This window comes from Romboutsia sp. BSD2780061687b_171204_C1 (assembly GCF_015560225.1).
GTDB classification, from domain to species: Bacteria; Bacillota; Clostridia; order Peptostreptococcales; family Peptostreptococcaceae; genus Romboutsia_C; species Romboutsia_C hominis.
This window is the reverse complement of record NZ_JADMRK010000001.1, coordinates 884104-941774: the sequence shown is the minus strand read 5'-3', so window position 1 is coordinate 941774 and position 57671 is coordinate 884104. Positions and strand designations below refer to the sequence as shown.

The window sequence follows — 57671 nt, the reverse complement described above, 5'->3', positions numbered from 1 at the left end:
CAGTAAGTAGAGTAGCATATGCATATCTTTGGGCAGGTGTTGATAATGTAAAAGTTCTAGATGGTGGACTTGATGCATGGAAAAAAGCAGGGTATCAAACAGAAACTGAAGTAGAAAAAGCAACACCAGCAAAAGACTTTGGAACAACTGTTCCAGCACATCCAGAATATTGGATGTCTATAGAACAAGTTCAAGATAAATTAAAAAATGACCAAAACTTCCGTCTAGTAAGTATAAGAAGTAAAGATGAATTTGATGGTAAAACAAGTGGATACACTTATATTGATAGAGCTGGTGAGCCTAAAGGCGCAGTTTGGGGACATGCAGGAAGCAATCCATACAATATGGAAGATTATACACATAAAGATGGAACTGTTATAACTGCTGAAGAAATGGAAAAGTTATGGTCAGATTCTGATATAAATAAAAACAATGAACTTTCATTTTACTGTGGAACAGGTTGGAGAGCATCAGTTCCTTGGTTAATTGCTTATGATGCAGGATGGGATAAGATGACTGTTTATGATGGTGGATGGAATGAATGGCAAATGCATAATAATCTTCCTGTACAAGTAGGAGATCCAAATAGTGGTAATTGTGAATATACTATAGTGGGTAAACTACCAACAAACAAAGCTGCAAAATAAATAATTTAAAATAATCACTAAACTAATTGTAGTGATTATTTTAAATTACAGATAATGAGGTTGATATTTATATGGAAAAAATAAAAAAGATTTTTTATGTACTGACTACAACACTAGAAATTTTGCTCTTAGTTGGAGCGTATATGGTGAACTATTTTACACACAAAAAGATGGGAATGTTACGACATGTCGTACATAAAAATTATGTTTGGGAAGATAAATATCCTATTCAAACTATACAATATATTGCCATAATAGCATTGATAACATTAATGCTATTAGTATTAATACTATACATGAAAAGAAAAGTAAGGTTAAAAAAAATAGTAACTACTATGAGTATTACTATGGTTATACTTGTACTTTTCTTTATAGGATTTATATTGATATATTCAGCAGAAGAAATAAGAGCATTTTATTATATAAGCGTTATGTTTGGGTTAATGACATTAATACAGATTATTAAGACTTTTATAGGAGTTATTTGGTATAAGAATTAAAAATAAATGGTATGCTAAGTATCTTTATAAGAATTAAAAATAATTATATTCTATATATCAACAAAAAGGTATTGATGAACTCATCAATACTTTTTTATTTACCAAGGGAATTTATTTGATTGTAAATTGTTGTTAATCTATGAATTAAAGTTATTGTAACATATTTGGAAAAAGTAAAGGTATTCGCCTACACAGTAGCTCAAAAAAGAATTTTTGATTAGCGGACGAAGTCGTTTGAGTAACATGAGCGAATCGAATTTTTTAAATACATATAAAAAATAAAAAATAGATATATAACATAAGATAATATTGATAAAAAATAAAATAATACAAAAGGAGATAAATATGAAATTTAAAAGAAAGATAATAGGTGCTTTAAGTATAATTATGACTATAAGTTTAATTGGATGTTCAAAACCATCTACAAAACCAAAAGAAGTAAATGTTTCAGATAAAAAATATGAACAATTATTAGAAGAAGCTAAAGGGACTACTGTTAATTTCTATGGTTATGGTGGTAACGAAGTAATGAATAAATGGTTTGATACTTACATAATACCTCAGATGAAAGAAAAGTATGATATAACTGTAAAAAGAGTAGGTATGAATATAGATGAAATATTAAACAGTTTATTATCAGATAAACAAGCAAACAATTTAAAAGGAAATATGGATGTAGTTTGGATAAATGGAGAAAACTTTAAAACTGCAAAAGATAGTAATTTACTATTAGGAAAATTTACTGAAAAACTTCCAAACTTTAATAAATATGTAGATACAACTTCAAAAGATATAACTACAGACTTTGGAACAAAAGTAGATAATATGGAAGCACCTTGGGGTAAAGCACAATTTACAATAATAGAAAATGCTTCTAAAGTGGATAAAGAAATTAAAAACACTAATGATTTAAAAGAAGTAATAATGAAAAATCCAGGTAAATTTACATACCCAGCACCTCCTGACTTTACAGGTAGTGCTTTTGTAAGAAACGTAATATACGATATAGTAGGATATGAAAATGTAAAAGATTTACCAGTAGATGAAACAAAGGTAAAAGAAGTAATCCAACCTGCTATTAACTATTTAAAAGAAATAAAACCATACTTATGGAATAAAGGTAAAACTTATCCTTCAACAACTTCACAATTAGATAATATGTATTCAGATGAAGAAGTTTACTTTACAATGACATATTCACCAAATGTAATACCATCTAAAATAGAAAGTAAAGAGTTTAGTCCTAATACTAAGATAATAGAATTTGAAAAAGGAAATATAAGCAATACTCATTTCTTAACAGTACCATTTAATAGTCAAAATCAAGCTGGTGCTATGGTTTTAATAGATTACTTAATGAGTATAGATGCACAAGGTTCTAAAACATTTAGTAAAAATTGGGGAGACTCAACAATATTAGATATGAACAAAATACCTAAAAATGAAAAAAGTAAATTTAGTGATGAAATGATAGTAATAGAAAATGCTGTTCCAGAATTAAGAGCAGAGCTTGTTCCAATAATAGAAAAAATATGGACAAAAGAGGTTCTAGAAAGTGAACAATAAAATAAAACCATATATACTCATAGCACCAACAGCTATACTTTTGTTATTTATAATGGGGTATGGAATAATAAATTGTCTATTACAAAGTTTAGGATATTTTCCACAAATAGGTTTTAATGAAATAAATTTTAGTTATTACAAAGAGATTTTAAGAGAGACTTCTTTTTTGAAGTCTCTTCTATTTAGTTTAAATACATCCTTAATATCAAGCTTGATATCTGTAATACTTGGTGTTTTATTAGCCTATTTGTTAACTCAAGATAAGTACTCAAATTTTAGAAATACCGTGTTAAACTTGCCAATAATAATTCCACATATAGTAGTAGTATTTTTTATGGTAACAATATTTTCTCAATCTGGAATAATATCAAGAATTTTATATAATTTAGGTATAATATCTGATTCATCACAATTTATAAATTTAATATCTGATAAAAATGGTATAGGAATAATACTTGTATATTTATACAAAGGGATACCCTTTGTAGTAATAACAACTTATAATATACTAAGAAATATAAATGAGAAGCTAGAAAAAGTAGCACTAAATTTGGGTGCTAGCAAACTACAAAGTTTTAGATACATAACTTTACCACTTGCTATGCCATCTATAATATCTTCATTCATAATACTATTTGCTTTTGCTTTTGGGTCATATGAAGTACCATTTTTAATAGGGCCAAGTACACCTAAAGCATTATCAGTATTAGCTTACACTAATTATGTAAGTACAGATTTTAACCAAAAGGCATTATCTATGGTTATAAATATTATATTATCAGGCATAAGTTTTGTTTTATTAATAATATATAACAAAATTTTTTCAAAAATGTATAAGTATAAATTATAGGTGAGATTATGAAAAGTAAAAAAATAATTTTAGATATATTATTAATAGTACTTATAATACCAATTTCAATACTATTAATATGGACAATAACTAGTAGGTGGACTTATCCAAAGTTAATACCTACAGACTATTCTTTAAGAGGGTTTGAATATATATTAAATACTTATAATATAAAAATATTAATTAACAGTATATTAATATCAATAATAGTGATATTAATAACAATTATAATAAGCATACCAGCAGCTAAGGCTATATCAATATATGAATTTAGAGGAAAAAAATTATTTGAAATTTTAGTGCTATCACCAATAATTGTACCTATGATATCTATAGCTATGGGGGTTCACATTACTTTTTTAAGAAATGGTCTAGCAAATAATATAATAGGAGTAATAATAATAAATATACTTCCTTGTATTCCTTATGCAGTAAAAATGATAGCGGATATATATAATTTAGTAGGAGAAAAATTAGAAATACAAGCAAAGCTTTTAGGAGCAAATTCAATAAACACATTTAGATACATAACATTACTTTTAATATTTCCAGGAGTAATAGGTGCATCTAGTATGTGTTTTATAATTTCATTTAGTCAATACTTCTTAACTATGCTAATAGGAGGAGGTAATATAATTACATATCCTATGGTTATGTTTCCATATATACAAAGCGGAGATAGAACAGTAGCAGCACTATACAGTCTAGTATTTTTAATTGTAAGTATAGTAGTACTAATACTTGTAGAAGGAAAAATAAAAAAGTATTATTTAAATAATAAAAACAATTACTTTTTAGGATAAACCAATTTAAGGAGAATACAATGTCAAGTGTTAAAATAGTTAACTTAAATAAAAGTTTTAATAATATAAATGTGTTAAAAAGTATAAATTTATCAATAAATGAAGGCGAAATAATTTCTTTACTAGGACCATCAGGATGTGGTAAAAGCACTACATTAAAGATAATAGCAGGAATACTTGATTTTGATAAAGGAGATATATTATTTGATGGAAATAGTATAAAAAATATACCCACAGGAAAACGAGACGTAGCCATAGTATTTCAAGATTATTTTTTATTTCCTCATATGAATGTATTTGAAAATATCGAGTTTGGACTTAAAATGAAAAAAATTAAAAAATGCGAACGTAATAAAAAAGTACAAGAATTAATAGACTTAGTAAAACTTAATGGATACGAAAAAAAGTACCCATCACAAATTTCGGGAGGTCAAAAACAAAGAGTAGCCATAGCAAGAAGTTTAGCGATAAATCCAAAGGTGCTGCTTTTAGATGAACCTTTTTCAAATTTAGATATAAACTTAAGACAAGAAATGAGAGAGTTTGTATTAAATTTACAAAAAAAATTAAAAATAACTACAATACTAGTAACTCATGATAAAGAAGAAGCTTTGATGATGAGTGATAAAATAGCAGTTATGGTAAATGGAGAAATAAAACAATTTGATACTCCAAAAAACTTATATGAAAAACCAAATAGTAAAGTAGTTGCGAATATATTTGGAGAAAGAAATTATATAAGTGGGAAAATATATAATGGATTATTTGAAAATGAATATGTTAAGCTAAGCTTAGATATTGATAAAAATGAAAGTTTAGATAATGTAGAACTTATGATATCTAAAGAAAATATAGAAATTAATAATGAAAATTATCCAAATGGAGTTATAGGAAAAATTAAAAAGAAAACATATTTAGGTGAAAATACAATTTATGAAATAGATATAAAAGACTTTATACTCAAGGTTAGTTCAAATAAGCATTTTTATGAAGTTAACCAAAATGTAAAAATAAACTTTAATTTAGAAAATGTAGTTTACTTTACTCAATAAAACTTGTTTATTATATATTAATATTGGATATAAATATAATGTAATTATAATATTAAATAATTATAAAGTTAATATATTAATAAATAAATTTAAAGGTTAGGAGAAATACATATGAAACTAGATATGGATAAATATTTACAAGTTAGAAAGGCTCAAGCACAGGGAGCTAGAACTATTGAAGAGCTTAAAAAGATGTCTGATATAAATATTGAAAACGAAGAAGAGCTTAAGGAAGTAGAGGCTCTTATAAAAAATGCATGTAAATGTAAGAATGTATCAATAGATACAATCGTAGAAGCAGTAAAAAATGGAGCTGACACTGTTGAAAAAGTTGGAGAAGTTACTAAAGCAGGTACTGGATGTGGAAGATGTAAAGGTATTATATCAAATATAATAGAAAATAAAAGATAACTAGTTTATAGTTATAAAAAGGGATATGTCTTAAGACATATCCCTTTTTAACTTAAATTATCTTAAAAAATTAAATTCATGAAATCTCTTGATCTAATGTAAGCACTTGAAATTAAGTTACTATAATATTATAATAATACAAAATACATATAGAGGTGATTAGATAAAATGAACAATTAATCTTATTCAAAATAACAATAATATAGTTTAATTAGGTTTTAAAACATCAAAAATAGATGTTTTATTAAGCTACCCTATAAACTACTTAAAGTTAAGAATAAGATTAAATGTTATAACTAAATTACTCAAATAAAAGCAATCATTGCTTTTATTTGCATGTCATAATATTTAAATATAATAACTTTCTTATCTTTTAAGTAGTAAAAAAGACTATTTAAGTTGAGGAAGTTTTTTTATTTCCTCAACAAAGGAGAGGACAATTATGGCACAAATTAAAATAAATAATTTAAGTTTTCAATATGATAACCATGGAGATGATATATTTAAAAATGTATCCATAAATATAGATACAGACTGGAAGTTAGGATTAATAGGTAGAAATGGTCGAGGGAAAACAACTTTTTTAAAATTATTAAAAGGAGAATATAAATATAGTGGGCAAATAATAAGTCCAGTAAGCTTTGATTATTTTCCTATGAATGTAGAGAATGACAATCAAGTAGCTTTAGAAGTTATGAGAGAAGCAATAGCACCGTTCACTAAATGGGAAAAAGAACTAAAAGAATATTCAGGTGATATTAAATATATAAAAGAATATGGAGAAGTGTTAGATAAATTTATAAGCTATGATGGATATATTATTAATGAAATGATAGAAAAAGAAGTAAGAAAAATAGGATTAGGACCAGAAATACTAGATAGAAATTTTAAAACATTAAGTTCTGGTGAGCGTACAAAACTATTATTATCAGCATTATTTCTTAGAAAAAATAACTTTTTACTTATTGATGAACCTACTAACCATTTAGATTCAGAAGGTAGAGAATGTGTAGCAAAATATTTAAATAAGAAGAAGGGATTTATATTAGTTTCACATGATAGAAACTTTTTAGATGAAGTAATTAATCATGTTTTATCTATTAATAAAAGTAATATAGATATCCAAAAAGGTAATTACACTACATGGCAAGTAAATAATGATAGGCGAGATGAGTTTGAAAAATCAGAAAATGAAAAATTACTTAAAAACATTAAAAGACTTAAAATAGCAGCTAAACAAAAATCTAGTTGGTCTGATAAATTAGAGTCCACTAAAATAGGAGGTGGTCCTGTAGATAGAGGATATATTGGGCATAAAGCATCAAAGATGATGAAAAGAGCTAAATGCTTAGAAAAGCGTCAAAATAAAGCTATAGAGGAAAAATCTAAATTGCTAAAAAATATAGAACAGGTAGAAAAACTCAAAATAGGGAATATAGAGACAAACTCAGATAAGTTGTTAGAGGTAGTAGACTTACAAATAGTATATCAAAAGGAAATATTTAAAAAACCAATAAGTTTTAAAATTAAACCAGGAGATCGTATTTGGATAAGAGGTAAAAATGGGTGTGGTAAATCAAGTTTAATAAAGCTATTAATGGGAGAAGAAATTAATTATACAGGCTATGTAGAAAAAGTAAGTAAGATATCATATGTTTCTCAAGAAACAAATTTTTTAAAAGGAAAAATTGAAGAGTTTTCAGCAGAAAAAAGAATAAATATACAGCATTTAAAAAGTAGCTTGAATCAAGTAGGTGTTACAAATATTCAATTTGAAAAGAATATAGAACAGTGGAGTGAAGGTCAAAAGAAAAAATTACTTATTGCTGCAAGTTTATGTGAAAAATCTCAACTTTATATTTGGGACGAACCCCTTAATTTTATTGATGTAATTTCGCGTATACAAATAGAAAATATGATTCTTGAAGAAAAACCTACTATGCTTTTTGTAGAGCATGATAAATGTTTTGGAGAGAAAATAGCTACTAAAATTATAGATATAATATAAAAAGAATATATTTTAAACATATTTAGTGTTGTATCATTTAATGATAAATAAAATTAAATTATCAATAATTAAAAAAGATAGTGTTGTACTTTTGGGCACTATCTTTTTTTATAACAATAAGTTATTAAGAGAAACGAAACATTCTTAAATACAATTTCACGGATTTAATTATCTATAATAATTAAAAGTATTAATGATTTTAAAGTATAAAAATTTTGCTTTATATATCTAAATAGAAGTGATATAATTAATTTCTAATAAAAATAATATGTAAATGAGGGGGTCAACTATGGCAGAAAGTATTAATTATAAATACAAAAAGGATGTCTTGAGATTAGCCACATTTATAGGGCAATTAATGCTTAGTAATGGAGCAGAAACTTATAGAGTAGACGATACTGTAAAACGGATTTGCAAATCTAGAGGATTTTCTCATATAAATGTGTTTATGGCACCCAATACCATTATAGTTTCTGATGATAGATTTGATGGATATACATTTATGAAAGTAATAGAAAATAGGTGTATAAATTTAAATAAAATTGACTTACTAAATGAGTTTTCAAGAAAATTTGTTAACGATATAGATATGTCAATAGATGATGCAATAGCAGAATTAAAAAACTTAGAAGATAAATCACCGCATACACAAAGTGAGATAAATATATGGACTGCAATAGGTTCTTCTAGTTTTGCAGTATTAGTTGGAGGAGATAACGTAATAACATTTATGCTAACTCTTATAACATCGGTAATAGCTATGATTACTTATAATAAGGTAAAAAAAATAACAAATATACCTGTTTTTGCAACACTAGTTTCATCTATAATTATAGGATTTTGTGGAATAGGTCTTGTAGAACTTGGTATATTAGATACACCAAAGATGTTAATAGTAGGATCTATAATGCCACTTTTACCAGGAGTACCTTTTATAAAAGCTATAAGGGATTTAGTATCAGGGGAGTTAATGTCAGGAGTAGGAAGAGCAATTGATGCAGGAGTTATTGCCACAGCTATTGCAGTTGGTGTTGGTGTGTCAATGAATATATATGTAAAATGGGGAGGATTATTATAATGATTTGGATGCCAATGTATATACATATAATATTTTCATACTTAGCAGCAGTTGGTTTTGCAGTATTTTTAAATGCACCTAAAAAAACACTATACATATCTGGTTCTATAGGAATGATATCATGGACTATATATATATTTTTAATGAGAATCAATTTTGATATGATGAGTGCAAACTTTATAGCAGCGTCAATTGCAGCATTATTATGTGAAATATTAGCAAGAAAGATGAAAAAACCTACTATATTATTTGTAGTTCCAGGAATAATAACTTTAATTCCAGGTCTTGGATTATATAATACAATGTATTATGTTATAGAAGGAAATTTCCAAGAATCATTCACTACAGGAGCTAATGTTTTATTTGCAAGTGGTTCTATAGCCCTTGGTGTTATAGTAGTTTCTTCTTTATTTAGGACATATTATAAAAACTTAAGGAAAAATGAAAAAGTAGAGATTCATAAGGTTTCACAAATTAGCCAACAATAAAAATAGAATTAGTACTTTAAAGGTAATTAATTTGATATAATATTACTAAATATTAGAAAGACTATTGGAGGAAACAAATGTTTTTTATAATGGGTATAAGTCAAGAAGAGAAAAAACTAGACTTTGATGAATTTACTATATGTAAATGCTGTGGAAAGTATGGACATGTAGAAGTATATATATCATATTGGTATTTTATGTTTTTCTTCATACCTCTTTTTAAATGGAACAAAACATACTTTGTCAAAATGACTTGCTGTAACAAAATAGGAAAGTTAAATAATGAAATTGGAAGAAAAATCGAAAAGAAAGAAAAAGTATCTTTAGATTTAGATAATATAGAATTTATTGATTTAGAAGATAGAAATTATTTTAATTATGATAAATCTGAAGAAATTAACAAATCTATAGAAGATTTAGAATTTGAGAAAAAGAAGATAGAACAAGGAAAAAAAGAAAAGGCTATAGAAATAGCAAAGGAATTATTAGATGTATTACCTATTGAAGTGATAGCACAAAAAACTGGACTTACTATAGAAGAAATAAAAAACTTAAAAAAATAAAGAAGATGGCATTGTGAAATATGATGCCATCTTTTTATTATTTAAGTTTTTATATTTTATTATAACTGTTAATAAATATACTAATTTAAGGGGTAAATTATATAATTTATTCTAAGGCCAGATTATCGTTACATGTTTTTTTAGATTTTTTCTTATTATCTTTTACATATATTATTGCAATTATTAATCCGATTACTACTAATATAGTAGCAATTCTAAATGCAGCATCCATTCCTTTTATATCAGCAAGAACTTGAGACGTATTTAAACTACTATTTGATACATGTGTCATTATAGATATAAGCATAGATGCGCCTATTGCCCCAGAAACTTGTCTAAGTGTAGAGCTTATAGCACTACCATCTGCCAGTTCAGATTGTTTAAGTGAATTAAGTCCCCAAGTTGTAACTGGCATTAATAAAAATGTTATTCCGAGCATTCTAAACGAATACATAATAGTTAATGTTAAAATAGACGTTGTTTCACTTAAGTTTGAAAATGCAAATGTACCTATTCCCAAACATAAAAATCCTGATAAAACTGGGATTCTTGCTCCATATTTATCAAGCATACGTCCTGATACTGGACTTAATATAGACATAAGTATTGAACCTGGAAGCATCATTAATCCTGGTATCATTGCGGACATTTTTCTTGCTGATTGTATATATAAAGATAATATCATAGTTGCAGATGTAAATGCTCCATAAGTAATCATTAGCAATATAACTGATACTACAAACTGTTTACTTTTAAATACTCTAAGGTTTAAAAGTGGTACATCAACCTTGTATTGTCTTATTGTAAATAATATAAGTGATATAATTCCAATTACTATTGGTACATATGTTATAGGATTTAATATTCCATATGATCCAACATTAGAAACTCCTGTTAATAATCCTCCAAACCCGAAAGTTGATAATATTAGTGATATGAATTCAAGTTTAGATTTTTTAATTTCTGTAATATTTTTTAATGTAAAGTGTGCAAATATCATATCTAATACTGCAATAAAAGCTAGAACATAAAATAAAACTCTCCATCCAAAGTTATCTATTACATACCCAGCTAATGTTGGTCCTATTGCTGGAGCAACACCAACAACAAAACCATACATACCCATGGCAGCTCCTCTTTCTTCCTTAGGGTATAGGTTTAGCATTGCAACTTGAACTAATTGCATTATTATTCCGGAAGCCATCGCTTGAAAGACTCTAGACACAACTAGCAATGAAAAGTTTTTTGTAAATATAGATATTATACATCCAATAGAAAATAGCAACATAGCACTAATATATAGCTTTTTAGTTGAGAAATTACTTATTAAATATGCAGTTGAGGGTATCATAATACCTAAAACAAGCATATAAATTGATGTTAGCCATTGAGCTGTATCTGCATTTACAGAAAAATCATGCATTATACTAGGTAGTGCTGAAGTTAGTACAGTTTGATTAAGCCCTGTTAAAAATGAACCTAGCATTAGCACTGAAACTATTAAATTCCTTAATCTTTTATTCTCCATTTATTATTTCATCTCCTAACTTAGATATCAATCTATTTAATTTAGCTGCATATTCTTTTAGAGAATCTTGCTTTTCTAAGTATGCTATCATAGCATGCATAGTCAATGAATTATAATTACCTAAATTAAATTCTTCTTCTATTTTTGTAATTGCTTCAGATAGTTTTTCGTTTTCATTTAATTTAATACATTCTTTTATAGAATATACTACATTTAAAAAAACATCTTTTAGAGAATCTTTATAATTGCTTTCACCAATTTCATCTATAGAGTAAAATATATTTTCATTTATAATACTTTTGTTGTATCTTAGATTTTTTATATTTAAATCTATTTGTCTAGTTATAAATTCAAAAATATATTCTTCACTAATATTTCTTTTATTCATTTTCATTACAAGATTAAATTCATGAATTAAGCTATCTATAACAAATAATAACTCCCATATAAAAGGAGTTATTTCTTCACCATAAATTAATATTAAAGGGGTCTTATAACAGTTTATTATATTAGATCTTAAGTTATTTCTTATCTCTATTAAAGAATTACCCTTAATTTCTGAAAATTCTCCTAGAATGTGTGAATTAAAAGAATAGTTATATTTAAGATAATCAGATACAAGTTTTATTTTTTCTTTTAATTTTTCATGTGGTGTTTTTGTATCATCTGTGTCTATCAATATAGATGCATTGGAAAATTTTTTATTAGAATAGATTAACATTTCCCAAACTAAATCTTCCTTAGTCGCAAAATACTTATAAAATGTAGATTTAGATATCTTACATTCTTTTACAATATCATCTATTGATGTATATTTTAATCCTTGTTTATTAAAACATTTTTGAGCCACTTGCATAATAACTTCTTGTTTACTACTCATAAATCACCTCTTAGAAACTAATAGTACTGATTAGTACTTATTGATACTTTATAGTACTATTATGTATATTTTTATTATTTTTGTCAAGTAACAGGGTCAATATTCTTAAGGAGTTAATCTTATATACATAGCAATCGGAAGTGGAATAGATAAAATTAATTATAAAATAAACAACTAAAAAATTAGTTATACTACTACTTAAATATACAAATAATGATATAGCATATAAGATTACCAGCCAAAGGATAAATAATGGATAATACTAGACCTACAAGTATGCCTTAATTTAAGTAAAACGTATGGTAAAGTGAATTAAAAGAATTATGGCAAACATTAGTAAAAGAAAATATTTATCTATAGCAGTGAATAAAGACAAATTTATAGATGGTATTTTAAAGGATATAGGAAAATATGAATGCAATTGTTGATACAACCCCATAGAATGCACACCACTAGTACAAAATGAAGAATCACAAGAATCAAATGGAATCTAGGTAGACATAAGTATAGTATTGAAGAAATATAAAAATATAAAAGGTATATTTCTAGTAGATATAAAATACTTAAATTTTTAATACATGATTATCATATAAATTCGCTCGTAAATTTATATTATTATTAATATTTAATTATATAAAAATTAATAATAATAATTTATTACCATAATCTTATTATGTTAACTACTATTTAAATTAGAAATAAAAAATAAAAGTGTTTTAAATTAATATATAGGAGTATAATTACAGATAAGAATAATACATAAATAATAGTTATTAAAAGTATAAATATATATATAATTATTGAAGAAAGAAGGTCTAAAATTGACTAAAGAGGAATTAGAAATACTTCAAATGTTTGAAAATCCAACTATATATGAGGTTAAAATAATTATAGAAGAAACTAATATAGATTTAGAAACTATAATAGCCCATTATAGAGGTGGACTAGATGAAAGTTTATTATGTGAGAATATACATAGACAAAAAAGAAGTAGAAATAGTTAATGTAAAATATATAATAATTATGATTAAAATATCCCATATAAGTTTTGCTTATATGGGATATTTTAAAGTGCATCTAACATTAAAAAACTTAAATAACAAATATGGATATATAAAGAGAAATTTGTATACAAATCTTAAAAAATGAAATTTTTATATGATATAATAAATATATGGTAAAATATGTAAAATAGGGGGGATTATGGTTAATGCTAGTTTTAGGCAATTAGAAATAGGGCAAAGGATAAAAATAAAATCTAATGTATATAAAATAATTTCTTATATAGTATACAAAGATGAAGAAGGTTCAACTTTTATAGAATACGAAATTTTAAGCGATAATAATAGCGTATTATGGTTAAGTGTTGGAATAAGTTATGATTATTTATATTTATTTAAAGAAACCCATCAAAAATCAGAAAACACATTATACAAGTCGGGATACAAATTAAAAGAAGACTTAAAAGCAGAAGTTACAAACTTTTATAAAGCAGATGTAGATTTATATGAAAAAGTAGTATTTAAAGAATATGAACATAAAGAATCTAAAAAAATATTTTCAGTAGAAATTTGGGAGGATGAAGTTACCTATTGTGAAAGCATTGAAGTAGATAATATAGAAATACTACAAGATGATTACATAGAAGAAAACAATCCTAAAAAAGAACAGAAAAAAGTGCAATATCTAAAATATGCTTTATTACTTTCAATACCTATAATTATATTAATAGTATATATGTTTATAAGTGATAAAAATTTTATACAAAACTACCTTAAAAATAACTCATCAAAATATACTTATTACACATCTATAACTTCAGATGCTGATAGTAAACTAAAAGCAGATGTATATTATACATCTATGTCCATGGATGAATCAGCAAAAGATATAATAGATAAAGCAACAACTTTAATAGAAGAAGTTCAAAGTAGTGATGATGAGTATAGTGTGGCTATACTTACAAAGGATGAATATGCTGTAGTTTATATAGGGATGGATGATAAGACATATATACAAGTATGTCCTAGAGAATATATGTATGTTAGCAACAATGATCTATATAATACAAGTCACTCTTCATCAAATGTATATTATAGAGATTTTTATTATACATTTGGATATAGAAATGACTACAGCAAATACAAAAGAAGAATATCTCCATTTAATACTTATAAAGGAAACATAGTCTCTCAAGATTTTAATAATAAATACAGAGAACTACAAACTTCAAATCAAAGTGTTAAAAGAGGTAGTGTATTTTCAAGAACATCATCTGGTGGTGGACTTAGTAGTGGTAAATAATAGGAGGAATATATGGAAGGTATTTTAGGAACGATAATCTATTCAGTAATAGGTTTTATACTTATGTTAGTTGGAAATTTTTTAGTAGACTTGGCTATACCTTGTCACTTTCCAACAGAAATAAAAAGAGGAAATAAAGCAGTAGGATATATAAGTGCAGCATCATCAATAGCAGTAGGAATACTTTTAAGAAGTGTTATAGCATCTCCAGTTAATCAAAATACAAATACAACAATACTACAAGATTTAACTTCAACAGTTATATACTTTGTACTTGGAATAGTACTTTGTATATTAGGTTACTTATCAATGTTAGTATTTAATAAAAAATATAACCTAAATGAAGAAATTGGAAATGGAAATAGTGCAGCAGGACTTATGGTTTCAGGAATATTTATAGGTCTTGCTATACTAATTAGTGGTGCTATACAGTAATGGTAAATAATAAATTTAATTACAAGATTTTAATGCTTACAACACTTATAATATCAGGCTGTTCGATAGTCTATGAACTTTTAATAAGTGCTGTAGGCTCATACTTATTAGGAGATAGTATAAAGCAGTTTTCTATAACAATAGGGCTTTATATGTGTGCTATGGGAGTAGGTTCTCATATTTCAAAATATGTTAAAAAGAACCTATTTGACTTTTTTGTATTTGTTGAAATAGCTGTCGGTATACTAGGAGGAATATCTTCATTAATACTATTTTTATCCAATGTATATATAGCTTCTAGTGAATTTATTATGTATATACAGATAGTTCTAATAGGAACTTTAGTAGGACTTGAAATTCCTATACTTACAAGAATTATAGAGGAAAATTGTGATAATTTAAGAGTAACTTTATCAAATGTATTTAGCTTTGATTATATAGGAGGACTTATCGGCTCACTTTTATTCCCATTATTTTTACTTCCTACTTTAGGGTATTTTGCTACATCTTTTTTAGTGGGAACGATAAACATAGTAATAGCTATAGTTATAATTCATAATTATAAAAGTTATATAAAAAATATTGAAACGTTTAAGATAGTCTCATATATATCATTAGTATTTATGTTTTTAGGAGTATTATATTCTGAAAATATATCTCAAAGTATTGAAAATTCACTATATCGTGATAGAGTTGTATTATCAAATCAAACGCAGTATCAAAAGATTGTTATGACAAGACACAAGGATGATTTAAGGTTATATTTAAATGGGAACATACAGTTTTCATCTAAAGATGAATATAGATATCATGAAGCATTAGTTCATATACCTATGGGAATAGTTAAAAATCATGAAAATGTATTGATACTAGGCGGAGGAGATGGACTTGCAGTTCGTGAGTTATTAAAGTATGATGATATTAAAAATATTACTTTAGTTGACATAGATAAAGAGATGGTAGATTTGTGCAAAACAAACCCACTTATAACTGAGATTAATAAAAACTCTTTATCTAGTGAAAAAGTAAATTTGGTATATGAAGATGCTTTTGAATTTTTAGAAAATACTAAAGAGGTTTATGATGTTATAATAGTTGATTTGCCAGACCCTAACAATGATAGTTTAAATAAATTATATACTAATATATTTTATAGACTATGTAAAAATGCATTAACTCAAAATGGAGTAATGACCGTTCAATCCACTAGCCCATATTATGCTAGAAAAGCATTTTGGAGTATAAATAAAACTTTAAAATCTGAGGATTTTAATGTATATCCATATCATGTGCAAGTGCCATCTTTTGGAGAATGGGGATTTAATCTTTCTTCAAAACAAGAGTTGAATTTGGATGATATTAAGGTTAATGTAAGTACCAAGTATTTAAACAAGGGTTCTATTGAGAGTATGTTCAATTTTGCACAGGATGAAGTTATCGATATTGAAAGTATTGATACTAATACTTTATCTCATCCTAAACTTATAAATTATTACGAAGAATCGGTTAAAAATTGGAAATAGTACGGGAGGAGTTTATGTCTATTACATATGAATTTTTTTCCAAGTATTTAATATATTAATATGGATATTAATTCCTATTGCTATATATAAATTTATAAAAAAATATAAAGAAAAGACAGTATTAATAAATAGTAAAATTTCTAATTTAGAGAAAAGAGTTAATGAATTAGAAAATAAATAGTATAAGTTTAATCATATAAAAATACCATTAGCATAAATTTATGTTGATGGTATTTTTTTTATTCTAAGTATATAGAAAACATAAGTTAATTAATTTTATAAAAATAAAAACTTGCTATAAATATATTTAAAATTTTTGCCTTATATTATGTATTATTATTTTAGTAAAAGTTAAGATGGTATTCTTTTGAATTACTTCATATTTATTCGAGATAAAAGAATATACAGCAATCCAAAAGAATATATAGGAATAGAGTGAGAGTTAAAAATATTAGAAACTATAAAAGATAATTAGAAATATATATTTAATATCTTTAAACATTAAGACTATAAGGGGAGGGAGAATATTGCCTGGCAAGAAACTTGTGCTAAACGAAAAGTGGTGCAAAAGTTGTGGAATCTGTGTGGAATTTTGTCCGAAAGATGTATTAAAACTAGAAAATAGTAAGGTACAAATACAAAAAGAAAAAGATTGTATTTTTTGTGGATTATGTGAACTTAGATGCCCAGATTATGCTATATATATAGCACAAACTTCTGAGGATTAAAGAGGTGAGAATATGTCTAGGAAAGTAAAGTTATTACAAGGAAATGAAGCTTGTGTACATGGGGCACTTTATGCAGGTATGAAATTTTTTGCAGGATACCCTATAACACCATCTACTGAAATAGCAGAAATTTCATCGTTTATGCTTCCAAGAGTAGGAGGTAAGTTTATTCAAATGGAAGATGAAATAGCATCTATGGCTGCAACTATAGGAGGATCAATTGCAGGACTAAAATCAATGACAGCTACTAGTGGACCAGGTTTTTCTCTAAAGCAAGAAAATATAGGGTATGCATGTTTAGCTGAAGTACCATGTGTTATTGTTAATGTTCAAAGATGTGGTCCAAGTACAGGGCTTCCAACATCTCCAGCGCAAGGTGATTTAATGCAAGCTAAGTGGGGAACTCATGGTGACCATCCAATAATAGTATTATCTCCAATAAGCGTTAAAGACACATTTGATATGACAGTAAAAGCATTTAACTTTTCAGAAAAATACCGTACCCCAGTTATATTACTTTTAGATGAAGTTATAGGACATATGAGAGAAAAGGTAGAAATACCAGAAATAAATGAATTAGAAGTAATAGATAGAATAAAAGTTACAGCATCTAAAAAAGACTATAAGGCTTATGATTCAAATTGCTTGGTACCTCCTATGGCAAATTTTACAGATGGTTATAAATATCATGTAACAGGACTTATGCATGATGACGTAGGGTTTCCAACTAACAGCATAGAGAAAACAAAAATATTAATGGATAGACTTATGAGAAAGATAGAATGTAACTTAGATGACATATTAATATATGAGGAATATAAAACAAAAGATTGTGAAGAACTTATAGTTACTTTTGGATGTATGAGTAGATGTAGCAAAGATGCAGTAAATATACTAAGAGAAGAAGGCATAAAAGCTGGACTTTTAAGTATAAAGACGGTATGGCCATTTCCTGAAGAAAAGATGAGAGAAATAAGTAAGCAAGTTCAAAATATATATGTACCTGAATTAAATAGTGGACAAATAAGGTTAGAAGTAGAAAGGGTAAGTTCAAAAGACTGTAATATTTATGGAATCAACAAATATAATGGAGATATTATAACTCCAGAAGAAATTGTAGATAAAATATTGGAGGTAAAAAGATGCCTAGTACAGTCATAGAAAATAATTTTAGAATGGATAGACTGCCACATATATGGTGTCCTGGATGTGGTCATGGGATATTAATGAGATCTATAGCTGTAGCTATAGAAGAGTTAGGTCTTATTAAGGAAAATGTTTGTATAGTATCTGGTATTGGATGTTCATCAAGGGCATCTGGATATTTAAACTTTAATACACTTCATACTACTCACGGTAGAGCATTGCCATTTGCAACAGGTGTAAAATTTGCAAGTCCTAATATGCATGTTGTAGTTATAACTGGTGATGGTGACTGTAGTGCAATAGGAGGAAATCATTTAATACATGCTTGTAGAAGAAATATAGATATAACAGCAATAGTATTTAATAATAATATATACGGAATGACAGGCGGTCAATACTCTCCAACTACTAACACTAATGATTTATCCACAACAGCACCATATGGAAATATTGACAGACCTTTTGATATATGTGAGCTAGCAATAGGAGCAGGAGCTACATTTGTTGCAAGGGCTACAGCATATCATGCAAAGCAAATGATAGATTATATTAAAAAAGGAATAAATCATAAAGGATTTTCTTTAATAGAAGGAATGAGTTTGTGTCCAACATACTATGGAAGAAAAAATAAGAAAGGGTCAGCAGTATCCTTAATGAATTTATTAAAAGAAAATTATTTAGATGTATCTATTAAAGATAAATTACCCAAAGAAAAATTAGAGAATAAATCATTTTATGGAGTATTTAAAGATAGTGTTATGCCAGAGTATACTGAGGAATATGAAAAAATTTTAAATAAATTCAAGTAAGTATAAGGAGATTATATTATGAGAAAAGAAGTTAGGCTTAGTGGTTCTGGTGGTCAAGGACTTATTCTAGCAGGTGTTATACTTGCAGAAGGCTCTATACTTTCAAATCTAAATGCAGTACAAACCCAATCATATGGGCCTGAAGCTAGAGGGGGAGCTAGTAAGGCTGAAGTAATAGTAAGTGATGAAGAGATAAATTTTCCAAAGGTAAGAAAAGCTGACATGCTATTATGTTTAACACAAAAGGCATTTGATGAATATTATCACACAGTAAAAAATAATGGAATTATAATTTTAGATTCTTCTATTGATGAGAAAGATATAATTAATGATGATAAAATTAAGGTATTAAAATTACCTATTATATATACAAGCAAGTATGAATTAAAAAAAGAAATGGTAGCTAATATGGTAGCACTTGGAGTAATATGCAATATGATACCAGAAATAGATACAGAACAAGTAAAAAAATCTATGTTAAGTAGAGTTCCAAAAGGAACAGAAGAATTAAATGAAAAAGCTTTTGAAAGAGGAATTTCACTATCAAAATAAATTAAAAGTTTAATAAAATATTAAAATATTTTAATTTTATTAATTAGGTATAGGGGGGGAAGCTTATGACAAATAACAAAGATGAGATACAAGTAAACTTAAAAAAATGGGAAGAAAATAAGGTTAATAAGAGTCTAAGTAAATTTTCAGAAAGAAAAGAAATATTTACATTTGATACAGGAGAAGAAGTAAAAAGACTATATACACCAATTGATGTAAATATGGACTATGAAAAAGATTTAGGTTATCCAGGGCAATATCCATTTACAAGAGGTGTTCAACCTACAATGTATAGAAGTAAGTTTTGGACTATGAGAATGTATGCTGGATTTGCAACTGCTGAAGAATCAAACAAAAGATACAAATATTTAATAGAACAAGGTTCTATGGGACTTTCAGTAGCATTTGATTTACCAACTCAAATGGGATATGACTCAGATGATGATATATCTGAAGGTGAAGTAGGCAAAGTTGGAGTTTGTATAGATTCATTAGCTGATATGGAAATATTATTTGACTCAATACCACTAGATAAAGTATCAACATCGATGACTATAAATGCACCAGCATCAGTTCTTCTTGCAATGTATATAGCAGTAGCCAAAAAGCAAGGTGTAAGTGCTGATAAGTTAAGAGGAACTATTCAAAACGACATATTAAAAGAATATGTAGCAAGAGGAACTTATATATTCCCTGTAAAGCCTTCTATGAGGCTAATAACTGATATATTTGAGTATTGTTCAAAAGAGGTACCAAAATGGAACACTATAAGTATATCAGGGTATCATATAAGAGAAGCTGGAGCAAATGCAGTTCAGGAAGTAGCATTTACTTTAGCTGATGGTATAGCTTATGTTAATTCTGCTATAGAAGCAGGACTTAATGTTGATGATTTTGCGCCAAGATTATCATTTTTCTTTAATGCACATAATAATTTATTAGAAGAGGTTGCAAAGTTTAGGGCAGCAAGGAGATTATGGGCAAAAATAATGAAAGAAAGATTTAATGCACAAAATCCAAAATCATGGTCGCTTAAATTTCACACCCAAACGGCAGGTTGTACACTAACTGCACAACAACCAGAAAATAATATAGTAAGAGTAGCAATTCAAACATTAGCAGCAGTTCTTGGAGGAACACAATCACTTCATACTAATTCAAAAGATGAGGCATTAGCTCTACCAACAGAAGATTCAGTAAGAGTAGCACTTAGAACGCAACAAATAGTGGCAAATGAAAGTGGAGTAGCAGATAGCATAGACCCACTAGCTGGTTCTTATTATGTAGAAAGCTTAACTAATAATATAGAACAAAAGGCTTTAGAATTAATAAATAAAATAGACAACTTAGGAGGAGCACCACAAGCCATAGAAAAAGGATTTATTCAACAAGAAATAATGAATAGTGCATATAGATATCAAAAAGAAATAGAAAATAATGAAAGAATAATAGTTGGAGTAAATAAATTCCAGATAGAAGAAGAAGCTCCAAAGGGACTTCTCAAGGTTGATCCTATGGTTGGTGAAAGACAAAAAGAAAAGATAAGAAAATTAAAAGAGAGTAGAGATAATGAAAAAGTACAAAAAAACTTAGAAGCTTTAAGAAAAGCTTGTAACTCCAATGAAAATATAATGCCATATATACTAGATGCAGTAGAAAGTTATGCCACATTAGGGGAAATATGCAAAGTTATGAGAGCTGAATTTGGTGAATATAAACAAACGGTAATGATATAGTGATTTAAGGAGGAATACAAATGAGACCAATAAGAGTATTAGTTGCAAAACCAGGCTTAGATGGACATGACAGGGGAGCTAAAGTAATAGCTAGAGCACTAAGAGATTCAGGGATGGAAGTTATATACACAGGCCTTCGTCAAACTCCATATCAAATAGTTCAAGCTGCAATCCAGGAAGATGTAGATGTTGTAGCTATGAGCATACTATCTGGTGCACATAATCATTTATTACCAAAGGTCGTAGAATTATTAAGATCTGAAGAGGCAGACGATATTTTGGTAATAGGTGGAGGCGTTATTCCAGAAGAAGATATACCTTTTTTAAAAGAAAAAGGTATAGCACAAATTTTTACACCAGGAACTCCAACAACAGTTACTATAGAGTTTATAAAAGAAAATCTCAAAAGAGAATTATAATAAAGGTGAAATTATGAGTGATATAGTAAAAAAAGTTATAGAAGGTAAAAAAAGGGATTGTGCTAGGCTTATTACTATTGTAGAAAATGAAATAAATGGATATGAAAAGTACTTAAAAGAAATATATAAATATACTGGAAGGGCCTATATAGTGGGAATAACAGGCCCTCCCGGTGCAGGAAAATCTACAATGACAGATAAGTTAGTAAAACACATAAGAAGTAGAGGAAACAAAGTCGGTATAATTGCAATAGACCCAACAAGCCCTTTTACAAAAGGAGCAATACTTGGAGATAGAATAAGAATGAATGATTTAAGTTTAGACAAAGGTGTATTTATAAGGTCTATGGGGACAAGGGGTAGCCTAGGTGGTCTATCAAATGCAACACAATCTGCTGTAAAAATACTTGATGCTTATGGGTGTGACTTTATATTTATAGAAACTGTAGGAGTTGGGCAATCAGAAATCGATATAGTAAAAAATTCTGACACTACACTTATGATTATGGTTCCAGGTCTTGGAGACGATATACAAGCAATAAAAGCTGGTGTTATGGAAATTGGAGATGTATTTGTTATAAATAAGGCTGATAAGGATGGAGCGAAAAAAACAGCTTTAGAAATAGAAATGATGCTTGATTTTAAAAAAGATTGGAAATTTAGACCACCGGTAAACTTATGTGTAGCAGAAACTGGAGAAGGTATAGATACTACTTTTAAAAATATAATAAAGCATAAAAACTATTTAGAAAGTAGTGGGGAACTAACTAAAAAAAGATTTGAGCGAAACAAATTAGAAGTAAAAGAATTAGTACAAAGAAAGATTTCAAAGCTCGTTAAAGAACTAGAATATACAAACGAAGTCAATGAGCTTTTAGATAAAACTATAACTAAGGAAATAGATATATATTCGCTTAGCGATATATTAGTTGAAAAGATAATTAATGATTAGGAGGAAACTATGGAAATATTAAAAGTAGACCATGTGGGGATAGCTGTAAATAACTTAGAAGAAAGTTTAAAATTTTATGAAGATGTATTAGGAATAAATTGTGAAGGTACAGAAATTGTAAATGAACAAAAAGTCAGAGTAGCATTTTTACCAGTTGGAGATACTGAACTTGAATTACTAGAATCAACTACTGAAGATGGACCTATAGCTAAATTTATAGCTAAAAATAATGGACGTGGTGGAATACAACACGTAGCAATAAGAGTAGATAATATAGAAAAAGCAATAGAAGAAGTTAAAGCTAAAGGGTATAAAATGATAGATGAAGTACCGAGATATGGAGCAGGAAATGCAAAAATAGCTTTCTGTCATCCAAAAGGAACTGATGGAGTGTTACTTGAGCTAAGCGAAAGAAAATAAAATTTGCTTTACCATTTAATACATTAACTAAAGTTTTGGGGGTGGTTTTGTGTCACAAGAAAAGTTAAATCTACTTTATGAAAAAAGAAGTAAGATAGAACTAGGAGGTGGGCAAAAGAGAATAGATAAACAACATGCATCAGGAAAATTAACTGCAAGAGAAAGATTAAATTTATTATTTGATGAAAATACTTTTGTTGAATTAGATGCATTTGTAAAACATAGATGTTCAAATTTTGGTATGGAAAAACAAGAAGTGCCAGGTGAAGGTGTAATATGCGGATATGGTAAAGTTGAGGGAAGATTAGTTTGTGCATTTGCACAAGATTTTACAGTACTTGGTGGGTCTTTAGGTGAGATGCATGCTAAAAAAATAGGCAAAGTTATGGATATGGCACTTAAGGTTGGAGCTCCAGTAGTAGGGCTTAACGATTCAGGAGGAGCTAGAATACAAGAAGGCGTTGATGCATTAGCTGGATACGGAGAGATATTTTATAAAAACACAATAGCATCGGGGGTAGTACCACAAATATCTGCAATTATGGGTCCTTGTGCAGGAGGTGCAGTATATTCACCGGCACTGACAGATTTTATATATATGGTAGATAAAACTAGTCAAATGTTTATAACAGGGCCACAGGTTATAAAAACAGTAACAGGTGAAGAAGTTAGTGCTGAAAGTTTAGGTGGAGCATCTACTCATAATACTACTTCTGGAGTAGCTCACTTTATAGCAAATAACGATGAGGACTGTATACAACAAATAAGAAAACTGCTTAGTTTTTTACCATCAAACAACTCAGAGAAAGCTCCAATAATAGATACAATAGATGATGCCAATAGAAAAAATGATATATTAAACAGCATAATTCCAGATGATGCCAATAAGCCATATGATATGAAAGAAATAATATATGAAATAGTAGATGAGTGTGATTTCTATGAAGTCCAACCATATTTTGCACAAAATATGATAACTGGATTTGCAAGAGTAAACGGAGAAAGTATTGGTATAATTGCAAATCAACCTAAAATTATGGCAGGATCACTTGATATAAATGCATCAGATAAAAGTGCAAGGTTTATAAGAACTTGCGATGCTTTTAATATTCCGATAATTACATTAGTAGATGTACCAGGATTTTTACCAGGAACATCTCAAGAGTATGGAGGGATAATAAGACATGGTGCAAAAATGCTTTATGCATATAGTGAAGCTACAGTACCAAAAATAACTTTAATAACTAGAAAAGCTTATGGTGGTTCATATCTTGCTATGTGTTCAAAAGATCTGGGAGCAGATATGGTACTTGCTTGGCCAAGTGCTGAAGTTGCAGTTATGGGACCAAGTGGTGCAGCAAATATAATATTTAAAAATGATATAAAAAATGCCCAAAATCCTAAAGAAATGAGAGAAGTTAAGATAAATGAATATAGTGATGAGTTTGCAACTCCATACAAAGCAGCGGAAAGAGGATATTTAGATGATGTAATAGAACCTGCATACTCAAGAGTAAGAATAGCTGATGCACTTGATACATTATCATCTAAAAGAGAAGAAAGACCGCCTAAAAAACATGGAAATATACCTTTATAGGAAGGTGGTAATATATGAATATTAGTCAATTATTAGAAAGTTTAAAAGATCCTACAATAACATTACCAATAGGAGAAACATTATTAGCAGGTGTTAGTGTAGCATTACTGTCTATGAGTGTAGTTTTTATAATTTTATTAGTTATAACAGCTATAATAAAGTTACTTCAAAGTGAAAAATCACAAGCTAAGCTTAAGGATAGTACTGAGAAAGAAACTATGACAGAAAGTAATGAATTTAAAAAAGATGAAAGTATAGAAGAATTAGTATCCGTAATAACTGCAGCAATAGCAGCTTCAACTAGAAATAGTACAAATAATATAATAGTAAGAAAAATATCTAGAACTAATAACTCAAAAACAAATTGGGAAAGAATGACTAAAAGTACTACTAAATAAAGTAGCAGGGGGAGTTTAATAATGATAAAAAAATATAATATAACAGTTAATGGAAATACATATGAAGTAGAAGTAGAAGAACTAAGTAGCGTAGCGAGTCATATTTCAAAAGTACCACAAGCACAAAGTACACACCAAATAGATAAAGCATCTAAAGTACAAAATAAAGCTCAATCATCACCTAAAGCCTCAAATAGTTCTGGTCAAGTAAATGCTCCAATGCCAGGAACTATATGCGATGTTAAAGTCAAAGAAGGAGATAGTGTAAAAAAAGGTCAAGTTTTATTAATACTTGAAGCTATGAAAATGGAAAATGAAATAATGGCAGATTCTGACGGAACAGTTACATCTGTTAATGTTTCAAAAGGAGCATCTGTAAGTGTTGGAGATATACTTTTATCTATAAAATAGTACTTTAGATTATAATAAAACTACAAATACTTTATATTACATATAATTTGAGCAAAAGATTAAGATAGAGGAGAGTTTTTATAGTACGTAAAATCAAACTTATCAGAATAGGGAAAATTACAATTTCCTAGAATAGAAAAAGGGGGACTTACCCGTGATAGAAGTTATAAATAATTTTATTTCATCTATGGGGATTGTTAATATATCATGGCAACAAATAATTATGATTTTTATTGCTTGTATTTTATTATATTTAGCAATAGCAAAAGAATTTGAACCATTATTATTAGTACCCATAGCTTTTGGTATGTTACTTACAAACCTTCCGTTGGCAGGTGTTATGAATGGGCCAATATCATCAATTAGTAATTTAGAATTAACAAATGAAGCTATAAATGGAACTATAAATACTAAATCACCAGGAGGACTTTTACATTATTTATATCAAGGTGCAAAGCTTGGAATATTTCCACCACTAATATTTCTAGGTGTAGGAGCATGCACAGACTTTGGGCCATTAATAGCAAATCCTAAAACCATGTTACTAGGAGCATCAGCTCAATTTGGGATATTCTTTACATTTATAGGAGCATTACTTTTAGGGTTTACTGGCCTTGAAGCATCATCAATAGGAATAATTGGTGGAGCTGATGGACCTACTGCAATATACTTAACGACAAAGTTAGCACCTCACTTATTAGCACCTATAGCAGTTGCTGCATATTCTTATATGGCACTAGTACCAATTATTCAACCACCTATTATGAAAGCTTTAACAACTAAAGAAGAAAGAAGTATAGTTATGACACAATCAAAGTTGGTGTCTAAAAAAACAAAAATAATATTTCCAATAGCAGTAACAATAGTAGTATCACTATTATTGCCATCAGCAGCTACATTGATAGGACTTCTTATGTTTGGAAATTTACTTAAAGAGTGTATGGTTACAGATAGATTATCAGATACTGCAAGTAATGCTTTAATGAATATGATAACTATATTTTTAGGATTAGCAGTTGGAGCATCAGCAGAGGCAGAAATATTTTTAAGCATGCAAACTATAAAAATATTTGTACTTGGTATAATAGCATTTAGTATAGGAACTGGATCAGGTGTATTATTTGCAAAATTAATGAATAAATTTAGCAAAGATAAAGTAAATCCACTTATAGGAGCCGCAGGAGTATCAGCAGTTCCTATGGCTGCAAGGGTTGCTCATAAAGTAGCACAAGAAGAAAATCCAGGCAATTTCATACTTATGTATGCGATGGGACCAAATGTTGCTGGAGTTATAGGTTCAGCAGTAGCGGCAGGAATACTTCTTAGTTTATTTGGATAAATATATTTAGTAGACGAAGGATATCTCTAAAAGTTTTAAGAATTAAAAGAGATATCCTTTTTTTAGTTAAAATATGGTATTTATATTTAATTGTATAAATTTAAAAAATTTGATGAGAAAAATTATAGGAATTGTTAGTAATTATAATAGAGGAGGGAGATATATGGATATATTAAAATATAATAGTAATGCTTGGGATAATGAGGTTAAAAAAGGAAATAAGTGGACAATGCCTGTAAGTAGTGAAGATGTAGATAAAGCAAGAAATGGAGAGTATAAACTATTATTAACACCAACAAAATTAGTACCCAAAGAGTGGATAGGGAACATAAAGGATAAAAAGGTACTTTGCCTAGCATGTGGTGGAGGACAACAAGGACCAATTTTTTCTGCACTAGGGTCAAATGTAACCGTATTTGATAATAGCAAAGAACAGCTATTAAAAGATGAGCTTATAAGTAAAAGGGATAATCTTAAAATAGATTTAGAACAAGGTGATATGAGAGATTTATCAAGATTTGAGGATGAAAGCTTTGATTTTATATTTCATCCAGTATCAAACACATTTATAGATAATATAGAAAAGACTTGGAAAGAGTGCTACAGAGTACTTAAAAAGGGTGGTGTGCTAATAGCTGGATTTACAAATCCTATAGTATATATATTCGACTTATGTGAATGGGAAAAAGGTAATTTAGCAGTAGCAAACACTATACCTTATTCAGATATAAAGCAACTGCCAAAAGAAAAACTAGAAGAATTTATAAAAAATAAAGAACCTTTAGAGTTTGGGCATACACTTTATAGTCAAATAGGAGGTCAAATTGAAGCAGGTTTTGTAATAGGTGGATTTTATGAAGATAAGATAGAAGATGATATATTAGGAAAATATATAGATACTTATATAGCTACGAAGGCAATAAAATTATAAATAATATATATAATATAGATTAGAAATCTAATTACTTGCAAATTGTACCATAATATAGTAAATTTAAATATATTAAATAGGACATTATATAGCTCAGGAGGAAATTTATGAAATTTAGTAAAGAAAATTTTATATATGAATTTACTAGAAACCAAGCCACCAATGAGGAGATACATGAAAACATATTAGAAGGAATGAATGTACACGGTGCAAACTTTATAATACTAATATGTGCAATAATAATAGCATCTGTTGGACTTAATATGAACTCTACTGCAGTAATAATAGGTGCTATGCTTATATCACCACTTATGGGTTCTATTATAGGTATAGGCTATGGTGTAGGTACTTATAATTTAAAGTTATTAAAAGAAGCTTTTAAAATACTAACAATATCAGTTTTTATAAGTATAATAACATCTACATTATATTTTTCAATAACACCAATAACAACAGCAGGTAGTGAAATATTAGCAAGGACTAGTCCAACTATATGGGACGTTATAATAGCTTTTGTTGGTGGTATAGCAGGAATGGTTGGACTAACTCGTAATAAAATTAGTAACGTAATACCGGGAGTTGCTATAGCTACTGCACTTATGCCACCACTTTGTACAGCAGGATATGGACTTGCTACTAAAAATTATCATATATTTCTTGGTGCAGGATATTTATTTTTTATTAATTGCTTTTTTATAATAACGTCAACTTTTATAGTTACAAAAGCATTAAATTTACCAGCTAGAACTAATTTAGATGATGAAAAACAACATAGGGTAAAAAGAATTATATTAATTACAGCTGTAATAGTTATGATACCTAGCGTATTTTCTGCACTTAATATGATACAAGAAACAATAGATGAAAGTAATTTAGATGCTTTTATTAATACAGAATTAAAAGATCAATATGTAATAGAAAAAAACATAAATACAAAAAATAACACTATAACTTTAGCATTAATTGGAGAAAAAATATCAAGAAATGAATTTAAAATTTTAGAAAAAAATTTACATAATTATGGATTTAAAGATATGGATTTAATAATAAAGCAAGATGAAGGAAGCATATCTGATATAGAAAAGTATATATCTGATATAAAAAATCAAAGTAATATATTTATAAAGGATAATAATGTATCTAATAAGACAGGTGATATAAAAGAAGATACAAATGTGCAAGAAATATCAAAAGAAATAAAAGTTATTTATCCTCAGATAAAAGAAGTATATTTAGGATATGTAACTAGTGATACTAATAGTTCAAAAGAAGTACCGGTACTTATACTATATACAAATGATGAAACCTTAAGCAAAAGTATACCTACTATAGAAAACTGGTTTAAAGCTAGAACTAAAGAAGATGGAGTTAAAGTTTATGTGCAAATGATTTCTACAGAAAAAGAAACTAAAACTGATAATGAATATAAAAAATAAGACACTAATAATAAGTTAATCAACATGTAAAAAAGCACTAAAAATTATAATTATGATTTTTAGTGCTTTTTTACATGTTACAAAAGTAGTATTTTTTACAAATTAATATATAGTTGTTTATGTAATATATATCTAAGTCTATTTCATAGTATTTAGTAAAGGTTAAAAATTAAATTAAGGAAGGGGACAAGTAAATGAAGTCTTTAATAAGAGTTAGGATAGGGACAAATGATGCTAACTATGGCAAAAATGTAGTAGATAGTTCAAAGATACTTAAATTATTTAAAGATGCGGCCACAGAAATACTTATAAAGCATGATGGAGATGAAGGTTTATTTAGATCTTATGACAATATAGAGTTTTTAGCACCTGTATATGCAGGAGACTATATTGAGGTTAGTGGAGAATTAATATCTTTTGGAACCACATCTAGAAAAATGAATTTTGAAGCGAGAAAGGTTATACAATCAGCATCAGATATAAGCGATTCAGCAGGAGAGGTATTACTAAGACCTATAGTTGTATGTAAAGCTACTGGAACTTGTGTAGTTCCTAAAGATAAACAAAGGAAATAGATAAAAATATGAATTATTAAGTTAAATATTATAAAAGTTATAAATATAGAATTTATAGAGTTTATTATACATGAATATATTAAAAATAACTAAAGAATTGGTATAATTTTCAGAAAATTTAATATAGATTAATAAAATATAAAAATAAGGGGGGAATATTTTGAAAGCAAAACCAAAAACCCAGAGAAAGGCAACTCTTATAGAATCTATAATACCATTAATACTTTTAGTTATAGTATTAGCATATTCACTGATAAAACTCGATGCGGATCCACATATACCACTTATAATAGGTTCACTTGTGGTAGGTTGTGTTGGAATATTTAGGCTAGGGTTTAGCTGGAAAGAGTTAGAAGTAACAATACTTGAAACTATAAAGATGGCAATGCAGGCGATACTTATACTTATGATAGTAGGTACACTTATAGGAACATGGATACTAAGTGGAACAGTACCATCAATGATTTATTGGGGGCTTGAAATATTATCACCAGCAATATTCCTACCAGCAACTACAATAATATGTGCAATAGTATCACTTGCTACTGGATCATCTTGGACTACAGCAGGAACTGTTGGTATTGCACTTATTGGTATCGGGCAAGGCCTTGGAATGCCAGCTCCACTTGTAGCAGGAGCTATAATATCTGGGGCATACTTTGGAGATAAAATGTCACCACTTTCGGATACTACAAACTTAGCACCAGCAATGGCAGGATCAGAGCTATTTGAACATATAAAACATATGATATACACTACTGGACCAGCACTTATAATAGCACTTATACTTTATGGAATAATAGGTATGAAATATGCAGGCAAAGAACTTGATATGGCAAATATTGAACTTATAAGAAGTACACTTAGTGATTCATATAATACTTTATCACCGATACTATTTATCCCACCTATTTTAGTAATAATACTTGTCATATGTAAAGTACCAGCGATACCAGGATTATTAATAGGAACACTACTAGGTGGAATATTTGCATATTTCTGTCAAGGATCTAATTTAACTGATATAGTAGGAGCTGCTCATTATGGATATGTATCAGAAACAGGAGTAGCTGATGTTGATGCACTATTAAGTCGTGGTGGTCTTGATTCTATGATGTGGACAGTTTCACTTATATTATGTGCACTTAGTTTAGGAGGATTACTTGAAAAAACGGGAATGCTAGAGGCACTATCAAGTGCACTTTTGAGATTTGCAAAAGGTTCTTTTGGATTAGTTTTAGCTACTATAGTATCTTGTATAGGAGTAAATTTAGCGACTGGAGACCAATATCTATCAATAGTTTTACCAGGAAGAATGTATAAAAATGAATTTAGAAAAAGAGGATATCATCCAAAAAATTTATCAAGGGCACTAGAAGATAGTGGAACACTAACATCACCACTTATCCCATGGAATACATGTGGGGCTTATATGTGGGTAACTTTAGGAATTCACCCATTTGCTTATTTACCATTTGCATTTTTAAACTTAATAAATCCTATAATATCTTTAATATACGCAGCTACTGGTATAACTATAGAAAAATTACCTCCTGAAGAAATGGGAAAAGTTAAAGAAGAAATAGAAAAAGGTATACTATAAATAAGAAAGAGGCTATCTTAATTAAAGATTAGCCTCTTTCTTATTTATAGAAAATTTTCAAAAAAAGTCTATTTTCAAACTTTATATGACAAATTTTTATAAAAAAGAAGGAGTATAAGAGAAAGCGAAGAATATTTATATATAAAAAATAATATATATAAAATTTATTAATAAATATTAGGATAAAAATTTTTAATTAATAACAAATGATGCTTATTAATAATTATAAGTATATGTAATACTGACTTATATATAAAAAAAATAATATACAAAAAATGTAAAATATAAAGAGGTAATATGAAGAATAAAGTAGAATATTATATATTATAAAAAGAAAATGTAAAAAAATAAAAATAAAAGAAGGAATATAGAAATAAATACAGAATATAATACATAAGAAAATATTTATCCTAAAATTTTAGCTACAAATTAAAAATGTAAAAAAATAAAAATAAAAGAAGGAATATGAAAATAAATGCAGAATATTAAGAACATGAGGAAATATTTGGTTCAAAGCTGTAATTATAAATCACTAAATTACTAAATTGCTAAGAGAGGAAATAGGACATCTGTGTTACTATTAGTAAATAGGATATAAGGATGGAAAAAATATGTTTAAAAATTTAATTTGCACTAAAGAGGGGAATATATACATAATTAATATAGCTAGGGAAGAATATTTGAATTCTTTAAATGAAGAAGTATTAAAAGAATTAGATATGGCTATTGATATCATCAAAAAAGATGAGGAAATTTATGTAGGTATAATAACAGGTCAAGGAAGAGCTTTCGTAGCAGGGGCAGATATAGAAGCTATGAAAGATATGAATTTTGAAGAAGCGAGAAGATTTTCAAAAACTGGAAATGACTTGTTTAGAAAAATAGAAAACTGCGAGAAGCCTATAATAGCGGGGATAAATGGATTTTGCCTAGGTGGAGGATTAGAGATTGCTATGAGTTGTGATATTAGAATAGCAAGCACAAAAGCAAAATTTGGACAAGTAGAAGTCAATCTTGGTATATTACCTGGATTTGGGGGAACTCAAAGGTTATCTAGAATAGTTGGAATAGGGAAAGCTAAAGAACTTATATACAGTGCCCAAATAATAAAAGCAGAAGATGCACTAAACATAAATCTAGTAAATAAAGTTACATCGCATGAAACTTTACTAGAAGAATGTATAGATATGGCAAAGCTTATTGCATCTAAAGGTCAACTTGCCGTAAGATATGCTAAAAATGCTATAAATAAAGGGTATGAAATAGATATAGATAATGCTATAAATCTAGAAAGCTATCTATTTGGGCTATGTTTTGCAAGTTATGACCAAGAAGAAGGTATGAGTGCCTTTTTAGAAAAAAGAGATCCAAAATTTAATATACATTGTGATAAAAAAGTAAGCAGTTCATTATAGGGGGAAATATCATGAAAATAATGGTAATAGGAAGCGGTACTATGGGAAGTGGTATTGCAGAAGTACTTATATCTAATGGACATCAAGTAATACTTAGAGATTTAAACAATGACAGTATAGAAAAAGGGATTAAGTTAATAACAAAAAGTTTAGAAAGAAAAGTAGCAAAAGAGAAGATAAAAGAAGAAGAAAAAAATGAAATACTAAACAGACTTAACTCAACTATAGAATTAGAAGAAGCAAAAGATTGTGATTTAGTAATAGAGGCTATAGTTGAAAATATACAAATCAAAAAACAATTACTTAAAGAACTAGATGAAATATGTAAAGAAGAAACAATATTTGCAACAAATACATCATCATTGTCGATAACAGACCTATCAATAAGTACCAATAGACCTGAAAAAGTAATAGGAATGCACTTTTTTAACCCAGCACCAGTTATGAAATTAATAGAAGTAATAGACGGTATGCTAACATCAAAAGAAACCCACAATACAATATTTGAATTATGTAAACAATTAAATAAAACTCCTGTAAGTGTATCTGAAGCACCAGGATTTGTAGTTAATAGAATTCTAGTACCTATGATAAATGAAGCAATAGGAATATTTGCAGAAGGCATTGCAAGTGCAGAAGATATAGATAATGCAATGAAATTAGGAGCAAATCATCCAATAGGACCATTAGCATTAGGTGATCTTATAGGCCTAGACGTATGTCTAAATATAATGGAAGTACTATATAGTGAATTTGGGGATTCAAAATATAGACCACATCCACTTCTTAAAAAAATGGTTAGGGGTGGCATGTTAGGAAGAAAAGTTAAAAAAGGATTTTATGATTATCAATAATTAATTATAAAATTCTTTAAATAAACAAAAAAAATTTTATATTGTCAAGGGAGGAAGAATATGAGAGAAGTTGTTATAGTATCAGCAGTTAGAACTCCTATAGGATCTTTAGGTGGGGCACTTAAAGATGTAAGTTCTGTAGAATTAGGAAGTATAGCGGCTAAAGAAGCAATAAAAAGAGCTAATATAAATCCTGAAATAATAGATGAGGTGTTAATAGGAAATGTATTAAGTGCAGGCCTTGGACAAAATGTAGCAAGACAAGTTGCTATAAAAGCTAATGTCCCAGTAGAAACTCCAGCACTTGCTATAAATAAAGTTTGTGGTTCTGGTCTTAGAGCAGTTAGTATGGCAGCACAGTTTATAGCTCTTGGAGATTGTGATGTAGTACTTGCTGGTGGATGTGAAAGTATGAGTAATGCACCATATTTATTAAATAGAGGTAGATATGGATATGGACTAGGGGATAATAAAATAGTTGACTCTTTAGTAAATGATGGCTTAACAGATGCCTTTAATAATTACCACATGGGGATAACTGCAGAAAATTTAGCAGAAAAGTTTGGTATAACTAGAGAAGAACAAGATAAATTTGCTCTTTTAAGTCAGGAAAAAGCTAAACAGGCTCAATTAAACAATAGATTTAAGGATGAAATAGTTGAAGTTTTAATACCACAAAGAAAAGGTGATCCTATTGTATTTGATACTGATGAGCATCCAAAGCATAACACTACTATAGAAAGATTATCTAAATTAAGACCAGCATTTAAAAAAGATGGAACTGTTAGTGCAGGAAATGCATCAGGAATAAATGATGGTAGTGCTATGGTTATACTTATGAGTAGAGAAAAGTGTGATGAATTAGGATTAAAACCATTAGCAAGTATAGTTTCTTATGCTTCAGCAGGGGTTGATCCATCTATAATGGGTTATGGTCCAGTTCCATCAACAGAAAAAGCTCTTCAAAAAGCAAACTTAAACCTAGATGATATAGATTTAATAGAAGCAAATGAAGCTTTTGCAGTACAAGCTTTATCAGTATCAAAAGGATTAGACTTTGATATGGAAAAAGTAAATGTAAATGGTGGTGCAATAGCACTTGGGCATCCAGTAGGAGCTAGTGGATGTAGAATATTAGTTTCTTTAATACATGAAATGCAAAAAAGAGAAGATGCTAACCTAGGACTTGCTACACTTTGTATAGGTGGTGGACAAGGTACTAGTTTAATAATAAAAAAATGCTAAAATAGTGTATTCAAAAGAGGGGAGAAATTTATGGAAAAATATGAATTATTAAAACAAATGTATAGAGAGTTTACAGTAAATGAGGTAGCTCCTATAGCTCATGAGATAGATGAAGAAGAAAAATTCCCATATGCAACAGTTGATAAGATGGCTGAATGTGGAATGTTAGGAATACCTTTTCCGAAAGAGTATGGTGGAGAAGGAGGAGATTATTTAGGATACACATTAGCTGTTGAAGAACTTTCAAAAGCTTGTGGAACTACAGGGGTAATATTATCTGCTCATACTTCATTAGGTGCTAATCCAATATATGAATTTGGTACAGAAGAACAAAAGCAAAAGTTTTTAGTACCACTTGCAAAAGGTGAAAAATTAGGTGCTTTTGGTTTAACTGAACCTAATGCAGGTACAGATGCATCAGCTCAACAAACTACTGCAGTTTTAGATGGAGATAATTATATATTAAATGGAACTAAGATATTTATAACTAATGCAGGTCCTGCTGATATATATATAGTTATGGCTATGACTGATAAATCAAAAGGAACTCGTGGAATATCAGCTTTCATAGTTGAAAAAGGAACAGAAGGATTTACAATAGGTAAAAAAGAGAAAAAGCTTGGTATAAGAGGTTCTGCAACTTGTGAACTTATATTTGAAAACTGTGTAATACCTAAAGAAAACTTATTAGGTAAAGTTGGACAAGGATTTAAAATAGCTATGAAGACACTAGATGGTGGTCGTATAGGAATAGCTGCACAGGCATTAGGAATTGCACAAGGTGCATTAGATGTTACAGTTGATTATGTAAAAGAAAGAAAGCAATTTGGTAGAAGCTTATCGGCATTTCAAAATACTCAATTTGAACTTGCTAATATGAAAACTAAAATAGAAGCTGCAAGGCTTTTAGTATATAAGGCTGCAAGCAAAAAAGATGCAGGTAAACCATATAGCGTAGATGCTGCTATGGCAAAACTTTATGCATCTGAAGTAGCGATGGAAGTTACAACTAAAGCAGTTCAACTTCACGGAGGATACGGATACACTCGTGAATATGATATAGAAAGAATGATGAGAGATGCAAAAATAACTGAAATATACGAAGGAACAAGTGAAGTACAAAGAATGGTTATAAGTGCAGACTTACTTAAATAGCAAATTTTTAGGAGGAAAGAATATGAATATATTAGTTTGTGTAAAGCAAGTACCAGATACAACAGAAGTAAAATTAGATCCTAAAACTGGTACATTAATAAGAGATGGTGTACCAAGTATTATAAACCCTGATGATAAAGCAGGTATAGAAGAAGCAGTAAATTTAAAAGAAAAAATGGGTGCAACAGTTACAGTGTTAACAATGGGACCACCACAAGCTAAAAATGCATTAAAAGAAGCAATAGCCATGGGTGCTGATAAAGCAATACTTCTTACAGATAGAGCTTTTGCAGGAGCTGATACATTAGCTACTTCAAAAACTATAGCAGGAGCTATAAAGAAGTTAGACTATGATTTAATAATAGCAGGAAGACAAGCAATAGATGGAGATACCGCACAAGTTGGACCTCAAATAGCAAATCATCTTGATATACCATCTATAACTTATGTTGAAAAGTTAGAAGTAGAAGGTGAGAATGTAATAGTAAATAGAGCTTTTGAAGATGGATATCAAGTTATAAAGGCTAAAATGCCACTTCTTATAACTACTTTAAAAGAAATGAACACTCCAAGATATATGAGAGTTTCTAGAATATATGATTGTATGAGAGAAGAAAAAATAGAAACTTGGACTTTAAAAGATATAGATGTTTGTTTAGAAGAGATAGGACTAAAAGGTTCTCCAACAAAAGTTAAAAAATCATTTACTAAGGGTGTTAAAGCAAAAGGAACACTTTATGATGTAGATGAAAAAGAAGGAGCATCAATAATAGTAAATGCTCTTAAAGAAAAGTTTATAATAACTGAAGCTAAGGCTTAAAAACTAAACAATTTGACGAAATATTTCTCAAAGAGTAGTGATTATAGGAGGAAAAATAATGAGTGTAATGGTTTTTGTTGAGCAAAGAAGCGGTGAGATCCAAAATGTTTCTTTGGAATTAATAGGAAGAGGTAAAGAGTTAGCAGATAAATTAAATAGTAAAGTAAGTGCAGTGCTTCTTGGACATAATGTTAAAAGTTTAAGTGAAGAGCTTATACAATATGGTGCAGATGAAGTAATTTGTGTAGATGATGAAAACTTAGATGTATATGTTACTAATACATACACTAAAGCACTTTGTGATGTTATAAATAAAAAAGATCCAGAAATAGTTTTAGTAGGAGCAACTACAATAGGTAGAGATTTAGCACCAAGAGTTAGTGCAACTATTGGAACAGGGCTTACAGCAGACTGTACATCACTTGAAATAGATGATGAAACTAGTGGCCTTTTAATGACTAGACCTGCATTTGGTGGGAATATAATGGCGACTATAATATGTCCAAATCATAGACCACAAATGAGCACTGTAAGACCAGGAGTTATGAAAAAGTTAAAAAAAGATACTACAAGAACTGGAAATGTTGAAAATTTTGCAGTAGATTTTAGTGAAAATGGTAAAAATGTAGAAGTATTAGAATATGTAAAAGAAACTATAAAGAAGGTTAACATAGAAGATGCTAATATACTTATATCAGCAGGAAGAGGAATAGGTTCTAAAGAAAATATGGATGATTTATATGAATTAGCAGACATATTAGGGGCTGAAGTAAGTGCTTCTCGTGCTGTAGTTGATGCAGGATGGGTTGATAAATCTCGTCAAGTAGGACAAACTGGTAAAACTGTAAGACCAGACCTTTACCTTGCTTGTGGTATATCAGGAGCTATACAACATTTAGCTGGAATGGAAGAATCTGAATTTATAGTGGCTATAAATAAAAATAGTGAAGCACCTATATTTGAAGTTGCAGATGTTTCTATAGTAGGAGATGTTAATAAAGTTATTAAAAATTTAATACAAGAATTAGCATAATAAATTTAAATTTACTAATTGGTGTAGGTCTAGTAAAAAGGCCTATCCCAGTTATTAAATATACAAACAAACATAAAGGGGGATTTTCACATGAAAGCAATGATAAGAATAAGAATGGGAAGTAATGACGCTCATTATGGTGGAAATTTAGTAGATGGTGCTAAAATGCTTCAATTATTTGGAGATGTAGCTACTGAATTACTAATACAAAATGATGGTGATGAAGGATTATTTAAAGCATATGATAGTGTAGAGTTTTTAGCTCCAGTATATGCTGGTGATTATATAGAAGCAGTTGGTGAAATAGTTAATGTAGGAAATAGCTCAAGAAAGATGGTATTTGAAGCTAGAAAAGTTATAGTACCAAGAACTGATATAAATGAATCAGCAGCAGAAGTTTTAGAAAATCCAATAGTAGTATGTAAAGCTAGTGGAACTTGTGTAGTGCCTAAAGATAAACAAAGATTATAGTTACTTAGGGGGAGACTTTAATATGCAAAAGGTTATAATAACTGCAGCTATATGTGGTGCAGAGGTAACAAAAGAACATAATCCAAATGTTCCATATACTGTTGAAGAAATAGTAAGAGAAGCAAAGTCTGCTTATGATGCTGGAGCAAGTATAATACATCTTCATGTAAGAAAAGATGATGGAACTCCAACACAAGATATAAATAGATTTGAAGAATGTATAGAAGCTATAAAGGTTGCTTGCCCTGATGCAATTGTTCAACCTTCAACTGGAGGAGCAGTTGGAATGAGTAATGAAGAAAGAATTCAACCAGTAAATTTATCTCCAGAAATGGCAACTCTAGACTGTGGAACTTGTAACTTTGGTGGAGATGAAATCTTTGTGAACACTGAAAATACTATAAAAGAGTTCGGAAAGAAAATGATAGAATTAAATGTTAAGCCAGAAATAGAAGTATTTGATAAGGGTATGATAGATATGGCTCTTAGACTTAACAAAAAAGGATTTATAAATGATAATATGCACTTTAACTTTGTAATGGGAGTTAATGGAGGTATAAGTGCTACTTATAGAGATTTAATGTTTATGAGAGAAAGTATACCTGAGAATGCTACATTTACAGTAAGTGGAATAGGAAGATCTCAATTTGATATGGTGGCTTTAAGCATATTATTAGGTGGACATATTCGAGTAGGATTTGAAGATAATGTATATATGAAAAAAGGAGTCCTAGCATCATCAAATGGAGAATTAGTTAAAAAAGCTGCAAATATAGTAAAAGAGCTTGGAAGAGAAGTAGCAACACCTAAAGAAGCTCGTGAAATACTAGGTTTGAAAGCAAATATATTAAGCACACAAGAAGCTTAAACAATTTAGGGGGAAGCTAAAATGAGTAAAGTTGTATCTTTAGAAACACTAAAGAATCTTTTTAAAGATGATATGACTATCATGATAGGTGGATTTTTAGGCTGTGGAACAGGGGAAATCCTTATAGATTCACTTATAGAATCTGGTGCTAAAAATTTAACTATAATAGGAAATGATACTTCTTTTGTTGATAAGGGAATTGGAAGGCTGATAGTAAATAATCAAGTTAAAAAGGTTATAGCATCTCATATAGGAACAAATGCGGAAACTGGAAGGTTAATGAATGAAGGTAAACTAGAAGTTGAATTATCTCCACAAGGAACTCTTATAGAAAGAGTAAGAGCAGGTGGATTTGGTCTTGGTGGAATATTAACTCCAACAGGAGTTGGAACTTTAGTTGAAGAAAATAAAGAAAAAATAACGGTAAATGACAAAGAATATTTATTAGAATTACCATTAAGAGCAGATATAGCGCTTGTAAAAGGTAGCCTAGTAGATACATTTGGAAATACAGTTTATAAAGGAACTACTAAAAACTTTAACCCAATGATAGCTATGGCAAGTGACCTAGTAATAGTTGAGGCTGAAGAAGTAGTAGAAGCAGGAAGTTTAGATAAAGAGATAATAATGACTCCAGGTGTAGTAGTAGATTACATAATAAAGGAGGCAAAATAAATGAATCCTAAAGAAATTATAGCTAAAAGAGTGGCTAAAGAATTTGAAAATAATCAATTAGTAAATTTAGGGATAGGACTTCCAACATTAACTGCAAACTACATAGAAGAAGGCATAAATGTAACTTTCCAATCAGAAAATGGAATGGTTGGTATGGGTAAAGTTGCTAATGAAGATGAAGTAGACCCATATATAACTAATGCAGGTGGTCAATTTGTAACTATAAATGAAGAAGGAGCTTTCTTTGATTCATCAATGTCTTTTGGTCTTATAAGAGGAGGACATGTAGATGTAACAGTTCTAGGAGCTTTAGAAGTAGATCAACATGGAAATCTAGCTAACTGGATAGTACCTGGAAAGATGGTTCCAGGTATGGGTGGAGCTATGGATTTAGTAGTTGGAGCTAAAAAGGTTATAGTTGCAATGCTACACACTGTAAAAGGTAAATCTAAGATACTTAAAGAGTGTACTCTTCCATTAACTGCAAAAGGTGTAGTTGATATGATAATAACTGAACTTGCTGTTATGGAAGTAACAAAAGAAGGTTTAGTTGTAAAAGAAATAAGTGAAGATGTAACAATTGAAGAATTAAGAGAAATGACAGATGCAGATTTAATAATATCTGATGATTTAGTATATATGCAAGCACAAACAGTATAATAAGGGGGATTAGTCATGAAAGGATGTAAATACGGAACACACAGAGTTATAGGGGAAAATGTACTTCCACAACCAGCTAAAAAAATAAACAATGATATGAATATTTATGATAATGAAATATTAATAGATGTTCAAGCTTTAAACATAGATTCAGCAAGTTTTACTCAAATAGAAGAAGAGTGTAACCATGATGTAGAAAAAATAAAGTCAAGAATATTAGAAATAGTAGAAGAAAAAGGGAAAATGCAAAACCCAGTTACTGGTTCTGGTGGAATGTTAATAGGGACAATAGAAAAAATAGGATCTGATTTAGTAGGAAAAACAGATTTACAAATAGGAGATAAGATAGCTACGCTTGTATCATTATCATTAACTCCATTAAAAATAGATGAAATAATAGACATAAAAGCAGATATAGATAGAGTTGAAATAAAAGGAAAAGCTATATTATTTGAAAGTGGTATATATGCAAAATTACCAACAGATATGGAAGAAAACCTAGCATTAGCTGCTCTTGATGTTGCTGGTGCTCCGGCTCAAACACAAAAGTTAGTTAAAGAAGGGGATAGTGTTTTAATACTTGGAGCTGCTGGTAAATCTGGAATGCTTTGCTGTTATGAGGCTAAAAAGAAAGCTGGAAAAAATGGTAGAGTAATAGGACTTGTTAGAGATGAAAAACAAAAAGCATTCTTAAAAGAAAATAACCTTGTAGATGAAGTTATAGCTGTAGATGCACAAAATCCTAATGAAGTACTTAAGAATGTATTAGAAGTTAATGAAGGAAAAGAGGTAGATTTAGCTATAAACTGTGTAAATGTTCAAAATACAGAAATGAGTACAATACTACCTGTTAGAGACGGTGGAGTAGTATACTTCTTCTCAATGGCAACAGCATTTACAAAGGCAGCACTTGGAGCTGAGGGTGTAGGTAAAGATGTAGATATGATAATAGGAAATGGATACACTAAAGGTCATGCAGATGTTACAATAGCAGCTTTAAGAGAAAGTGAAACAATAAGAAATATATTCAAAAAATTATATGTATAAAATATAAGGGGTGGAGATTATGGAAAGAAAAATATTTACAGACGTTAGTAATGAATTATGGAATGATTGGACTTGGCAAGTAAAAAATAGAATAACAACAGTTGAAGAATTAAAAAAATATATACCACTTACAGAAAGTGAAGAAGAAGGGGTTAAGGAGTGCCTTAAAACTCTTAGAATGAGTATAACTCCATACTACTTATCATTAATAGATCCAACTAATGCAAATGATCCAATAAGAAAGCAAGCTATACCAGTTGCAAGTGAACTTAAAGTATCAGATGCTGATTTAGATGATCCACTTCATGAAGATGGAGATTCACCAGTGCCAGGACTTACTCATAGATATCCAGATAGAGCATTACTTTTAATAACAGACCAATGTGCAATGTATTGTAGACACTGTACAAGAAGAAGATTTGCTGGACAAAATGATGGAGCTCAACCAGTTGATAGAATAGATAAAGCTATAGAATATATAAGAAATACTCCAGTTATAAGAGATGTATTATTATCAGGTGGAGATGCACTTTTAATGAGTGACGAGAGATTAGAGTATATAATAAGCAAATTAAGAGAGATACCACATGTTGAAATAATAAGAATAGGAAGTAGAACTCCAGTAGTTATGCCACAAAGAATAACTGATAATTTAGTAAATATGCTTAAGAAATATCATCCAGTATGGTTAAACACTCACTTTAATCATCCAAATGAAATAACTAAAGAATCTATAGAAGCTTGTAAGAAGATGGCAGATGCAGGTATACCTCTAGGAAACCAAAGTGTTTTACTACGTGGGGTAAACGATTGCATGCACGTAATGAAGAAATTAGTTAATGATTTAGTAAAAATAAGAGTTAGACCATATTACATATATCAATGTGATTTATCTAATGGAATAGAGCACTTTAGAACTCCAGTATCTAAAGGTATAGAAATAATAGAAGGATTAAGAGGACATACATCAGGATACTGTGTACCAACATTTGTTGTAGATGCACCAGGTGGTGGAGGTAAAACTCCAGTTATGCCAAATTATGTAATATCTCAAAGCTACGATAAAGTAATACTTAGAAACTTTGAAGGTGTTATAACTACTTATACAGAGCCAACAAACTACAATCATACATGTGAATGTGAAGTTTGCAAAGGTGAAAAAGAAGTTCATAAGGTAGGGGTAGCAGGTCTTTTAAATAATGAAAGAATGGTACTTGAGCCAACTGAATTAGATAGAAAGAAAAGAGAGCTAAGTACTCAATTAGGTTAGTAAAAATTAACATTAAAAGATATTATAGGTAATATTACCTATAATATCTTTTAGAAAAATCATTAAAATCTACATCGCTTAGATTAAATTTTTAAGGATATAATTATGGATATATTAAATGAAATTTTAAAATATAAGAGTATGTCTATTATAGGAAATTACAAGAATGTAGGTAAAACTACTACTTTAAATTATATATTAAAAGAATGTATAAATAAAAATATAATACTAGGACTTACATCAATTGGGGTAGATGGAGAAGGTGTAGATGTTGTTACTAAAACTGATAAACCTAGGATATATGTAAATAGAAATACTATAATAGCTACAGCTAATAGTTTGGCTTTAAATAGTGATATAACCAAAGAAATTCTAGAACTTACAAATATAACAACACCACTAGGGAATATAGTTATATTTAGATCCTTAAGCGATGGATATATAGAACTTGCAGGTCCATCTATAAACACTCAAATAAAGTACATATGTGAAAGATTAAATCACTTTGGTGCAGACTTAAGTATAGTTGATGGGGCTTTATCTAGAAAGACATTGGGCTCACCATCTATAACAGATTCTACAATATTTTGTAGTGGAGCTGTAATAAATAAAGATATAAATAAGGCAATAGAAAAAATAATATATGAAGCTAATATACTAAATCTTGATAAATTAAATGATGATAAATTCTATGAAATTTATGAAAATATAAAAGAATATAAGATTAGCTTAGTAAATAAGGATTATTCATACAAATGCCTAAATATAAATACAACTCTAAACTCTTCTAAAGAAATTATAGATAGTGTAGATGAAAATACTAAGTATATAGTTGTAAATGGAATAGTTACTAATAATTTTATAAACAACTTTATAAAAAGTGGTAGTAACTATAAAAATATAACTATATTGGTCAGCGATAGTACAAAGATATTTTTAGATAAGGAAATATTTGATAAGTTTATAAAGCTTAAAGGAAGTATTAAGGTTGTAAATAAAGTTAATCTAATTGGATTAAGTATAAATCCAACATCAATAGAAGGATATAGCTTTGATGATAAATATTTTATAGATAGTATACAAAGTAAAACTAATATAAAAGTATTTAATGTTATGAATGTTTAGAAATTAAGCTTTTATAAACAAGAAGGTGATTATATTAAGTCATTTATAATAAACGAAGTAAATACAATTACACCATATGGAGAGAAAGAAAAAGCTAATATAAAAATATATAAAAAAGAAAATAGTGAAAAATTAATAAAAGAACTTAATTATATAGAGAATATGATTAATAGCTTAAAAGAAAATGACATGGTGTATGATAATATACAATATGAGTTTTGTAAAATTAAAAATATAACAAATACTCTAAATCGGTTAAAACAGAAAAATGCATTAGACGAAATAGAACTGTTTGAAATAAAAAACTTTGCTATAAATACTAATGAAATAATAAAAAATTATTTAAAATTGAATATTAATATAGATTATATAAACTTTAAAAACTTAGATGCAGTTGTAAAGATGTTAGATCCAGATGAATTAAATTTAACTACATTTCAAATATATGGTGCATATAGTAAAAAGTTATTGCATATTAGACAAAATAAGTTAAATATTGAAAAGAAAATATTTAGTGAAACTGATAAAGATAATATAGAAAAATTAAAACAAGAAAGACTAGAGATTGTTGTAAATGAGGAACAAGAAGAGTTAAGAATAAGAAAAGCACTAAGTGAAAAGTTGTATAACTATTTAAATGATATAAATGAAAATATAAAATCTATAGGGAAGTTAGATTTACTTATTGCTAAAGCAAATTTAGCACTTAAGTATAATGCTATAAAACCTAATATAAATAGAGAAAATAAAATTTTCTTTAAAGATCTTATAAATCCGAGTCTTCAGACAATTTTAAGTTCACAAAATAAGGAATATATTCCAATAACCATAGATATAGATAAAAAAATTACTATAATAAGTGGTGCTAATATGGGTGGAAAAAGTGTAAGTATGAAAACTATAGCACTTAATCTATATTTATTCCAATGTGGATTTTATGTATTTGCCAAAGAGGCTAACTTATGTGTATTAGACTTTATATACATAATAAGTGATGATATGCAAGATATAAACAAAGGTCTAAGTACATTTGGAGCAGAGATCCTAAAGTTAAAAGAAATAACAAAACTTATGAAGTTAAGGGATGGATTTATTGCATTAGATGAATTTGCAAGGGGAACCAATCCGATAGAGGGAAGGTTACTACTAAAAGCAATATGTGAATATTTTAAAAAGTACAATTCTATAAGCTTAATATCTACACATCTAGATGATATAAATATAGATGATGTTACTTATTACCAAGTAGTAGGTCTTAAAAATGTAGATTTTGATGGTTTAAAACGTCAAATAGATTTAAAGATTGGAGTAGGTAAAAGTTCAAAAGGTGTACAAATACTTCAAGAATACATGGATTACAGATTAGAGAAAGTAAGTAAAGAAACTAAAGTTCCAAAAGATGCTATAAATATATGTAGATTATTAGGATTAGATAATGAAATAGTAGATATAGCTGATAAGCTAAGTAAATAAAGCTTGTAGATATAGCTGACAAACTAAGTAAATAAAGCTTAAGGGGGATTAATATGAGTAAGTTAAATTTAGATTTTAGTATAGTGGAAAAAGCTCGTGAATCAGCGCGTAATATAGTGTTAGATACACAAGAATTTATAAACAAACACACTACAGTAACAGTTGAAAGAAGTATACTTAGACTATTTGGCGTAGATGGAGTAGATGAATTTGGTGTGCCACTTCCAAACGTAGTTGTAGATAGCATTAAAAACTCAAACAATGGCTCTTTAGGTATGGGGGTTGCTTATTATATAGGTAATGCTATGATAAATACAGGACTTACTCCACAAGAGATAGCACAAAAAGTATCTCAAGGAGAATTAGATCTATGTTCCCTTAAAGAGCATGATGTATTTGATGTTAAGCTTAAAATAAATGAAATAGCTAAACAAAGTGTAGATCAAATAAAGGCAAATAGAAATAAAAGAGAAGAATTCTTAAATGAGTATGGAGATAAAAGTGGACCATACTTATATGTAATAGTAGCTACAGGAAATATATACGAAGATATAACTCAAGCTGTAGCAGCTGCAAAGCAAGGAGCGGATATAATCGCAGTTATAAGAACAACTGGACAAAGTTTACTTGACTATGTTCCATATGGTGCTACGACTGAAGGATTTGGAGGAACTTATGCAACAGGTGAAAACTTCAGATTAATGAGAGAAGCACTTGATGAGGTTGGAGCTGAACTTGGAAGATACATAAGACTTTGCAACTACTGTTCAGGATTATGTATGCCAGAAATAGCAGCACTAGGAGCACAAAATAGATTAGACGTTATGCTAAATGATGCTTTATATGGAATATTATTTAGAGATATAAATATGAAAAGAACAATGATAGACCAATACTTCTCAAGAATAATAAATGGATTTGCCGGAGTCATAATAAACACTGGTGAAGATAACTACTTAACAACAGCAGATGCAGTAGAAGAAGCACATACTGTACTTGCATCTCAATTTATAAATGAGCAATTTGCATTAGTTGCAGGATTACCTGAAGAACAAATGGGACTTGGACATGCATTTGAAATAAGCCCTGATGTTGAAAATGGATTCTTATATGAATTAGCTCAAGCTCAAATGGCTAGAGAAATATTCCCTAAAGCACCTCTTAAGTATATGCCACCAACTAAGTTTATGACTGGTGATATATTTAAAGGTCAAGTACAAGATGCATTATTTAATATGGTAACTATAATGACAGATCAAAAATTACACTTATTAGGAATGCTTACAGAAGCAATTCATACTCCGTTTATATCAGATAGAGCACTTTCAATAGACAATGCTAAGTATATATTTAATACTATGAAAGATCTAGGAAGTGAAATAGAGTTTAAAAAAGATGGAATAATGTGTAATAGAGTTAATGAAGTTTTAAACAATGCATATGAATTAATTTCTCAGATAGAAAAAGATGGATTATTTAAAACATTAGAACAAGGTAAATTTGCAGGTATAAAAAGACCAATAGATGGTGGAAAAGGTCTTGATGGAGTTGTTATGAAAGAAGCTATGTACTTCAATCCATTTGTAGAACTAATGTTAGAAAAAGAGTTAGTGTTAGGGGGGAATTGTTAATGAGCGGACTATATTCTATGGAAAGTAAGGAATATGATAAAAACCTTGATTTAAAAAATTTAAAGCCTTATGGAGATACATTAAACGATGCTAAAGTACAAGTAAGTTTTACATTACCAATAAAAGATGATGAAAAAGGTATAGAAGCTGCAAAACTTACAGCTAAAAATATGGGACTTGGTGATATAAATGTAGCACATCATAAAGCACTTGATAGTGAATTTACTTTCTATGTTGTATATGGAAGTTTAGAAAAAGGTGTAAACTATGAAGATATACATGTAGAAGTAGCACAAGAAGATACTATGGATAAATATGAAATAGAAGACTATATAAAAGAAAATATAAAAAGAGATGTAGTAGTAGTAGGTGCAAGTACAGGAACTGATGCACATACAGTTGGAATAGATGCAATAATGAATATGAAAGGTTATGCAGGAAACTATGGATTAGAAAGATATGAAGGTATAGAAGCTTATAACTTAGGAAGTCAAGTTCCTAATGAAGAGTTTATAAAAAAAGCAGTAGAGCTTAAAGCTGATGTATTATTAGTTTCCCAAACTGTAACTCAAAAAAATGTTCATATAGAAAACTTAACTAATTTAGTAGAATTATTAGAAGCTGAAGGTTTACGTGATAAAGTAGTACTTCTTTGTGGTGGACCAAGAATAAGTCATGAACTTGCAAAAGAATTAGGTTATGATGCAGGATTTGGACCAGGCAAATTTGCACAAGATGTAGGAAGTTTCTTTGTAACTGAGTTAGTAAATAGAAACTTAGTATAATAAAGATCAGAGATTTATAAATCAACCGAGGAAATTGTTATACTACAGCATCTGATGAAAATAATTAAAAATTTATAGAAATATTATATAAAATTAAACAAAAACTGACATAACATAATGACAATTAGAATAAGTATAATGTTTATTTATAGGATGTAACAATATTTTTTTAATAACCAAAATTTAAGTAGTGCTTTATGGTTAAAATCAACAGACTTATGCATTATGACAGTGCATAAGTCTGAAAAGTTACTGGATAGTGTTAGGTTTAACCTAAATTAAATACATTATCAATTATACATTATATCAAGGGGGCTCATTTTATGGGGTTTTGGATTGGACTATTAAAATTTTCACCAGTATTTATGCTGGCAGGTCTAATGATTTCGGGTATGGACTGCTTAATAGCAGCTCCAATAGCTACAATATATGCATTTATTGTAGCATCAATAACAGACAAGCTTAAATTTAATGATTTAGTTGACTGTGCAGTTGACAATGTAAAACATTTAAACTTAGTTTTCTTTATACTAATGCTTGCTTACGCTATGGCAGAAGCATTTATGGCTACAGGGGTTGGGGCTTCAATAGTTAATATAGCACTTTCTCTAGGCGTAACAGGTAGAACTGTTGCAGTTGTTGCATTTATAGTTACTGGTATACTTTCAGTGGCTACTGGAACTTCATGGGGAACTTTTGCTGCATGTGCTCCAATATTTTTATGGTTAAACCATATGGTTGGTGGTAGTATATTATTAACAACTGCATCTATAGCTGGGGGAGCTTGTTTTGGAGACAATATAGGGCTTATATCAGATACAACAGTTGTAAGTTCTGGTATGCAAGGTGTTGAAGTAATAGATAGAATTAAATCTCAAGGGCCATGGTCTATAGTATGTTTAATAATATCTATAGTACTTATATATGGACTAAGTATGTCTATGGGATTACCAACAGATGCTGCAAATGCTGCATTAGCAATAGATCAAATACCAGCACAAGTAATGACTGATTTAGAAGTTGCAAGACCATCAGCAGTAGAGCTTTTAAATCAAGTAAAAACAGGAGTACCATATTATATGGCAATACCATTATTACTTGTTTTAGGAGTAGCTATTAAAGGTTTACCTACATTAGCGTGTTTATCTGTTGGTATAGTATCATCATTTATATTTGGAATTTTTGCAGGAACTGTAGATTCTTTAAAAGGCTTTTTAGATTTAATGATGAGTGGATTTGCAGATGCAGGTTCTTGGGTTATAGTAATGATGATGTGGGTTGGAGCGTTCGGTGGAATAATGTCTAAGATGAAAGCTTTCGAACCATTATCAAATTTAGTTATGTTCCTTGCTAGAAATGTAAAACAATTAATGTTTATGAATGGTTTATTATGCTTAGTAGGAAATGCTGCACTTGCAGATGAAATGGCACAAATTGTTACAGTAGGTCCTATAACTAAAGAATTAGTTGAAAATAATGTGGATGGTAGTGAAGAAGATTTATACCAACTACGTTTAAGAAATGCTACTTTCTCTAGTTCTCTAGGGGTATTTGGTTCTCAATTAATACCATGGCATGTTTATATAGGGTTCTATTTAGGAATATTAACAGCTGTGTATCCACTTCATCAATTCGTGGCATTTGATATAATAAAATACAATGTTATGGCATATGTTACAGTTGGATCTATACTTATATTAACATTAACTGGACTTGATAAATTTATTCCTAAGTTTGGTTTACCAAGTGAGCCAAATATTAGACTAAAGAAGAAGCAAAAAAAAGAGTCAGAAAAAGTAACAGTATATTCATAAGTTAAATATATGAAAATAAAAAAATACCCATTAGGTTATATAACCTAGTGGGTATTTTTTATTTTCATTTGTTAATGTAAAGATAAAAAGTGTACTATATAAAAGAAATTATGCATAAAAAACAAAATATTAGCAAATTTAGGTGAAAAATGTTTACTAAATATTAAAAATGTTATACTATATAATTAAATATTATACAAATGATTTGAATATTAAATTATTTAAAATATGTAAAAAAGGGTAAAAGTAGTTAAAGCTTATGGTAATTAAAATAAAAATTTAATATAAGTCTACTTTATATAATTAAGTTTTATTATAAACTATTAAAATATTTATATAGTTTATATAATATATAATCATATATCTTGGGGAGGATAAAATGAGTAAAAAACTAAATTTAAGAAAAGTGACATCATTAGCATTAGTACTAGGATTATCAATACCAATGTTATATCCATCAGAAGTAAGGGCATTAGAAGAAAATAAAAAAATAACAATACTTCATACTAATGACATACATGGTAGATTTGTTAAAAATGATAAGACAATAGGAGTAGATGTATTATCAAGTATAAAAAAACAAACTCCAAATTCATTGTTATTAGATGCAGGAGATACAATCCATGGTTTACCATTTGTAACATTAAATAAAGGTCAAGATGCAGTTGATTTAATGAATGCAGCAGGATATGATTTTATGACACCAGGAAATCATGACTTTAACTATGGTTATGAGAGATTATTAGAACTTGTTAAAAAACTTGAATTAACAAATGGACAACAAAAGATGAGGGTTTTATCATCAAACGTAACTAAAGATGGTAAAAGTGTATTTACACCAAATGCTATAAAAGAAGTAAATGGAGTTAAAGTAGGTATATTTGGACTATCATCTCCAGAAACTGCATACAAAACAAATCCTAATAATGTTAAAGGATTAAAATTTGAAGATCCAGTTCAAATGGCAAAAAAACAAGTTGAGGATCTGGAAAAAAATGGTGCAGAAGTAATAGTAGGGCTTGCACATGTTGGAATAGATGAATCTAGCGATCCGACAACTATAGACATAGCAAATGAAGTAAAAGGTATAGATGTTATAGTAGATGGACATAGCCATTCAAATTTACCAAATGGTAAAAAAGTAAAGGATACTTTAATAGTTAGTACTGGAGAATATATGCAGAATATAGGGAAAGTAGAGTTAGAGGTATCTAGTGTAAATGGAAAGCATGAAGTTGTTAATGCAAATGCAAGTCATATTACTAAAGAACAAGCAAGTAAGATATCTTCAGATAGTGTTGTTGAAAATAAAATAAAAGAAATAGAAGAAGCTCAAGACAAGATATTGTCTGTAAATGTAGGAAATTCAGATGTTCATTTAGAGGGAAGAAGAGAAAATGTTAGAACTAAAGAAACTAACTTAGGAAACCTTATAACAGATGCGATGATTTCAGAAACTAATGCAGATGTAGCTATAACTAATGGTGGAGGAATAAGAGATAGTATAAATAGAGGAGATATAACTAAAGGAGAAGTAATAAAAGTTCTTCCTTTTGGAAACTACATAGTAACAAAAGAATTAACTGGAGCTCAAATAAAAAAAGTATTAGAACACGGAGTTAAAGACTATGGAACACCAGCAGGTTCATTTACACATATAGGTGGAATGAAAATAGTGGTAGATCCTAGAAATGAAGTAGGAAATAAAGTAGTAGATATAACTATAAACAATAAAAAAATAGATATGAATAAAAAATATACAGTAGCCACTAATGATTTTATGGCAGTTGGTGGAGATGATTATCCATGTTTTAACGATGAGCCAATAATAAATGAATACAGTGGATTAGATGAAGCTTTAATAAAATACATAGAAAAAACGGGGACTGTTTCACCTAAAGTTGAAGGTAGAATAACATCAGTAATAGAAAAATTAATTGGAGATAATAGATACCATACTGCGGCTAAAATAAGCTTAAGTGGATTTGAAAAAGCAGATAATGTTGTATTAGTAAATCCAAATGCTATGTCAGATGCGCTTAGTGCAACTCCATTTGCTAAATTTAAAGATGCACCAGTATTACTAACAGAAAGTTCTAAGTTAAGCAACGAAACTAAAGCTGAGATACAAAGGTTAGGTGCTAAAAATGTATACATAGTAGGTGGAAATAGTGTTGTTAATGAAAATGTTGTAAATGAACTTAAAGCTATGAATTTAATTACTGAAAGAATAAGTGGAAAAGATAGATATGAAACTTCATTAAAAGTAGCTAAAAAACTAGGTGATGTAAGTGAAGTAGCAGTAGTAAATGGAGTAAGAGGGCTTAGTGATGCAGTAAGTATAGCACCCGTTGCAGCAAATAAAAATATGCCAATATTATTAGCGTCTGATGCTAATGGAAGTAAAATATTTGATGAATTTATAAAAGATGAAAAAATAACAAAATCTTATGTAATAGGAAAAGAAGCATCTATTTCAGAAGAAATAGCTAAAACACTTCCAAATTCACAAAGAATAGGTGGAATAGACAGAGGTGAAACTAATGCTATGATAATAGATACATTCTATAAAGATATAGAAATAAAAAATTTATTTGTAGCTAAGAATGGAATAAATAGAGAACAAGATTTAGTAGATGCATTAGCATTAGGGGTTGTTGCATCTAAAGAAAATTCTCCTATATTAATAGGTAGGGATAAGCTAAATGATAAACAAAAAGGAGTATTAGGAAATAAAACTATAAAATCTCTAACTCAAGTTGGAGGAAATGGAAATGAAGGTATAGTTAAAGAAGTTTCTAATATGATAAAAAGATAAAAATATGATTTAAACAATTTTATATTAAAATATAAAGACACCTCAGTTTCGTTTGAAACGGAGGTGTTTTTGAAGTAAATATATTTAAACATAATTATTTATCTTCTAGAATTATAAAACTTTTCTATAAGATTTAAAATAGCATACATAATCCAAGCGCAAAATGCAAGTACAAATACTCCCATCATAACCAAATCTAACTTAAATACCTGGCTTCCATAAACTATTAAATAACCAATACCAGCTCTTGATACTAAAAACTCACCAACTATAACACCTACCCAAGCCATACCTATATTTATCTTAGTAAGATTTATTAAATTACCAATATTAGAAGGAATTATAAGCTTAAATAATATTTGTGATTTAGTAGCACCAAAACTTCTTAACATTTTAATTTTTTCTTCATCAACATTTATAAAATAGTTATAAGCAGAAAGTATAGTAACAACAACAGATATAGTAACAGCAGTAACTACAATACCTTCAATACCAGCACCTGCCCAAACTATAATAATAGGAGCTAGAGCTGTTTTAGGAAGAGCATTTAATATAACTAAAAATGGGTCTAAAATTTTTGATAATTTTTCAGACCACCAAAGTGCTATTGCAACTAATATTCCAAGCACTGTACCTATAATTAAACCAAGTAGAGTTTCATATACTGATATTCCAACATGAGTTAGAAGTTGGCCATTTTGAACATAGCTTATAAAAAGCGAGTATATATCACTAGGTTTGCTAAATAAGAATGTATTTATTATATTTAGATTAGCAAGTACTTCCCAAAGAATTAAAAATCCTGCAAATATTAATATCTGATATAAAAGAATTTTAGTTTTTTCTTTTTTAACGTTTTTTAGATAATTTTTATATCCATCTGAATCTTTACTTAATCTCATCACTATCTAGCTCCTTCCATAGTATGTCAAAGTATTTTTGAAAATCAGGAACTTTTCTGGTTTGAAGAGGTGTTAAATCTTCATTTTGTCTTAAGTCTATGTTATATACATTTTTAACAGTTGCAGGGCGTTTAGATAGTGCTACTACTTTGTCTGACATGGATATTGCTTCACTTATATCATGAGTTACTAATATAGCAGACTTATTCTCATTTTTAATTATTTTATAAACATCATCACTAACTAAAATCCTTGTTTGGTAATCAAGGGCTGAAAAAGGTTCATCTAAAAGTAATATATCTGGATTTACAGATAGAGTACGAATAAGAGACACCCTTTGCCTCATTCCTCCTGAAAGTTCTTTTGGATACATATATCTATATTCCCAAAGACCATAAGTTTTTAATAAATTTTCAATACGAGATATATTTTTATCAGTTTTTATATTTTGGATTTCAAGTCCAATTGTTATATTATCGATTATATTTCTCCATTCAAGTAAATGGTCCTTTTGAAACATATATCCTATATTTCCATTTATATTAATATCCCCGCTAGTAGGTTTTAAAAGTTTTGTTAATATATTTAGTATAGTTGATTTTCCAGAACCACTAGGTCCAAGTAGCGTTAGGATTTGTCCTTCGTTTAGGGAGAAACTTATATCTTTTAGAACTTCTAGTTCTCCGTCTTTTGTGTAAAAGGTTTGACACAGGTCGCTAACTTTTACAATTTCATTCATGTAATTCACCCCTAAAGTAGATTTTTGGTATATATTATATTATTAAAGTATGAGAGGATTTGTACCTATTTTAAAATATTTATAGTTTATATAAGTATAAATATTTTAAAATAGGATGACTAATAAAATATATATAAGATATAATTAGTAAATTAGTGAGTATAGCAAAGAAAAAGAAACAGTTTTATGGCTTCTTAGTATATATAGTTTAATAGATAATAAAAAGATAGCATGGAAATTATCACGCTATCTTTTTATTATCTACTAATAGTTTTTATTAATTAATCTTCAATCTCGTCATAAGTATCAGAAGATCCACACTTACATGGTTTTGAATCATGACAACCATGATGATTATCACAACAACTATTATCACCAGGTTGTGAAATATCGCAATCACATTCTATATCAAGAGTTCCTTTTACACCTATTACATCTTTTATTATAGTATATACAGTTTCTTTAGGGCTAAAACATAATACTATATCAGCTTTAAATTTATATTTATTAGGTCCAGATTTAAGATTTACTAATTCACTAGAACTAGATTCAGAGTTTTCTGATTCACCAGAATCAGACTCAGAGTTTTCTAAACTAGAAGAACCATATATAGGGCATAATTCACTAGCTCTAGTAACACAATCTACCTTAAATTTACCATCGAATTTTTTGTAAATTAAAGAATCTCTTTCAAAAGGAACACATAGGTTACCGTAGAAATAAGGAGATGGAAGTCCTAAACCTGTTTCTTTAAGATTATTAAGCTTTATACAATCGCTTAACTTTGTAATTCCAGGGATTTCAAACACACCTAAAAACTCTTTATCTGGACAATCTTTTAAGTTGGCTTTTACTATTACCTTAAAATCACATACGTAATATTCTACATCATTATGATATATCTTTATCTTAATTCCTTCTGATTCATCATCACAGCCTTTAGTATTACAAATATCATCTATACAATAGTGCTTTTGAAATTTTTCCTTTGATATATATTCATTATATAAATTTTTACGTGAACCACCATAATCTTTACAAGAGCAAATAGGTCCGCTAATAGGTTTAAAACATAAATCTTCATCGTCTAAACATTCTTTAAGGATAGCATCAGGTGAATTTGGATTTTCGCTATAATTATTTCTTAAACCTAAGCATTTATATTTAACACCTACTACTTCTTTTATACATACTTTTTCACCAACTAAACCATAAGGCAGAGGTGTTACTACTTTAAATGTGGCATTTCTTAAAATTGTTGACAGTGTTGCACTTTTTAAAATTGCACAGCTAAATATTCTATTAGTTAATATTGGGTAGCATAATGTATGCTTACAATCCCATTTTAAACCCTTACAGCATCCATCAGAACAATAATCTGATGGTACAAATTTTTTTGTTGTCAAACCTCTAAAGTCATCCATCTATAAATATCCTCCCAATTATATTAATTTATAAAAAGATTTTAATCTTCTTACCCATATGATATGAGATAAAAGGGGAATTGTTACAGCTTGTATCTAAATAAAATATTTTTTTACAAGGTATAAATATTATCTATATGAATATATTGTAGTATTATTAAGGAGGGGGTAGGATGACATTTATACAAAATACTGAAATACTAATAAGAAAATCAGATAAGTGTATATCAAAGATATTTTTTAATAATGGAATCAATATAGTGAATTTTGATTCAAATTTCGAGTTAATATCTTCAAATAAGGTAATTGATAATATAAAAGGAAATACAGATATATGGTTTGATATAGATGAACAAGATAACATATATGGAATATATGATGATAAACAAGGAAGCTTAATTAAAATAGACATAAATGATAATAAAATAAATAAATCTAGTATTATTAGTTATGATAATTCTAAATATACAATAAGCTTTCCATATATAAGTAAGATAGGTAAAGATATTCATATCATATATTATTTAAAGGATAATAAAAGCAAATTATACAAATTAGTTCATAATATAAAGAGAGATAAAGAAGATATAATGTCAATTATAGATATAGTAGGATATGAAGATATAAATAATTTTATTGCAATATGTGATAATACCAATATAAATGTATTTTACTTTAAAATAGTAAAAGGATATGAAGAGGTATTTATGTGTACCTTAAATAATGAAAATTCAATTTGGTATAGCCCAATACAGATAACTAATTCAAACAAAGAAAAGATCCATTTATCAGTTACAAAAGGAACAAACAATACGTACCATATAGCCTATTCAGAAAACAATTCTAGTAAATACCAACCAATCTATAAAAGAGTCGATTTAAATAAAGAAGGCATATCGATAAGTGACAGTGTATATGTAAATGAATCCTCAGCTTGTAATATCCCTCATATAATAGAACATAAAAATATTTTACATATGCAATGGATAGAATGTGGAAATTTAAATATAAGTAAATCTTCTGATTTTGGTAAATCATGGGGCACACCTATTATAGATGATAATAGCATAGAGTATCCATTTATAAGATATTACTATAAATCAAATTGTGAGGCAGATAAAGAATATAAGGTATCAACTGTATATGGCTGCAGAAACTATATAAATATACTTGGAATATAAAAGGAATTAATGTATTTAGAATATAAAAAATAAGTATAAATATAAAATATTAATACTTGTTTTAGTAATATTTTAAGAATTTAAGATTATATTTATAGCATATAAATTATAGTGGTAGAAAGATATTATAATTAAGAGTAGGCAAGGGGGAGAGCGTGTTGGATAAATATAAAAGATATGCTTCAAAATCAAAGTCATCTAAAAATGATATAGAATGCGATAACTCCAAAGTTATAGAGCGTACGTATGATAAATATAAAAGAGAAACAGTAGGAAGGGGAGCGAAAGGAGAACAAGGTCCTCAAGGTAAGATGGGACCACAGGGACCAAGAGGAGAAAAAGGAGAGCAAGGGCTTCAAGGTAAGATAGGACCACAGGGACCAAGAGGAGAGAAAGGAGAGCAAGGACCTGAAGGGAAGGTAGGACCACAGGGACCAAGAGGAGAAAAGGGTGAACAAGGTCCTGAAGGTAAGATAGGACCACAAGGTCCAAGGGGAGAAAAAGGAGAGCAAGGACCTGAAGGTAAAATAGGACCACAAGGTCCAAGAGGAGAAAAAGGAGAGCAAGGACCTGAAGGG

General features: G+C 28.8%; 55 protein-coding genes (1 of these 55 running past the window's edge). 50 read left to right on the top strand and 5 right to left on the bottom strand.

Going from position 1 to position 57671, the window contains the following annotated elements; all coding sequences use genetic code 11:
* From I2H23_RS04750 to I2H23_RS04700, 11 genes are all read left to right on the top strand, one after another.
* Positions 1-647: the 3' portion of a sulfurtransferase gene (locus tag I2H23_RS04750; RefSeq protein WP_195581136.1), read on the top strand. 418 nt of this gene lie to the left of the window's left edge; only the last 647 of its 1065 coding nucleotides appear in the window; the start codon falls outside the window, past its left edge; the stop codon is at positions 645-647.
* Positions 648-718: 71 nt separating this feature from the next.
* A complete protein-coding gene (locus I2H23_RS04745) occupies positions 719-1147 on the top strand; it encodes a hypothetical protein (protein WP_195581135.1) in 429 nt (142 codons plus the stop codon).
* A 345-nt stretch (positions 1148-1492) separates the two neighbouring features.
* Positions 1493-2713: an ABC transporter substrate-binding protein gene (locus I2H23_RS04740; protein ID WP_195581134.1), complete on the top strand. Its 1221-nt coding sequence runs from the start codon at positions 1493-1495 to the stop codon at positions 2711-2713.
* The gene (locus I2H23_RS04735) at positions 2703-3563 is read left to right on the top strand and encodes an ABC transporter permease (protein ID WP_092925624.1); all 861 of its coding nucleotides are present in this window, start codon (positions 2703-2705) and stop codon (positions 3561-3563) included. The genes I2H23_RS04740 and I2H23_RS04735 overlap by 11 nt, the downstream gene beginning before the upstream one ends.
* A gap of 8 nt (positions 3564-3571) precedes the next feature.
* The gene (locus I2H23_RS04730; RefSeq protein ID WP_195581133.1) at positions 3572-4366 is read left to right on the top strand and encodes an ABC transporter permease; all 795 of its coding nucleotides are present in this window, start codon (positions 3572-3574) and stop codon (positions 4364-4366) included.
* 20 nt (positions 4367-4386) lie between these two features.
* Complete coding sequence (locus tag I2H23_RS04725) at positions 4387-5418, top strand: ABC transporter ATP-binding protein (RefSeq protein ID WP_092925627.1); 1032 nt, start codon at positions 4387-4389, stop codon at positions 5416-5418.
* Between the two features lie 111 nt (positions 5419-5529).
* Positions 5530-5829 carry a (2Fe-2S)-binding protein gene (locus tag I2H23_RS04720; RefSeq protein WP_092925629.1) on the top strand — a complete coding sequence of 100 codons (300 nt, stop codon included), beginning with the start codon at positions 5530-5532 and terminating at the stop codon, positions 5827-5829.
* Between the two features lie 442 nt (positions 5830-6271).
* A complete protein-coding gene (abc-f, locus tag I2H23_RS04715) occupies positions 6272-7837 on the top strand; it encodes a ribosomal protection-like ABC-F family protein (RefSeq protein ID WP_092925631.1) in 1566 nt (521 codons plus the stop codon).
* A 289-nt stretch (positions 7838-8126) separates the two neighbouring features.
* On the top strand, positions 8127-8915 hold the full coding sequence (locus I2H23_RS04710) for a threonine/serine exporter family protein (protein ID WP_092925633.1): 789 nt from the start codon (positions 8127-8129) through the stop codon (positions 8913-8915).
* The gene (locus I2H23_RS04705) at positions 8915-9403 is read left to right on the top strand and encodes a threonine/serine exporter family protein (protein ID WP_176698676.1); all 489 of its coding nucleotides are present in this window, start codon (positions 8915-8917) and stop codon (positions 9401-9403) included. The genes I2H23_RS04710 and I2H23_RS04705 overlap by 1 nt, the downstream gene beginning before the upstream one ends.
* A 77-nt stretch (positions 9404-9480) precedes the next feature.
* Positions 9481-9966, top strand: a complete 486-nt coding sequence (locus I2H23_RS04700) for a zinc ribbon domain-containing protein (RefSeq protein ID WP_092925637.1) — start codon at positions 9481-9483, stop codon at positions 9964-9966.
* 106 nt (positions 9967-10072) lie between these two features.
* Here I2H23_RS04700 and I2H23_RS04695 read toward each other — a convergent pair whose 3' ends face one another.
* Both I2H23_RS04695 and I2H23_RS04690 read right to left on the bottom strand, forming a co-directional pair.
* Positions 10073-11494, bottom strand: coding sequence for an MDR family MFS transporter (locus I2H23_RS04695; RefSeq protein WP_092925639.1), 1422 nt, complete (start codon positions 11492-11494; stop codon positions 10073-10075).
* A complete protein-coding gene (locus I2H23_RS04690) occupies positions 11484-12374 on the bottom strand; it encodes a TetR/AcrR family transcriptional regulator (protein ID WP_092925641.1) in 891 nt (296 codons plus the stop codon). The genes I2H23_RS04695 and I2H23_RS04690 overlap by 11 nt, the downstream gene beginning before the upstream one ends.
* An 821-nt stretch (positions 12375-13195) precedes the next feature.
* Between I2H23_RS04690 and I2H23_RS04685 the strand changes: the two genes are divergently transcribed.
* The 38 genes from I2H23_RS04685 (at position 13196) to I2H23_RS04500 (ending at position 52847) form a co-directional block, all read left to right on the top strand.
* Positions 13196-13378, top strand: a complete 183-nt coding sequence (locus tag I2H23_RS04685; RefSeq protein ID WP_195581132.1) for a hypothetical protein — start codon at positions 13196-13198, stop codon at positions 13376-13378.
* A 199-nt stretch (positions 13379-13577) separates the two neighbouring features.
* Positions 13578-14678 (top strand): DUF4178 domain-containing protein, encoded by a 1101-nt coding sequence (locus tag I2H23_RS04680; protein WP_092925647.1) that lies wholly within the window; start codon positions 13578-13580, stop codon positions 14676-14678.
* A gap of 12 nt (positions 14679-14690) precedes the next feature.
* Positions 14691-15113, top strand: a complete 423-nt coding sequence (locus tag I2H23_RS04675; RefSeq protein WP_092925649.1) for a DUF350 domain-containing protein — start codon at positions 14691-14693, stop codon at positions 15111-15113.
* The gene (locus I2H23_RS04670) at positions 15113-16636 is read left to right on the top strand and encodes a polyamine aminopropyltransferase (RefSeq protein WP_092925651.1); all 1524 of its coding nucleotides are present in this window, start codon (positions 15113-15115) and stop codon (positions 16634-16636) included. The genes I2H23_RS04675 and I2H23_RS04670 overlap by 1 nt, the downstream gene beginning before the upstream one ends.
* A gap of 527 nt (positions 16637-17163) precedes the next feature.
* On the top strand, positions 17164-17364 hold the full coding sequence (locus I2H23_RS04665; RefSeq protein WP_207733559.1) for a 4Fe-4S dicluster domain-containing protein: 201 nt from the start codon (positions 17164-17166) through the stop codon (positions 17362-17364).
* A gap of 12 nt (positions 17365-17376) precedes the next feature.
* The gene (locus I2H23_RS04660) at positions 17377-18525 is read left to right on the top strand and encodes a 2-oxoacid:acceptor oxidoreductase subunit alpha (protein ID WP_092925655.1); all 1149 of its coding nucleotides are present in this window, start codon (positions 17377-17379) and stop codon (positions 18523-18525) included.
* A complete protein-coding gene (locus I2H23_RS04655) occupies positions 18507-19319 on the top strand; it encodes a 2-oxoacid:ferredoxin oxidoreductase subunit beta (RefSeq protein WP_092925657.1) in 813 nt (270 codons plus the stop codon). Before I2H23_RS04660 ends, I2H23_RS04655 begins: the two co-directional genes overlap by 19 nt.
* An 18-nt stretch (positions 19320-19337) precedes the next feature.
* Positions 19338-19871, top strand: a complete 534-nt coding sequence (locus I2H23_RS04650; RefSeq protein ID WP_092925659.1) for a 2-oxoacid:acceptor oxidoreductase family protein — start codon at positions 19338-19340, stop codon at positions 19869-19871.
* A 65-nt stretch (positions 19872-19936) separates the two neighbouring features.
* Positions 19937-21607 carry an acyl-CoA mutase large subunit family protein gene (locus I2H23_RS04645; protein ID WP_092925661.1) on the top strand — a complete coding sequence of 557 codons (1671 nt, stop codon included), beginning with the start codon at positions 19937-19939 and terminating at the stop codon, positions 21605-21607.
* A 20-nt stretch (positions 21608-21627) separates the two neighbouring features.
* On the top strand, positions 21628-22026 hold the full coding sequence (locus tag I2H23_RS04640; protein WP_195581131.1) for a cobalamin B12-binding domain-containing protein: 399 nt from the start codon (positions 21628-21630) through the stop codon (positions 22024-22026).
* Between the two features lie 13 nt (positions 22027-22039).
* On the top strand, positions 22040-22978 hold the full coding sequence (gene meaB / locus I2H23_RS04635; protein ID WP_092925665.1) for a methylmalonyl Co-A mutase-associated GTPase MeaB: 939 nt from the start codon (positions 22040-22042) through the stop codon (positions 22976-22978).
* Between the two features lie 9 nt (positions 22979-22987).
* Positions 22988-23398, top strand: a complete 411-nt coding sequence (gene mce, locus I2H23_RS04630) for a methylmalonyl-CoA epimerase (protein WP_092925667.1) — start codon at positions 22988-22990, stop codon at positions 23396-23398.
* A 49-nt stretch (positions 23399-23447) separates the two neighbouring features.
* Positions 23448-24995 (top strand): methylmalonyl-CoA decarboxylase subunit alpha, encoded by a 1548-nt coding sequence (gene mmdA, locus I2H23_RS04625; protein WP_195581130.1) that lies wholly within the window; start codon positions 23448-23450, stop codon positions 24993-24995.
* A 14-nt stretch (positions 24996-25009) separates the two neighbouring features.
* Entirely contained in the window at positions 25010-25393 is a 384-nt protein-coding gene (locus I2H23_RS04620; protein WP_092925671.1) for an OadG family protein, read from the top strand.
* A 21-nt stretch (positions 25394-25414) separates the two neighbouring features.
* A complete protein-coding gene (locus I2H23_RS04615; protein ID WP_207733558.1) occupies positions 25415-25804 on the top strand; it encodes a biotin/lipoyl-containing protein in 390 nt (129 codons plus the stop codon).
* Between the two features lie 154 nt (positions 25805-25958).
* Positions 25959-27143, top strand: coding sequence for a sodium ion-translocating decarboxylase subunit beta (locus I2H23_RS04610; RefSeq protein ID WP_092925673.1), 1185 nt, complete (start codon positions 25959-25961; stop codon positions 27141-27143).
* Between the two features lie 163 nt (positions 27144-27306).
* Positions 27307-28074: a class I SAM-dependent methyltransferase gene (locus I2H23_RS04605; RefSeq protein WP_195581129.1), complete on the top strand. Its 768-nt coding sequence runs from the start codon at positions 27307-27309 to the stop codon at positions 28072-28074.
* Between the two features lie 107 nt (positions 28075-28181).
* On the top strand, positions 28182-29510 hold the full coding sequence (locus I2H23_RS04600) for a DUF389 domain-containing protein (RefSeq protein ID WP_092925677.1): 1329 nt from the start codon (positions 28182-28184) through the stop codon (positions 29508-29510).
* 194 nt (positions 29511-29704) lie between these two features.
* Entirely contained in the window at positions 29705-30085 is a 381-nt protein-coding gene (locus I2H23_RS04595) for a hotdog domain-containing protein (protein WP_092925679.1), read from the top strand.
* A gap of 160 nt (positions 30086-30245) precedes the next feature.
* Positions 30246-31688, top strand: coding sequence for a Na+/H+ antiporter NhaC (nhaC, locus tag I2H23_RS04590; protein ID WP_092925681.1), 1443 nt, complete (start codon positions 30246-30248; stop codon positions 31686-31688).
* 611 nt (positions 31689-32299) lie between these two features.
* The gene (locus I2H23_RS04585; protein ID WP_092925683.1) at positions 32300-33103 is read left to right on the top strand and encodes an enoyl-CoA hydratase-related protein; all 804 of its coding nucleotides are present in this window, start codon (positions 32300-32302) and stop codon (positions 33101-33103) included.
* 11 nt (positions 33104-33114) lie between these two features.
* Positions 33115-33957: a 3-hydroxybutyryl-CoA dehydrogenase gene (locus tag I2H23_RS04580; protein WP_092925685.1), complete on the top strand. Its 843-nt coding sequence runs from the start codon at positions 33115-33117 to the stop codon at positions 33955-33957.
* A gap of 60 nt (positions 33958-34017) precedes the next feature.
* Positions 34018-35202: an acetyl-CoA C-acetyltransferase gene (locus I2H23_RS04575; RefSeq protein WP_092925687.1), complete on the top strand. Its 1185-nt coding sequence runs from the start codon at positions 34018-34020 to the stop codon at positions 35200-35202.
* A 30-nt stretch (positions 35203-35232) separates the two neighbouring features.
* A complete protein-coding gene (locus I2H23_RS04570) occupies positions 35233-36357 on the top strand; it encodes an acyl-CoA dehydrogenase (RefSeq protein WP_092925689.1) in 1125 nt (374 codons plus the stop codon).
* Between the two features lie 22 nt (positions 36358-36379).
* Positions 36380-37177, top strand: coding sequence for an electron transfer flavoprotein subunit beta/FixA family protein (locus I2H23_RS04565; protein WP_166505475.1), 798 nt, complete (start codon positions 36380-36382; stop codon positions 37175-37177).
* 58 nt (positions 37178-37235) lie between these two features.
* Positions 37236-38210: an electron transfer flavoprotein subunit alpha/FixB family protein gene (locus tag I2H23_RS04560; protein ID WP_195581128.1), complete on the top strand. Its 975-nt coding sequence runs from the start codon at positions 37236-37238 to the stop codon at positions 38208-38210.
* Between the two features lie 90 nt (positions 38211-38300).
* Positions 38301-38681, top strand: coding sequence for a hotdog domain-containing protein (locus tag I2H23_RS04555; RefSeq protein ID WP_092925695.1), 381 nt, complete (start codon positions 38301-38303; stop codon positions 38679-38681).
* 22 nt (positions 38682-38703) lie between these two features.
* The gene (locus I2H23_RS04550) at positions 38704-39549 is read left to right on the top strand and encodes a 3-keto-5-aminohexanoate cleavage protein (protein WP_195581127.1); all 846 of its coding nucleotides are present in this window, start codon (positions 38704-38706) and stop codon (positions 39547-39549) included.
* Positions 39550-39570: 21 nt separating this feature from the next.
* Entirely contained in the window at positions 39571-40224 is a 654-nt protein-coding gene (locus I2H23_RS04545; RefSeq protein ID WP_092925699.1) for a 3-oxoacid CoA-transferase subunit A, read from the top strand.
* Positions 40225-40884 (top strand): 3-oxoacid CoA-transferase subunit B, encoded by a 660-nt coding sequence (locus tag I2H23_RS04540; RefSeq protein WP_092925701.1) that lies wholly within the window; start codon positions 40225-40227, stop codon positions 40882-40884.
* Positions 40885-40899: 15 nt separating this feature from the next.
* A complete protein-coding gene (locus I2H23_RS04535; RefSeq protein WP_092925703.1) occupies positions 40900-41931 on the top strand; it encodes a zinc-binding alcohol dehydrogenase family protein in 1032 nt (343 codons plus the stop codon).
* A 19-nt stretch (positions 41932-41950) separates the two neighbouring features.
* Positions 41951-43201, top strand: a complete 1251-nt coding sequence (ablA, locus tag I2H23_RS04530; RefSeq protein WP_092925705.1) for a lysine 2,3-aminomutase — start codon at positions 41951-41953, stop codon at positions 43199-43201.
* 105 nt (positions 43202-43306) lie between these two features.
* The gene (locus I2H23_RS04525) at positions 43307-44326 is read left to right on the top strand and encodes a hypothetical protein (RefSeq protein WP_092925707.1); all 1020 of its coding nucleotides are present in this window, start codon (positions 43307-43309) and stop codon (positions 44324-44326) included.
* Positions 44327-44488: 162 nt separating this feature from the next.
* A complete protein-coding gene (locus tag I2H23_RS04520) occupies positions 44489-45799 on the top strand; it encodes a MutS-related protein (protein ID WP_240275812.1) in 1311 nt (436 codons plus the stop codon).
* A gap of 53 nt (positions 45800-45852) precedes the next feature.
* On the top strand, positions 45853-47430 hold the full coding sequence (locus I2H23_RS04515) for a lysine 5,6-aminomutase subunit alpha (RefSeq protein WP_092925711.1): 1578 nt from the start codon (positions 45853-45855) through the stop codon (positions 47428-47430).
* Positions 47430-48215, top strand: a complete 786-nt coding sequence (locus tag I2H23_RS04510) for an OAM dimerization domain-containing protein (protein WP_092925713.1) — start codon at positions 47430-47432, stop codon at positions 48213-48215. Before I2H23_RS04515 ends, I2H23_RS04510 begins: the two co-directional genes overlap by 1 nt.
* A gap of 323 nt (positions 48216-48538) precedes the next feature.
* Entirely contained in the window at positions 48539-50029 is a 1491-nt protein-coding gene (locus tag I2H23_RS04505) for a Na+/H+ antiporter NhaC family protein (protein WP_092925715.1), read from the top strand.
* Positions 50030-50408: 379 nt separating this feature from the next.
* Positions 50409-52847 (top strand): 5'-nucleotidase C-terminal domain-containing protein, encoded by a 2439-nt coding sequence (locus tag I2H23_RS04500; protein WP_092925717.1) that lies wholly within the window; start codon positions 50409-50411, stop codon positions 52845-52847.
* A 98-nt stretch (positions 52848-52945) separates the two neighbouring features.
* Here I2H23_RS04500 and I2H23_RS04495 read toward each other — a convergent pair whose 3' ends face one another.
* The 3 genes from I2H23_RS04495 to I2H23_RS04485 all read right to left on the bottom strand — a co-directional run bounded on the left by I2H23_RS04495 (position 52946) and on the right by I2H23_RS04485 (position 55912).
* The gene (locus I2H23_RS04495) at positions 52946-53749 is read right to left on the bottom strand and encodes an ABC transporter permease (RefSeq protein WP_092925719.1); all 804 of its coding nucleotides are present in this window, start codon (positions 53747-53749) and stop codon (positions 52946-52948) included.
* The gene (locus I2H23_RS04490) at positions 53736-54488 is read right to left on the bottom strand and encodes an ABC transporter ATP-binding protein (RefSeq protein ID WP_092925721.1); all 753 of its coding nucleotides are present in this window, start codon (positions 54486-54488) and stop codon (positions 53736-53738) included. The genes I2H23_RS04495 and I2H23_RS04490 overlap by 14 nt, the downstream gene beginning before the upstream one ends.
* Before the next feature lie 281 nt (positions 54489-54769).
* The gene (locus I2H23_RS04485; RefSeq protein ID WP_092925723.1) at positions 54770-55912 is read right to left on the bottom strand and encodes a hypothetical protein; all 1143 of its coding nucleotides are present in this window, start codon (positions 55910-55912) and stop codon (positions 54770-54772) included.
* A 173-nt stretch (positions 55913-56085) separates the two neighbouring features.
* Here I2H23_RS04485 and I2H23_RS04480 point away from each other — a divergent pair, with 173 nt between their 5' ends.
* Positions 56086-57093: a hypothetical protein gene (locus I2H23_RS04480; RefSeq protein ID WP_092925725.1), complete on the top strand. Its 1008-nt coding sequence runs from the start codon at positions 56086-56088 to the stop codon at positions 57091-57093.
* Positions 57094-57671 lie beyond the last annotated feature (578 nt).

Bases quoted from the DNA above. Each gene is read 5' to 3' on its own strand.
- I2H23_RS04745 (WP_195581135.1), top strand. From the start codon at position 719: ATGGAAAAAATAAAAAAGATTTTTTATGTACTGACTACAACACTAGAA.
- I2H23_RS04740 (WP_195581134.1), top strand. From the start codon at position 1,493: ATGAAATTTAAAAGAAAGATAATAGGTGCTTTAAGTATAATTATGACT.
- I2H23_RS04730 (WP_195581133.1), top strand. From the start codon at position 3,572: ATGAAAAGTAAAAAAATAATTTTAGATATATTATTAATAGTACTTATA.
- I2H23_RS04725 (WP_092925627.1), top strand. From the start codon at position 4,387: ATGTCAAGTGTTAAAATAGTTAACTTAAATAAAAGTTTTAATAATATA.
- I2H23_RS04720 (WP_092925629.1), top strand. From the start codon at position 5,530: ATGAAACTAGATATGGATAAATATTTACAAGTTAGAAAGGCTCAAGCA.
- abc-f (WP_092925631.1), top strand. From the start codon at position 6,272: ATGGCACAAATTAAAATAAATAATTTAAGTTTTCAATATGATAACCAT.
- I2H23_RS04710 (WP_092925633.1), top strand. From the start codon at position 8,127: ATGGCAGAAAGTATTAATTATAAATACAAAAAGGATGTCTTGAGATTA.
- I2H23_RS04705 (WP_176698676.1), top strand. From the start codon at position 8,915: ATGATTTGGATGCCAATGTATATACATATAATATTTTCATACTTAGCA.
- I2H23_RS04700 (WP_092925637.1), top strand. From the start codon at position 9,481: ATGTTTTTTATAATGGGTATAAGTCAAGAAGAGAAAAAACTAGACTTT.
- I2H23_RS04695 (WP_092925639.1), bottom strand. From the start codon at position 11,494: ATGGAGAATAAAAGATTAAGGAATTTAATAGTTTCAGTGCTAATGCTA.
- I2H23_RS04690 (WP_092925641.1), bottom strand. From the start codon at position 12,374: ATGAGTAGTAAACAAGAAGTTATTATGCAAGTGGCTCAAAAATGTTTT.
- I2H23_RS04680 (WP_092925647.1), top strand. From the start codon at position 13,578: ATGGTTAATGCTAGTTTTAGGCAATTAGAAATAGGGCAAAGGATAAAA.
- I2H23_RS04675 (WP_092925649.1), top strand. From the start codon at position 14,691: ATGGAAGGTATTTTAGGAACGATAATCTATTCAGTAATAGGTTTTATA.
- I2H23_RS04670 (WP_092925651.1), top strand. From the start codon at position 15,113: ATGGTAAATAATAAATTTAATTACAAGATTTTAATGCTTACAACACTT.
- I2H23_RS04660 (WP_092925655.1), top strand. From the start codon at position 17,377: ATGTCTAGGAAAGTAAAGTTATTACAAGGAAATGAAGCTTGTGTACAT.
- I2H23_RS04655 (WP_092925657.1), top strand. From the start codon at position 18,507: ATGCCTAGTACAGTCATAGAAAATAATTTTAGAATGGATAGACTGCCA.
- I2H23_RS04650 (WP_092925659.1), top strand. From the start codon at position 19,338: ATGAGAAAAGAAGTTAGGCTTAGTGGTTCTGGTGGTCAAGGACTTATT.
- I2H23_RS04645 (WP_092925661.1), top strand. From the start codon at position 19,937: ATGACAAATAACAAAGATGAGATACAAGTAAACTTAAAAAAATGGGAA.
- I2H23_RS04640 (WP_195581131.1), top strand. From the start codon at position 21,628: ATGAGACCAATAAGAGTATTAGTTGCAAAACCAGGCTTAGATGGACAT.
- meaB (WP_092925665.1), top strand. From the start codon at position 22,040: ATGAGTGATATAGTAAAAAAAGTTATAGAAGGTAAAAAAAGGGATTGT.
- mce (WP_092925667.1), top strand. From the start codon at position 22,988: ATGGAAATATTAAAAGTAGACCATGTGGGGATAGCTGTAAATAACTTA.
- I2H23_RS04620 (WP_092925671.1), top strand. From the start codon at position 25,010: ATGAATATTAGTCAATTATTAGAAAGTTTAAAAGATCCTACAATAACA.
- I2H23_RS04615 (WP_207733558.1), top strand. From the start codon at position 25,415: ATGATAAAAAAATATAATATAACAGTTAATGGAAATACATATGAAGTA.
- I2H23_RS04605 (WP_195581129.1), top strand. From the start codon at position 27,307: ATGGATATATTAAAATATAATAGTAATGCTTGGGATAATGAGGTTAAA.
- I2H23_RS04600 (WP_092925677.1), top strand. From the start codon at position 28,182: ATGAAATTTAGTAAAGAAAATTTTATATATGAATTTACTAGAAACCAA.
- I2H23_RS04595 (WP_092925679.1), top strand. From the start codon at position 29,705: ATGAAGTCTTTAATAAGAGTTAGGATAGGGACAAATGATGCTAACTAT.
- I2H23_RS04585 (WP_092925683.1), top strand. From the start codon at position 32,300: ATGTTTAAAAATTTAATTTGCACTAAAGAGGGGAATATATACATAATT.
- I2H23_RS04580 (WP_092925685.1), top strand. From the start codon at position 33,115: ATGAAAATAATGGTAATAGGAAGCGGTACTATGGGAAGTGGTATTGCA.
- I2H23_RS04575 (WP_092925687.1), top strand. From the start codon at position 34,018: ATGAGAGAAGTTGTTATAGTATCAGCAGTTAGAACTCCTATAGGATCT.
- I2H23_RS04570 (WP_092925689.1), top strand. From the start codon at position 35,233: ATGGAAAAATATGAATTATTAAAACAAATGTATAGAGAGTTTACAGTA.
- I2H23_RS04565 (WP_166505475.1), top strand. From the start codon at position 36,380: ATGAATATATTAGTTTGTGTAAAGCAAGTACCAGATACAACAGAAGTA.
- I2H23_RS04560 (WP_195581128.1), top strand. From the start codon at position 37,236: ATGAGTGTAATGGTTTTTGTTGAGCAAAGAAGCGGTGAGATCCAAAAT.
- I2H23_RS04555 (WP_092925695.1), top strand. From the start codon at position 38,301: ATGAAAGCAATGATAAGAATAAGAATGGGAAGTAATGACGCTCATTAT.
- I2H23_RS04550 (WP_195581127.1), top strand. From the start codon at position 38,704: ATGCAAAAGGTTATAATAACTGCAGCTATATGTGGTGCAGAGGTAACA.
- I2H23_RS04545 (WP_092925699.1), top strand. From the start codon at position 39,571: ATGAGTAAAGTTGTATCTTTAGAAACACTAAAGAATCTTTTTAAAGAT.
- I2H23_RS04540 (WP_092925701.1), top strand. From the start codon at position 40,225: ATGAATCCTAAAGAAATTATAGCTAAAAGAGTGGCTAAAGAATTTGAA.
- I2H23_RS04535 (WP_092925703.1), top strand. From the start codon at position 40,900: ATGAAAGGATGTAAATACGGAACACACAGAGTTATAGGGGAAAATGTA.
- ablA (WP_092925705.1), top strand. From the start codon at position 41,951: ATGGAAAGAAAAATATTTACAGACGTTAGTAATGAATTATGGAATGAT.
- I2H23_RS04525 (WP_092925707.1), top strand. From the start codon at position 43,307: ATGGATATATTAAATGAAATTTTAAAATATAAGAGTATGTCTATTATA.
- I2H23_RS04520 (WP_240275812.1), top strand. From the start codon at position 44,489: ATGATTAATAGCTTAAAAGAAAATGACATGGTGTATGATAATATACAA.
- I2H23_RS04515 (WP_092925711.1), top strand. From the start codon at position 45,853: ATGAGTAAGTTAAATTTAGATTTTAGTATAGTGGAAAAAGCTCGTGAA.
- I2H23_RS04510 (WP_092925713.1), top strand. From the start codon at position 47,430: ATGAGCGGACTATATTCTATGGAAAGTAAGGAATATGATAAAAACCTT.
- I2H23_RS04505 (WP_092925715.1), top strand. From the start codon at position 48,539: ATGGGGTTTTGGATTGGACTATTAAAATTTTCACCAGTATTTATGCTG.
- I2H23_RS04500 (WP_092925717.1), top strand. From the start codon at position 50,409: ATGAGTAAAAAACTAAATTTAAGAAAAGTGACATCATTAGCATTAGTA.
- I2H23_RS04495 (WP_092925719.1), bottom strand. From the start codon at position 53,749: ATGAGATTAAGTAAAGATTCAGATGGATATAAAAATTATCTAAAAAAC.
- I2H23_RS04490 (WP_092925721.1), bottom strand. From the start codon at position 54,488: ATGAATGAAATTGTAAAAGTTAGCGACCTGTGTCAAACCTTTTACACA.
- I2H23_RS04485 (WP_092925723.1), bottom strand. From the start codon at position 55,912: ATGGATGACTTTAGAGGTTTGACAACAAAAAAATTTGTACCATCAGAT.
- I2H23_RS04480 (WP_092925725.1), top strand. From the start codon at position 56,086: ATGACATTTATACAAAATACTGAAATACTAATAAGAAAATCAGATAAG.